This window comes from Pararhodobacter zhoushanensis, assembly GCF_025949695.1.
In the GTDB taxonomy this organism is placed as follows: domain Bacteria; phylum Pseudomonadota; class Alphaproteobacteria; order Rhodobacterales; family Rhodobacteraceae; genus Pararhodobacter; species Pararhodobacter zhoushanensis_A.
In genome coordinates, this window is the sequence record NZ_JAPDFL010000001.1 from 963,220 (window position 1) to 1,020,056 (window position 56,837).

Annotated in this window: 51 protein-coding genes, 1 tRNA gene and 3 pseudogenes (2 of these 55 only partly in view); 32 read left to right on the top strand and 23 right to left on the bottom strand. The window is 65.4% G+C overall.

The window, feature by feature from the left end:
* The 3 genes from OKW52_RS04755 to OKW52_RS04765 all read left to right on the top strand — a co-directional run.
* On the top strand, positions 1–1,017 hold the 3' portion of the coding sequence (locus OKW52_RS04755) for an amidohydrolase (protein ID WP_264504691.1). 612 nt of this gene lie to the left of the window's left edge; the window shows 1,017 of its 1,629 coding nt (coding positions 613–1,629); the start codon falls outside the window, past its left edge; the stop codon is at positions 1,015–1,017.
* Positions 1,014–1,946, top strand: a complete 933-nt coding sequence (locus OKW52_RS04760) for a CobW family GTP-binding protein (RefSeq protein ID WP_264504692.1) — start codon at positions 1,014–1,016, stop codon at positions 1,944–1,946. The genes OKW52_RS04755 and OKW52_RS04760 overlap by 4 nt, the downstream gene beginning before the upstream one ends.
* Positions 1,947–2,031: 85 nt before the next feature.
* On the top strand, positions 2,032–2,184 hold the full coding sequence (locus OKW52_RS04765) for a hypothetical protein (RefSeq protein ID WP_164736694.1): 153 nt from the start codon (positions 2,032–2,034) through the stop codon (positions 2,182–2,184).
* A gap of 83 nt (positions 2,185–2,267) precedes the next feature.
* Here OKW52_RS04765 and OKW52_RS04770 read toward each other — a convergent pair whose 3' ends face one another.
* The 3 genes from OKW52_RS04770 to OKW52_RS04780 all read right to left on the bottom strand — a co-directional run bounded on the left by OKW52_RS04770 (position 2,268) and on the right by OKW52_RS04780 (position 6,260).
* Positions 2,268–3,173, bottom strand: a complete 906-nt coding sequence (locus tag OKW52_RS04770) for a LysR family transcriptional regulator (protein ID WP_264504693.1) — start codon at positions 3,171–3,173, stop codon at positions 2,268–2,270.
* Positions 3,174–3,332: 159 nt separating this feature from the next.
* Positions 3,333–4,244, bottom strand: coding sequence for an AEC family transporter (locus OKW52_RS04775; RefSeq protein WP_264504694.1), 912 nt, complete (start codon positions 4,242–4,244; stop codon positions 3,333–3,335).
* Positions 4,245–6,260 (bottom strand): NADPH-dependent 2,4-dienoyl-CoA reductase, encoded by a 2,016-nt coding sequence (locus OKW52_RS04780; RefSeq protein WP_264504695.1) that lies wholly within the window; start codon positions 6,258–6,260, stop codon positions 4,245–4,247.
* A 159-nt stretch (positions 6,261–6,419) separates the two neighbouring features.
* On the opposite strand from OKW52_RS04780, the gene OKW52_RS04785 reads away from it, so the two are divergent.
* From OKW52_RS04785 to OKW52_RS04795, 3 genes are all read left to right on the top strand, one after another.
* Positions 6,420–6,821: a DUF1294 domain-containing protein gene (locus OKW52_RS04785; RefSeq protein ID WP_264504696.1), complete on the top strand. Its 402-nt coding sequence runs from the start codon at positions 6,420–6,422 to the stop codon at positions 6,819–6,821.
* A 95-nt stretch (positions 6,822–6,916) separates the two neighbouring features.
* On the top strand, positions 6,917–7,741 hold the full coding sequence (locus OKW52_RS04790; protein ID WP_264504697.1) for an SHOCT domain-containing protein: 825 nt from the start codon (positions 6,917–6,919) through the stop codon (positions 7,739–7,741).
* A 45-nt stretch (positions 7,742–7,786) separates the two neighbouring features.
* The gene (locus OKW52_RS04795; RefSeq protein WP_264504698.1) at positions 7,787–8,683 is read left to right on the top strand and encodes a DMT family transporter; all 897 of its coding nucleotides are present in this window, start codon (positions 7,787–7,789) and stop codon (positions 8,681–8,683) included.
* A gap of 3 nt (positions 8,684–8,686) precedes the next feature.
* Here the strand turns inward: OKW52_RS04795 and OKW52_RS04800 are convergent, their stop codons facing one another.
* The gene (locus tag OKW52_RS04800; RefSeq protein ID WP_264504699.1) at positions 8,687–9,304 is read right to left on the bottom strand and encodes a hypothetical protein; all 618 of its coding nucleotides are present in this window, start codon (positions 9,302–9,304) and stop codon (positions 8,687–8,689) included.
* Positions 9,305–9,720: 416 nt separating this feature from the next.
* Between OKW52_RS04800 and OKW52_RS04805 the strand changes: the two genes are divergently transcribed.
* The 4 genes from OKW52_RS04805 (at position 9,721) to OKW52_RS04820 (ending at position 14,573) form a co-directional block, all read left to right on the top strand.
* Positions 9,721–10,893, top strand: coding sequence for an aspartate aminotransferase family protein (locus tag OKW52_RS04805; protein WP_264504700.1), 1,173 nt, complete (start codon positions 9,721–9,723; stop codon positions 10,891–10,893).
* Between the two features lie 90 nt (positions 10,894–10,983).
* Positions 10,984–11,910 (top strand): ornithine carbamoyltransferase, encoded by a 927-nt coding sequence (gene argF / locus OKW52_RS04810; protein ID WP_264504701.1) that lies wholly within the window; start codon positions 10,984–10,986, stop codon positions 11,908–11,910.
* 62 nt (positions 11,911–11,972) lie between these two features.
* On the top strand, positions 11,973–12,461 hold the full coding sequence (locus OKW52_RS04815; RefSeq protein WP_264504702.1) for a DUF1993 domain-containing protein: 489 nt from the start codon (positions 11,973–11,975) through the stop codon (positions 12,459–12,461).
* Positions 12,462–12,563: 102 nt separating this feature from the next.
* Positions 12,564–14,573, top strand: coding sequence for a M3 family metallopeptidase (locus tag OKW52_RS04820; protein WP_264504703.1), 2,010 nt, complete (start codon positions 12,564–12,566; stop codon positions 14,571–14,573).
* Positions 14,574–14,877: 304 nt separating this feature from the next.
* Here OKW52_RS04820 and OKW52_RS04825 read toward each other — a convergent pair whose 3' ends face one another.
* Positions 14,878–15,573 (bottom strand): helix-turn-helix transcriptional regulator, encoded by a 696-nt coding sequence (locus tag OKW52_RS04825; RefSeq protein WP_264504704.1) that lies wholly within the window; start codon positions 15,571–15,573, stop codon positions 14,878–14,880.
* Positions 15,574–15,644: 71 nt separating this feature from the next.
* Between OKW52_RS04825 and OKW52_RS04830 the strand changes: the two genes are divergently transcribed.
* Together OKW52_RS04830 and OKW52_RS04835 are read left to right on the top strand one after the other, a co-directional pair.
* Positions 15,645–16,253, top strand: coding sequence for a glutathione S-transferase family protein (locus tag OKW52_RS04830; RefSeq protein ID WP_264504705.1), 609 nt, complete (start codon positions 15,645–15,647; stop codon positions 16,251–16,253).
* A gap of 143 nt (positions 16,254–16,396) precedes the next feature.
* On the top strand, positions 16,397–16,888 hold the full coding sequence (locus tag OKW52_RS04835) for a DUF1993 domain-containing protein (RefSeq protein WP_264504706.1): 492 nt from the start codon (positions 16,397–16,399) through the stop codon (positions 16,886–16,888).
* Positions 16,889–16,891: 3 nt separating this feature from the next.
* Here OKW52_RS04835 and OKW52_RS04840 read toward each other — a convergent pair whose 3' ends face one another.
* Positions 16,892–17,794 (bottom strand): cation diffusion facilitator family transporter, encoded by a 903-nt coding sequence (locus OKW52_RS04840; RefSeq protein ID WP_264504707.1) that lies wholly within the window; start codon positions 17,792–17,794, stop codon positions 16,892–16,894.
* Between the two features lie 136 nt (positions 17,795–17,930).
* Between OKW52_RS04840 and OKW52_RS04845 the strand changes: the two genes are divergently transcribed.
* The 9 genes from OKW52_RS04845 to OKW52_RS04885 all read left to right on the top strand — a co-directional run bounded on the left by OKW52_RS04845 (position 17,931) and on the right by OKW52_RS04885 (position 28,806).
* Positions 17,931–18,554, top strand: a complete 624-nt coding sequence (locus OKW52_RS04845; protein WP_264504708.1) for a LysE family translocator — start codon at positions 17,931–17,933, stop codon at positions 18,552–18,554.
* Positions 18,555–18,686: 132 nt separating this feature from the next.
* On the top strand, positions 18,687–20,672 hold the full coding sequence (locus OKW52_RS04850) for an AMP-binding protein (protein ID WP_264504709.1): 1,986 nt from the start codon (positions 18,687–18,689) through the stop codon (positions 20,670–20,672).
* Between the two features lie 11 nt (positions 20,673–20,683).
* On the top strand, positions 20,684–21,505 hold the full coding sequence (locus OKW52_RS04855) for an ABC transporter ATP-binding protein (RefSeq protein WP_264504710.1): 822 nt from the start codon (positions 20,684–20,686) through the stop codon (positions 21,503–21,505).
* A gap of 26 nt (positions 21,506–21,531) precedes the next feature.
* Positions 21,532–22,518, top strand: a complete 987-nt coding sequence (locus OKW52_RS04860) for a branched-chain amino acid ABC transporter permease (protein ID WP_264504711.1) — start codon at positions 21,532–21,534, stop codon at positions 22,516–22,518.
* A gap of 3 nt (positions 22,519–22,521) precedes the next feature.
* A complete protein-coding gene (locus tag OKW52_RS04865) occupies positions 22,522–23,598 on the top strand; it encodes a branched-chain amino acid ABC transporter permease (protein WP_264504712.1) in 1,077 nt (358 codons plus the stop codon).
* A 53-nt stretch (positions 23,599–23,651) separates the two neighbouring features.
* Positions 23,652–24,938: an ABC transporter substrate-binding protein gene (locus OKW52_RS04870; RefSeq protein ID WP_264504713.1), complete on the top strand. Its 1,287-nt coding sequence runs from the start codon at positions 23,652–23,654 to the stop codon at positions 24,936–24,938.
* A 71-nt stretch (positions 24,939–25,009) separates the two neighbouring features.
* Complete coding sequence (locus tag OKW52_RS04875; protein WP_264504714.1) at positions 25,010–25,834, top strand: ABC transporter ATP-binding protein; 825 nt, start codon at positions 25,010–25,012, stop codon at positions 25,832–25,834.
* 67 nt (positions 25,835–25,901) lie between these two features.
* Positions 25,902–27,122 (top strand): phenylacetate--CoA ligase family protein, encoded by a 1,221-nt coding sequence (locus tag OKW52_RS04880; RefSeq protein ID WP_264504715.1) that lies wholly within the window; start codon positions 25,902–25,904, stop codon positions 27,120–27,122.
* Positions 27,123–27,156: 34 nt separating this feature from the next.
* Positions 27,157–28,806 (top strand): peptidoglycan-binding protein, encoded by a 1,650-nt coding sequence (locus OKW52_RS04885; protein WP_264504716.1) that lies wholly within the window; start codon positions 27,157–27,159, stop codon positions 28,804–28,806.
* A 124-nt stretch (positions 28,807–28,930) separates the two neighbouring features.
* Here the strand turns inward: OKW52_RS04885 and OKW52_RS04890 are convergent, their stop codons facing one another.
* Entirely contained in the window at positions 28,931–29,614 is a 684-nt protein-coding gene (locus OKW52_RS04890; protein WP_264504717.1) for a helix-turn-helix transcriptional regulator, read from the bottom strand.
* 134 nt (positions 29,615–29,748) lie between these two features.
* Between OKW52_RS04890 and OKW52_RS04895 the strand changes: the two genes are divergently transcribed.
* Positions 29,749–30,144 carry a RidA family protein gene (locus OKW52_RS04895; RefSeq protein WP_264504718.1) on the top strand — a complete coding sequence of 132 codons (396 nt, stop codon included), beginning with the start codon at positions 29,749–29,751 and terminating at the stop codon, positions 30,142–30,144.
* Positions 30,145–30,272: 128 nt separating this feature from the next.
* Here the strand turns inward: OKW52_RS04895 and ykgO are convergent, their stop codons facing one another.
* Entirely contained in the window at positions 30,273–30,398 is a 126-nt protein-coding gene (gene ykgO / locus OKW52_RS04900) for a type B 50S ribosomal protein L36 (protein ID WP_127109111.1), read from the bottom strand.
* Positions 30,399–30,490: 92 nt separating this feature from the next.
* Positions 30,491–30,565, bottom strand: a tRNA-Val gene (locus tag OKW52_RS04905).
* Positions 30,566–30,692: 127 nt separating this feature from the next.
* Here OKW52_RS04905 and OKW52_RS04910 point away from each other — a divergent pair.
* From OKW52_RS04910 to OKW52_RS04925, 4 genes are all read left to right on the top strand, one after another.
* The gene (locus OKW52_RS04910; RefSeq protein ID WP_264504719.1) at positions 30,693–31,562 is read left to right on the top strand and encodes an N-formylglutamate amidohydrolase; all 870 of its coding nucleotides are present in this window, start codon (positions 30,693–30,695) and stop codon (positions 31,560–31,562) included.
* A gap of 250 nt (positions 31,563–31,812) precedes the next feature.
* Complete coding sequence (locus OKW52_RS04915) at positions 31,813–32,781, top strand: ABC transporter substrate-binding protein (RefSeq protein ID WP_264507656.1); 969 nt, start codon at positions 31,813–31,815, stop codon at positions 32,779–32,781.
* Positions 32,782–32,860: 79 nt separating this feature from the next.
* Complete coding sequence (locus tag OKW52_RS04920; RefSeq protein WP_264504720.1) at positions 32,861–33,643, top strand: ABC transporter ATP-binding protein; 783 nt, start codon at positions 32,861–32,863, stop codon at positions 33,641–33,643.
* Positions 33,640–34,404, top strand: a complete 765-nt coding sequence (locus OKW52_RS04925) for an ABC transporter permease (RefSeq protein ID WP_406622188.1) — start codon at positions 33,640–33,642, stop codon at positions 34,402–34,404. Before OKW52_RS04920 ends, OKW52_RS04925 begins: the two co-directional genes overlap by 4 nt.
* 16 nt (positions 34,405–34,420) lie before the next feature.
* Here the strand turns inward: OKW52_RS04925 and OKW52_RS04930 are convergent, their stop codons facing one another.
* From OKW52_RS04930 to trpS, 5 genes are all read right to left on the bottom strand, one after another.
* Entirely contained in the window at positions 34,421–34,795 is a 375-nt protein-coding gene (locus tag OKW52_RS04930) for a hypothetical protein (RefSeq protein ID WP_264504722.1), read from the bottom strand.
* A gap of 163 nt (positions 34,796–34,958) precedes the next feature.
* Positions 34,959–36,053 carry a CobW family GTP-binding protein gene (locus OKW52_RS04935; protein ID WP_264504723.1) on the bottom strand — a complete coding sequence of 365 codons (1,095 nt, stop codon included), beginning with the start codon at positions 36,051–36,053 and terminating at the stop codon, positions 34,959–34,961.
* Positions 36,054–36,299: 246 nt separating this feature from the next.
* The gene (locus OKW52_RS04940; RefSeq protein ID WP_264504724.1) at positions 36,300–37,118 is read right to left on the bottom strand and encodes an alpha/beta fold hydrolase; all 819 of its coding nucleotides are present in this window, start codon (positions 37,116–37,118) and stop codon (positions 36,300–36,302) included.
* 39 nt (positions 37,119–37,157) lie between these two features.
* The gene (locus tag OKW52_RS04945) at positions 37,158–38,294 is read right to left on the bottom strand and encodes a hypothetical protein (protein ID WP_264504725.1); all 1,137 of its coding nucleotides are present in this window, start codon (positions 38,292–38,294) and stop codon (positions 37,158–37,160) included.
* Positions 38,295–38,497: 203 nt separating this feature from the next.
* Positions 38,498–39,553 (bottom strand): tryptophan--tRNA ligase, encoded by a 1,056-nt coding sequence (gene trpS, locus OKW52_RS04950; RefSeq protein WP_264504726.1) that lies wholly within the window; start codon positions 39,551–39,553, stop codon positions 38,498–38,500.
* An 84-nt stretch (positions 39,554–39,637) separates the two neighbouring features.
* Here trpS and OKW52_RS04955 point away from each other — a divergent pair, with 84 nt between their 5' ends.
* Positions 39,638–40,366, top strand: a complete 729-nt coding sequence (locus OKW52_RS04955) for a rhomboid family intramembrane serine protease (protein ID WP_264504727.1) — start codon at positions 39,638–39,640, stop codon at positions 40,364–40,366.
* Between the two features lie 66 nt (positions 40,367–40,432).
* Entirely contained in the window at positions 40,433–40,672 is a 240-nt protein-coding gene (locus tag OKW52_RS04960) for a GlsB/YeaQ/YmgE family stress response membrane protein (RefSeq protein WP_127108853.1), read from the top strand.
* Positions 40,673–40,693: 21 nt separating this feature from the next.
* Here OKW52_RS04960 and murJ read toward each other — a convergent pair whose 3' ends face one another.
* The 3 genes from murJ to OKW52_RS04975 form a co-directional block, all read right to left on the bottom strand.
* Positions 40,694–42,256 (bottom strand): murein biosynthesis integral membrane protein MurJ, encoded by a 1,563-nt coding sequence (murJ, locus tag OKW52_RS04965; RefSeq protein WP_264504728.1) that lies wholly within the window; start codon positions 42,254–42,256, stop codon positions 40,694–40,696.
* 54 nt (positions 42,257–42,310) lie between these two features.
* Positions 42,311–45,049: a [protein-PII] uridylyltransferase gene (locus tag OKW52_RS04970; RefSeq protein ID WP_264507657.1), complete on the bottom strand. Its 2,739-nt coding sequence runs from the start codon at positions 45,047–45,049 to the stop codon at positions 42,311–42,313.
* 103 nt (positions 45,050–45,152) lie between these two features.
* Positions 45,153–46,340: a penicillin-binding protein activator gene (locus OKW52_RS04975; protein ID WP_264504729.1), complete on the bottom strand. Its 1,188-nt coding sequence runs from the start codon at positions 46,338–46,340 to the stop codon at positions 45,153–45,155.
* A gap of 139 nt (positions 46,341–46,479) precedes the next feature.
* Between OKW52_RS04975 and rsmI the strand changes: the two are divergent.
* From rsmI to OKW52_RS04995, 4 genes and pseudogenes are all read left to right on the top strand, one after another.
* Positions 46,480–47,381 (top strand): annotated as a pseudogene (gene rsmI / locus OKW52_RS04980) (16S rRNA (cytidine(1402)-2'-O)-methyltransferase).
* Entirely contained in the window at positions 47,378–47,731 is a 354-nt protein-coding gene (locus tag OKW52_RS04985) for a YraN family protein (protein WP_264504730.1), read from the top strand. The pseudogene rsmI and the gene OKW52_RS04985 overlap by 4 nt, the downstream one beginning before the upstream one ends.
* Positions 47,732–47,860: 129 nt before the next feature.
* Entirely contained in the window at positions 47,861–48,802 is a 942-nt protein-coding gene (gshB, locus tag OKW52_RS04990) for a glutathione synthase (protein ID WP_264507658.1), read from the top strand.
* Positions 48,799–49,701 carry an alpha/beta hydrolase gene (locus OKW52_RS04995; protein WP_264504731.1) on the top strand — a complete coding sequence of 301 codons (903 nt, stop codon included), beginning with the start codon at positions 48,799–48,801 and terminating at the stop codon, positions 49,699–49,701. The genes gshB and OKW52_RS04995 overlap by 4 nt, the downstream gene beginning before the upstream one ends.
* Here the strand turns inward: OKW52_RS04995 and OKW52_RS05000 are convergent.
* From OKW52_RS05000 to polA, 6 genes and pseudogenes are all read right to left on the bottom strand, one after another.
* The gene (locus OKW52_RS05000) at positions 49,664–51,181 is read right to left on the bottom strand and encodes a YifB family Mg chelatase-like AAA ATPase (RefSeq protein ID WP_264504732.1); all 1,518 of its coding nucleotides are present in this window, start codon (positions 51,179–51,181) and stop codon (positions 49,664–49,666) included. The genes OKW52_RS04995 and OKW52_RS05000 overlap by 38 nt on opposite strands.
* Before the next feature lie 320 nt (positions 51,182–51,501).
* Positions 51,502–52,678 (bottom strand): annotated as a pseudogene (tuf, locus tag OKW52_RS05005) (elongation factor Tu).
* Between the two features lie 211 nt (positions 52,679–52,889).
* Positions 52,890–53,630, bottom strand: coding sequence for a hypothetical protein (locus tag OKW52_RS05010; RefSeq protein ID WP_264504733.1), 741 nt, complete (start codon positions 53,628–53,630; stop codon positions 52,890–52,892).
* A gap of 79 nt (positions 53,631–53,709) precedes the next feature.
* The gene (locus OKW52_RS05015) at positions 53,710–55,989 is read right to left on the bottom strand and encodes a DNA topoisomerase IV subunit A (RefSeq protein ID WP_264507659.1); all 2,280 of its coding nucleotides are present in this window, start codon (positions 55,987–55,989) and stop codon (positions 53,710–53,712) included.
* 212 nt (positions 55,990–56,201) lie between these two features.
* A complete protein-coding gene (locus OKW52_RS05020; protein ID WP_264504734.1) occupies positions 56,202–56,558 on the bottom strand; it encodes an MmcQ/YjbR family DNA-binding protein in 357 nt (118 codons plus the stop codon).
* A 38-nt stretch (positions 56,559–56,596) separates the two neighbouring features.
* Positions 56,597–56,837 (bottom strand): annotated as a pseudogene (gene polA / locus OKW52_RS05025) (DNA polymerase I); it runs 2,574 nt beyond the window's last position.

Below are 56,837 nucleotides of genomic sequence, written 5' to 3' on the forward strand. Positions count from 1 at the left end.
AACATGGCGATCCGCGATATTTCCAAGGGCGAGCATGCCATCGTGCAATACGGCAAGGCCGCCGTGCAGACCGGCGTGACCACCGCGACCGACCTGATGGCGGATCTGGCCGATGACGACGTGGCCACCCTGCTCGATGTGACCGGGCGCAAGGAGTACCCGCTGCGGCTGGTCCCGGCGCTGGGCGTGATCGGGCTGGAGCCGAAATCCGCCGCCGCCCGCGCGCTGGAGCTGCGCGCGAAATCGACCGACATGCTGCGCATGGGCATTTGCAAGGTGATGACCGATGGCTCGATTCAGGGCTTCACCGCGCGGGTGAAATGGCCGGGCTATATCGGCGGGCAGCCGAACGGGCTGTGGAACCTTGAACCGGCGCGGCTGAAAGAGCTGGTGAAAACGCTGCATGCCGCGGGCCTGAACATGCAGGTTCATACCAATGGTGACGAGGCCAGCGACTTCATCCTCGATTGCTTTGAAGAAGCGATGGGACAGCACCCCACCGGTGACAGCCGCCACACGTTACAGCACTGTCAGATGGCCGGTGAGGACCAGTTCTACCGCGCCGCGCGGCTGGGTGTCTGCGTCAACCTGTTCGCCAATCACCTGTGGTATTACGGCGATGCGCATGCCGAATTCACCGTCGGCCCCGACCGCGCCGCCCGGATGAACGCCTGCCGCTCGGCGCTGGACAATGGCGTGACGCTGGCGATCCATTCGGACAGTCCGGTGACACCGCTGGGCCCGCTGCATGTCGCATGGTGCGCGGTGAACCGCATCACGCCCAAGGGCCGGGTGCTGGGGGCCAATCAGCGCCTTTCGGTGATGGAGGCGCTGCATGCCATCACGCTGGGTGCCGCGCGCACGCTGAAACTGGACCGCGAGGTCGGCTCGATCACCCCCGGCAAAGCCGCCGATTTCGCCGTGCTGGGCGATGACCCGCTGTCGCTGGCCCCTGAGGCGCTGCGCGACATTCCGGTGCTGGGGACCGTGCAGGGCGGGCGCGTGTTCGTGAAATGAGCCCGATCCCCGTCACGCTGATCGCGGGCTATCTGGGCGCGGGCAAGACCACCGTGGTCAACCACCTTTTGTCCGATACCCACGGCATGCGGATCTGTGTTCTGGTCAATGACTTCGGTGAGATCGCACTGGATGCCGATCTCATCGAGAACCGCTCGGGCGATACGCTGGCGCTGTCGAATGGCTGCATGTGCTGCACCATCGGCGATGACTTCTACGACGCGATCGACCGCATCCTGCGGCTGGACCCGCGGCCCGAGCATCTGGTGATCGAAACCTCGGGCGTGGCCGATCCGTTCAAGGTCGGCCAGATCGCCTTGGCCGAGCCGGACCTGACGTTGCAGGGCGTCGTCGTCGTGGTCGATGCGGTGAATTTCGGCGCGTCGCTGGCCGATGCGTTTCTGGGTGAAACGCTGCGCAACCAGATCGCCACGGCGGGGCTGGTGCTGGTAACCAAATCCGACATCGCGCCGCAAGGTGCGTTGAAACAGCTGCGCGCCACGCTCGCTGAACTGGCGCCCGAAGCCCTGCGGCTGGTCGCGGATTATGGCCGCGTGCCGGCCGAAATGCTGCTCGAACCGCTGGCGCTGCGCCTGCGGCGGGACGCGCCGCACGCCGGGCACGGGGGGCATCACCACGACCACGGGGCCGAATATCGCGGCTGGGTGTATCGCGGGGACGGCGTGGCCGACCCGGCGGCGTTGGACGCGCTGCTCAAAGCAGCCATCCCCGGTCTCTATCGTCTCAAGGGTCTGATGCCGCTCTCCGATGGCGGTTGGTGCAGCTTTCACCGCGCAGGGGCGCAGTCCGACCGTCGCCCGGCCACGCCGCCGAAAGGGCAGGGGCGGGCGGTGGCGGTCGGTCTGGCGGATCGTTTTGACCCCGCCCAGCTTCAGTCCGCCTGGGACGCGATCCTGCGCAACGCTTAGGTTTTGACGAAAACGCCGGTTGCGGTATCGTGTCTGAACCCGCGCCCGCGCGGGGTTCAGCCAGAGCCATTCAGGAGAGACATTAATGACCAAAGGTGTACCAAGCAGCGGCAAGGGATCGGCCAGCGGCGTGCTGCCGGGCGGCGCGAAAAAGCCCGCAGGCAGCGGCGGCAACAGCGAAGAAAGCCGGGTGACCTCGGGCCTGCCGACGGGCGGCAGCAAGGGCGGCTCGAAATAACCGCGTGCATAAGAAAAATGGCCGGCCACCAAGGGCCGGCCAGTCTAAGGATCTGACCGGAGGGAACGGTCAGAGCAGGGAAATCACCAGATTTCAGGGCCTTTTTCAGCGAATTGCTCGACCAGAAAGTCGATGAATGCGCGGACTTTGGGCTGCGTGAAGCGCCCCGGCGGGTAGACCGCGTAGATGCCCAGCGTGGTTTGCGGCAGCTCGGGGATCACGTCCTCGACCAGTCCTTGCGCCATCGCGTCGTGGTACAGAAAGCTCGGCAGATAGGCGATGCCCAGCCCCTTGACCGCTGCGTTGAGCAGCGAGTGGCCGTCATTGACCGTCAGCCAGCCATTGCCGCGCACCTGCCGCACCTCACCCGAGGCGGCGGTGATGCGCCAGACATTGGCGCTGGATTGATTCGAATAATGCAGCAGGCGATGCTCGTTCAGATCGTCGATCTTGGCCGGGCGGCCATGCTCTTGAATATAGCGCGGCGAGGCGATCAGGCGCTGCGCCGTCTCGGTGATCTTGCGGGCGCGCAGCGAGCTGTCTTCCATCTCGCCGACGCGAATGGACATGTCGAACCCTTCCGAGATCAGCTCGACATAGCGGTTCTTGAGCACCATGTTGACGCTGATTTCAGGATATTCCGACAGAAATTCATCCAGGATCGGCGACAGCAAACCCACGCCGAAATCGGTGGCAACCGACATCCGCAGCACGCCTGAGGGGGCCGATTGCATGGCGGTGACAATGCTGTCCGCTTCGCCTGCGTCATTCAGCACGCGGCGGGCGCGATCATAGTAAACAAGGCCAATCTCGGTGGGGCTGACCCGGCGCGTCGTGCGGTTCAGCAGGCGCGCGCCCAGCCGGGCTTCCAGCGATGAGACGTGCTTTGAGACGGCGGATTTGGAAATCCCCATCTTGCGTGCCGCGTCGGTAAACCCGCCTTGGTCGACCACCGTAGCAAAAGCTTCCATTTCGGTCAGACGGTCCATGCTACACCTGTGCCCACTGTTTCGATGTTTCCGTTACACCTCCCAATTGCGGCGCCAAATGGGCGCACCTTGGGTTTTCATGGGACAGTTGTTCCATTTCTCGAGTCAATCGAGGCTAAATGCCTGGATCGTTTCGATTTATTGGCATTAATGCGGCGCTCAGAGGGCGGATTGGACAGCGGTGATCCACAATGGCAGGCTTATCGCCGCCAGTAATGTCGACTGTGCGACGACAGTCGCGGTCAGCATCCGGTCCGCGCCGAATCCCGCCGCCAGCACATGCGCGGCCGATGCGGTGGGCAGGGCGGCGAACATTGTCAGGATTTGCGTCAGCGCAGGGTCGGCCCCGACTGCGCGGCAAATGGCAAAGGTGACGGCGGGCAGCAACACCAGCTTGACCCCCACCAGCACGCCGCTGAACGCATCCATCCGCGCCAGCGCCCGCCAGTCCATCGTCGCGCCAATCGACAGCAGCGCCACCGGGATCGCCGCTTGTGCCAGCAGCACCAGCGGGGCCATCAGCAGGGCGGGCGGTATCCAGCCGCTGATCCCCACCATCACCCCGGCGACCGAGGCAAGCAGGAACGGGTTCAGCACCACCCGCGTCACCGTCGCCCAAAGCCCCAGATTGCCGCCCCGCGACAGTGCCGAGACCGCGAAGATATTCGCCAGCGGCACGGCCATGCCCGCCACGACGGCCATCATCGCGGTGTCGGCATGGCTGAGCGTCGCAACCGCGACAAACCCCATCGCGGTGTTGAAGCGCCACGCCGTCTGCCAGGCACCGGCGAAGTCCAGAAAGCTCTCAGGTCCGAACCGCCGCGCGGCATAACCCGCGATCAGCCCCAGCGTCAGGATCGCCCAGACCGCCGGACCAATAACCGCCACCCGCGTCAGATCCATCGGGCGGGCGGCGGCGGCGGTGAACAGCAGGGCGGGAAACAGCAGTTCGAAATTCAGCCGGTCCAGGCCGGTCCAGGCATTTTCCGACAGCCGCCGCCGCACCAGCCCGCCCAGCCCCACCAACAGGAAGCTGGGCACCAGACCGGCAAGGACGGCGGCGAAGATCACTTACAGCGCAGCAGCCAGCCGCGCGCCCTGATCAATCGCGCGCTTGGCGTCGAGTTCCGCCGCGACATCGGCACCGCCGATGACATGCACCGTGGTGCCCGCCGCGATCAGCGCATCAGCCAGCGCGCGGTTGGGCACCTGACCCGCGCACATCACCACCGTGTCCACCTCCAGCAGCTGCGGACCCTTGTCGCCGCCCAGCACGATGCCCTCAGGCGTGATCGCCTCATAGCTCACGCCGCCAACCATCTTGACGTCGCGCGCCGCCAGACTGGCACGGTGGATCCAGCCGGTTGTCTTGCCCAGCCGCTTGCCCGGCTTCTCGGCTTTGCGCTGCAGCAGCGTCACGGCGCGGGCCGGGGCGGGGGCGTCGGGTTCCAGCAGCCCGCCCGGAACCTCGGACGGATCGCCCACGCCCCATTCCTTGCGCCATTCTGCCGCGTCCAGCGTCGGCGAGACGCCCTGATGGGTGACGTATTCGGCAACGTCAAAGCCGATACCGCCCGCGCCGACAATCGCCACGCGGTCGCCGACCTCGGCCTTGCCGCGCAGCACGTCGATGTAGCTGAGCACATTGGCGCCGTCCTCGCCCGGAATGCCCGCATCGCGGGGCGACACACCGGTGGCGATGATCACCTCATCAAACCCGGCCAATGCCTCGACCGAGGCCTCAACCCCCAGCTTCAGATCAATCCCCGAGGCCGCCACCATCGTTTCAAACCAGCCGACCAGCCCGTGAAATTCCTCTTTCCCCGGAATCACCCGCGCCATGTTCAACTGCCCACCCAGCTGCGCGTCCTTCTCGAACAGCGTCACCTTGTGCCCGCGCTGATCCGCCACCAGCGCCGCCATCAGCCCGGCGGGGCCTGCGCCGATCACCGCAACCGTTTTCGCCGCCGCCGTCGGCTCGTAATTCAGCTCGGTCTCATGACAGGCGCGCGGGTTGACCAGACAGGTTGAGATCTTGCCGCTGAACGTATGGTCCAGACAGGCCTGATTGCAGCCGATACAAGGCGCGATGGTGTCGGCCTTGCCTGCCGCCGCCTTGGCGACGAAATCGGCATCGGCCAGAAACGGCCGCGCCATCGAAACCATATCGGCGCTGCCACCCGCTAGAACTTCCTCGGCGGTCTCAGGGTTGTTGATCCGGTTCGAGGTGATGATCGGGATGCCGACATGCCCCATCAGCTTTTTCGTCACCCAGGCGAAGCCCGCGCGCGGGACCGAGGTGGCGATGGTCGGCACGCGGGCTTCGTGCCAGCCGATGCCGGTGTTCAGGATCGTTGCGCCCGCCGCCTCGATCGCCTTGGCCAGCTGGATGATCTGATCAAAGGTCTGGCCGTTGGGCACCAGATCCAGCAACGAGATGCGGTAGATGATGATGAAATCCGGCCCGACCGCCTCGCGCACCCGCTTGACCACCTCGACGGGCAGACGCATGCGGTTCTCATAGCTGCCGCCCCAGCGGTCGGTGCGTTGGTTGACGTGCAGGCACAGGAACTGGTTGAGGAAATAGCCCTCGGAGCCCATCACCTCGACGCCGTCATACCCCGCCTCGCGCGCCCGCACCGCTGCCGTGGCGAAATCGGCGATCTGCTTCTCGATGCCCTCTTCGTCCAGCTCTTTGGGCGGGAAGGGGCTGATCGGGGACTTGATCGGCGAGGAGCTGACGCATTCCGGCCCGTAGGCATAACGCCCGGCATGCAGGATCTGCATCGCGATCTTGCCGCCTTCGGCGTGAACGGCATCCGTCACCACCTTGTGGTTGGCGATGTCCTGCGGTGTGTAAAGGCCCGCCGCGCCCGGAAATACGCCGCCCTCAGGGTTCGGCGCCATGCCGCCGGTCACGATCAGGCTGACCCCGCCGCGCGCGCGTTCGGCGTAATAGGTCGCCACCCGCTGCCAGTCGCCGCGTTCCTCAAGGCCTGAATGCATGGACCCCATCAACACCCGGTTCTTGAGCGTGGTGAAGCCCAGATCAAGCGGGGCAAGCATGTGGGGATAGGGGCTGGACATCGGCACTCCTGCGGTCTGGCGATTTGGCGCTACCGTATCGGGGTGAGGCAGATTGTCATCCGAAACCTTGCGTCAGGCCGCCGCCCTGCCAAAGACGTCAGGCCAAAAACCTGCCGCAATTACCCTGCACGACAGGGCGTCGCTTGTGTTGAGGGTTTCATGTCCGTTACCGTGTTTTACGCCATCGCGCTCTATTTGGTCGCGATCAACCTTCTCACCTTTGCGATGTTTCGCATCGACAAGCAGCGCGCCATCGGCGACGGCTGGCGCATCCCTGAGGCCAATCTGCTGACGGCCGCGTTCTTCGGCGGCTCGGTGGGCGCGCGCGCCGGGCAGGTGTTGTTGCGCCACAAGTCCCGCAAAGAGCCGTTCCGCAGTCAGCTCAAAGGCATCATGATCCTGCAGGTCGCCGTCGTGATGATCGCAACGGCAGCGTTCTTCATGCCGTCTCAGCGCGGTCGTGTCCTCTCGATGCTGCAAGCCACGCTGACCGCACAGAGCGCGCCTGCCGAGTCTTTCAGCAGACCGGCCCAAGTGATCATCCACCGCGGCGTGAACTGAGCGGGGACACGCCCCGAACGGATCGGCGCGGGTATCGGACAGGGGCCGGGGGTGGTAGGGCTGGTGGTGTAGCGCACACGCAAGGAACCCGGATCGTGGCACACCTGACCCAAGAAGGCCGCTCACTGGTGGCGTCGATTGCCGCGCGGCACGGGCTGAGCGAGGCTGCGGTCGAGCATATGCTCTATGCCGTCGCTGCTGGTCACGGCACGCAGGCGCAGTTCAACTGCCCCGAGCTGGGCGGCATGGGGCAATGGTCGCTGGGCGGCATGACCATGGTCGGCGACATGTTCAACAACGGGCTGAAGGCGCGGGTTGACGCGCTGTGTTCCGAGCTGTCGGGGATCGTGCGCGATCATGCGATCTTTGGCGCGCCAACCTCGTCGCAGACGCAGTCGCAGGGCGGGAACTCTGGCACGCCGGGCGTCAGCCTGTATGTGCAGCCTGCCGGGAACGGCTGGCCATCCGAGCTGGGCCAGCCCGCGTCGGTCGGCACACAAAACGACATGCGTTATGCGTGGTTCCCGCAGGCGCGGCGGCTGGCGATTGATGTCGCAGGCACGATGACCGTCTACGATACCGGCGATCACCAGATCAGCGGTTTCGGTCAGGCGCAGAGCGGCGGGCAGAGCCTGTCGTTCAACAGCCAGTACGGCCTGATCGACGTGTCGCAACTGCGCGTAGTCGAGGGTGCGGCGCTCCCTGTTGCTGACCCCGTTGCCGAGCCTCCGCAACAACGCTGGGAGCCGACACCCGCCCCCGCGCAAAACCCCGCGCCGTCGGCGCCGCCCGCTGCTGAACCCATGAGCGACGACCAGATCTTCAGCCGGATCGAGCGTCTGGCGGGCCTGTTCGAAAAGGGCATCCTCACCCAGACCGAATACGAGACGAAAAAGGCCGAACTGCTCGCCCGTCTCTGACCGCGCGGCCTTGCGCTCGGCCCTGCCCGGCGCGACACAGGCACGATGGAAGCCTGGGTTCTCATCACCATCGTCGCCGCCGGGGTGCAGACCCTGCGCTTCATGCTGCAAAAACGTCTCAAGGGGCTGGGCCTGTCGACGGGCGGCGCGACGTTTTCGCGCTTTCTCTTCGCCGGCCCCCTCGCGGTTACGGGCCTGATCGCCCTGATGCTCTGGCACCAAACCGCGCTGCCGCCCCTGTCGGCGCGCTTCTGGGCCTTCGCGGTACTGGGGGGCATGGGGCAGATCATCGCCACCTTCTGCACCGTCTCGCTGTTTTCCGAGCGCAGCTTCGCCGTCGGCATCGCCTTTACCAAGACCGAGACAATCCAGCTGGCCGCGTTTTCCGCGCTGGTGCTGGGCGAAGGTGTCTCGGCCATCGGGTTTGCCGCGATCATCATCGGCACCGCTGGCGTCGTGCTGATCTCGCGCCCGCCACAGGGCTGGCGCAGCGGCAAGGTGCTGAACCGCGCCACGGTTCTGGGTATCGCGGCGGGGGCGCTGTTTGGCCTGTCTGCGCTGGGCTATCGCGGGGCGACGCTGGAAATCGCCAACCCTGACGCGCTGTTCCGCGCCACCGCCGCGCTGGCCATGGTCACCACGTTTCAGGTCGTCGCGATGGGGCTCTGGCTGCGCTGGCGCGAACCGGGCGAAATGGGGCGCGTGCTGGCCACCTGGCGTTCGACCCTGCCGGTCGGTGTGACCGGCGTGCTGGGCAGCCTGGGTTGGTTCACCGCCTTCGCGCTGCAAAACGCCGCCTATGTGCGCAGCGTCGGACAGGTCGAGCTGCTGTTCTCCATCGCCATTTCGGCGCTGGTGTTCCGCGAGCGGCCCAAGGCGGTGGAGCTGGCGGGGATCGCGCTGTTGTCGCTGTCGATCGTGGCGATTGTGCTGCTGGCCTGAAGCTTATTGCGCAGCGTTCTGGGTCCGCATCCGCATGACAAAGTTGCGCAGAATGGCCAGCCCGCTGTCGCGCTCGAACGGGTGATCGGCGGCGGCCAGCACGGACAGCGTGATGATCCGTCCCGCGACCGGCAGGATCGCGCGCCAGTAGGTCTCGTCAAAGGCGCTGGGGTTGCCATTGTCATGGATCAGCAGCCAGATCACGCCATCGGCGAAGTTTGCGGCTTCGACCGTGACGTCCGACGGATCGCCCGAGCGGCTGAGCTGCGCGCGGCCGGGCATGGATTGCAGAAAGGTGGTCAGGCGGCGCAGGCTGTCGGGGTTGCCGTCCGATTCAAGCCCGGTGATCGTGGCACTCAGCACCGGCGAGGCCCGCAGCGTGCTGCGGCAGCGCACCAGCAGCACGAAGGCTTCGATATCGCTCTCGCTGGTCGCCTCGACGTCCACACAGTACCCCGCCGGACCCGTCACCGTCACCGCGTCGCGCAAGACCTGAACGGAACTGGGCCCTGTGGCGGGCAGCAACCCTCGGGTGGCGGCTTGCGTCAGGGGTTCCGTCTCGAAACAGGCGGCCAGCGGCAGCATCAAGGCAATAAGCCCAAGGTGCAGCCACCTGATCATGCCTGAGCCAACCCTCGGACAGAGGTGGTCAGGGGCACGGCAGTGAGAGGGGGGCACTGGGGCATCGGGTCGTCCGGTAAGGAAACATCAGGGATAGTGAATGCTTTGATCTTGGGCAAGTGCGCTGAAAGCCTGAGCGCGGAACGAACACGCATTCTGCCCCGGCTGACCGATGGGGGCACGGCGGCATGTCGCCGCGCCTTATGACGACTCGACACAGCGCCCGTGGCGCGCTATCAGCGTGCCATGATCACATGCTTCGCCTCTGCTGCTCTGCGACGCCGACGCTTTAGCGTCTGATCACCCGTGTCTGCGTGGCCGCTGGCTGCCGGACATGCCCACCCCCGCCTGAACCTGCATTGACTTGGCCCGTTGCCTTCGGCACGAATGGGCCTTCGCTTTTAAGGGTCTTTCCCATGATCACCACCGTTCTGCCCACCTATAACCGCGCGCCCCTGTCTTTTGTGAAGGGCGAAGGCTCTTGGCTCGTTGAAGCGGACGGGCGCCGATTTCTCGATCTGGGGGCAGGCATTGCGGTGAACGCGCTGGGCCATGCCAACCCCGAGCTGGTGGCGACCCTGACCGAGCAGGCGCAGAACCTGTGGCATGTGTCGAACCTCTACACCATCCCGCAGCAACAGGCGCTGGCCGATCTGCTGGTCGATCAAACCTTTGCCGACACGGTGTTTTTCACCAACTCGGGCACCGAGACGCTGGAACTGGCGGTCAAGATGGTGCGCAAGTACTGGTACGATAAAGGCACGCCGCGCGCGACGATCCTGACGTTCGAGGGCGCTTTCCACGGCCGCTCGACCGCCGCGATTGCTGCCGCCGGGTCGGAAAAGATGGTCAAGGGCTTCGGCCCGCTGATGCCCGGGTTCAAACAGCTGCCCTGGGGCGACATGGATGCCTTTGCTGCCGCCATGGACGACACCGTCGCCGCCGTTCTGGTCGAGCCGATTCAGGGCGAGGGCGGCATCCGCCCGCTGTCCGAGGCCGAGCTGCGCATTCTGCGCGAGGCCTGCGACAAGACCGGTGCGCTTCTGGTCTTCGACGAGGTGCAATGCGGCATGGGCCGGACCGGCAAACTTTTCGCCCATGAATGGGCGGGCGTGACGCCGGATGTGATGATGGTCGCCAAGGGCATCGGCGGTGGCTTTCCGCTGGGTGCCGTGCTCGCCACCGAAAGCGCCGCTGCTGGCATGGTCGCGGGCACCCATGGCTCGACCTATGGGGGCAACCCGCTGGCTTGCGCCGTCGGCCTCAAGGTCACGCAGATCGTGTCCGACCCGGCTTTTCTGGCTGAGGTCAACCGCAAGGCGGGCTTGCTGCGCCAGAAGCTCGAAGGCCTCGTCGCCGCCCACCCCGACAGCTTCGAGACCGTGCGCGGTGCCGGGCTGATCCTTGGGATCAAGTGCAAGGCCCCCGCCGGTGACCTCGCCGTCGCTGCGCGCGAGGCCGGGGTGCTGGTGGTTCCGGCTGCCGACAACGTGCTGCGCATCCTGCCGCCGCTCAATATCCCCGATGAAGACATCGCCGAGGCCATGACCCGTCTCGATACCGCCGCAACCGCTTACGAGGGCAAGTAATTCATCTTGCCTCAAATACGCCGGGGGTGAATGGCCGGAACGGCCAGAGGGGGCTGGCCCCCTCACCCCGGCCTCGGAAAGACGCTTAGCATGAACCATTTTCTTGATATCCACACCACTGCCGCCCCCGAATTGCGCGGCATGATCGACAGCGCCGCCTCGATGAAGGCCGCGCGCAAGGGCCGCTTCAAGGCCGAGCCGGATGATGACCAGCCGCTCAAGGGCCGCATGGTCGCGCTGATCTTTGAAAAACCCTCGACCCGGACCCGCGTCAGCTTTGATGTCGGCGTGCGCCAGATGGGCGGGCAGACGATGATCCTGTCGGGCAGCGAAATGCAGCTGGGCCACGGCGAGACCATCGCCGACACGGCCCGCGTCTTGTCGCGCTATGTCGACCTGATCATGCTGCGCACCTTTGACGAATCCGTCATTCAGGAAATGGCCGAATACGCCGATGTCCCGGTGATCAACGGGCTGACCGACCGTACCCACCCCTGCCAGATCATGGCCGATGTCCTGACGTTCGAGGAACATCGCGGGCCGATCAAAGGCAAGAAGGTCGTCTGGGTCGGCGATGGCAACAACGTCTGCGCCAGCTTCCTGCATGCCGCCGGGCAGTTCGGTTTCGATCTGACCTTTTCGGGCCCGCCGCCGCTGGACCCGGAAAACGAATGGGTCCGGTTCGCGCGCGACAAAGGCTCGGACGTGCAGATCGTCCGCGATCCGATAGAGGCCGTGCAGGGCGCGGATCTGGTTGTCGCCGACACCTGGGTGTCGATGCATGACAGCCAGTCGACCAAGGAACGCCGTCACAACCAGCTGCGCCCCTATCAGGTGAACGAGCGCCTGATGGCCGCCGCCAAGCCCGATGCGCTGTTCATGCACTGTCTGCCCGCGCACCGCGAAGACGAAGTGACCAGCGCCGTGATGGACGGCCCGCAATCGGTGATCTGGGACGAGGCCGAGAACCGTCTGCACGCGCAGAAAGCCATCCTGCGCTGGTGTCTGGGCGTCTGATACCCCTTGCGGTTTGTCGCCGGAAAGGGCCTCCTCGCGCCGCGCGCAACAGGAGGCCCACCGTGCTCAATCCGACCCCGTTTTTCATCCATTCCCTCACCGCCCTGTCGGCCATTCTGGCCAAGGCCGAGGACTGGCAGACCGCCAAGACCCTCAAGCCCGAAGTGATCCCCAATCTGCGCCTGACCGCGGATATGCTGCCCTTCTGGCGTCAGATCGCCATCGCCTGCGACCATGCCAAAGGCGCGGGTGCGCGGCTGGCCGGGGTCGATGTGCCGGTCTATGCCGACGCCGAAGGCACCCTCACCGACCTGCGCGCGCGTGTTGCCTCGACGCTCGCGTTCCTGCAATCGCTGCCCGCCGATGCCTTTGACGGTGCCGATGCGCTGACCATCACCGTCAAGGCTGGGCCGCGTGAGCTGAGCTTCCCGGCGGCGCAGTATCTGCACGGTTACGCGGTGCCCAACTTCTATTTCCACATGACCACCGCCTACGCGATCCTGCGCAGCAATGGGCTTGAGATCGGCAAACGCGATTTCCTCGGCGGCTAAGGTTCTCGGACTGGCGGGGCGGTGGATTTGTGATCCGCCCCGCCTTTCGCCCGCGCGGCGACAGGGCTAGGCTTGCACAACTTTTCTCAGCGCAGGCGTCCCATGACCAATCCCCTTCTTTCCGACTGGACAGGCCCGTTCGGCCTGCCGCCCTTCGATGCGATCCGCGACGAAGATTTCGCGCCCGCCTTTGATGTCGCCCTGACCGAAGGCCGCGCCGCTATTGCCGCCATCGCGGGCAACCCCGAACCCGCCACCTTCGCCAACACGATTGAGGCGCTTGAGCAGGCCGATGCCTCGCTCGACAAGGTCGGCGGCGTGTTCTTCAACCTCTCGGGCTCGGACTCCAATCCGGCACGCGAAGCCCTGCAGCGCGATCTCGCACCGAAACTGTCGGCGTACTCCAGCGAGATCACCTCGAACGCCGCGCTTTTCGCCCGTGTCGCCGCCCTGTGGGATGCCCGCGACACGTTGGGTCTGAATGCCGAGCAGACGCGCGTCCTGATGCTTTATCACCGCATGTTCGTCCGCGCGGGTGCCGCGCTGGACGCGGACGGCTCCACGCGCATGGCGGCGGTGAAATCGCGTCTGGCCAGCCTTGGCACGCAGTTCACCCAGAACCTGCTGGCGGATGAACGCGACTGGTTCATGCCGCTGGATGATCTGTCCGGCCTGCCCGATTTCGCCATCGATACCGCCGCCGGGGCGGCCAAGGAACGGGGCCTCGACGGCCATGTCGTCACGCTGAACCGCTCGCTGATCGTGCCCTTCCTGCAATATTCCACCCGCCGCGACCTGCGCGAAAAGGCGTATGAGGCCTGGGTGGCGCGCGGTGCGAACGGTGGCGAGACCGACAACCGCGGCATCGCCGCCGAAACACTGGCCCTGCGCCATGAGCGCGCGACGCTCTTGGGCTACGACAATTTCGCGGCCTACAAGCTTGAGCCGGAAATGGCCGGCTCGCCGGACAAGGTGCGCGACCTGCTGATGCGCGTCTGGGAACCCGCGCGCGCCAAGGCGCTGGACGATGCCGCCGCGATGGAGGCGCAGCTGCACGCCGATGGCTTCACCGGCCCGCTGGAACCCTGGGACTGGCGCTATTACTCGGAAAAGCGCCGCCTTGCGCTGCACGATTTCGACGAAGCCGCGCTCAAGCCGTACCTCTCGCTCGACGCGATGATCGAGGCCGCCTTTGACGTGGCGCACCGCCTCTTCGGCCTGACCTTCACCCCGCTCGACGTGCCGCTCTACCACCCCGACGCCCGCGCCTGGGATGTCACCCGCGATGGCCGCCACATGGCGGTGTTCATCGGCGACTATTTCGCGCGGTCCTCCAAACGCTCGGGCGCGTGGATGTCCACCTTCCGCGATCAGAGCAAGCTGGGCGGCGAAACCCGGCCCGTGGTGGTCAATATCTGCAACTTCGCAAAGGGCGACCCCGCTTTGTTGTCCTGGGACGACGCGCGCACCCTGTTCCACGAATTCGGCCACGCGCTGCATGGCATGCTGACCGACGTTGGTTACAAATTCATTTCCGGCACCTCGGTCGCGCGCGATTTTGTCGAGCTGCCCAGCCAGCTGTTCGAACACTGGCTGGAAGTCCCCGAAGTGATCGAGACCCACGCAAAACACTGGCAAACCGGCGAGCCGATGCCTGCCGAGCTGCGCGAAAAGCTGAAAGGGGCGGCGACCTGGGATCAAGGCTTTGCCACGGTGGAGTTTGTCGCCTCGGCGCTGGTGGATCTTGAGTTCCACGACGGCGCGCCGCCCGCCGATCCGATGCAGAAACAGGCGCAGATCCTCGAATCCATCGGTCTGCCGCACGCGATCCGCATGCGCCACGCCACCCCGCATTTCGCGCATGTCTTCTCGGGCGACGGGTATTCCAGCGGCTATTACAGCTATATGTGGTCCGAAGTGATGGACGCCGATGCGTTTCAGGCTTTCGAGGAAGCGGGCAGCGCCTTCGACCCCGAAACCGCGAAAAAGCTTGAGGATTTCATCCTGTCGGCTGGCGGTTCCGACGATGCCGAAACGCTCTACCTCAAATTCCGCGGCGCGATGCCGGGGGTTGAGGCCTTGCTCAAGGGGCGCGGGCTGGTCGACGCCTGAGCGCTCAGTCCCATCGCGCCTCGTCCGAGGCGCGATCATCTATTGCATGAGCCATGGCGTGGTAGCGCGAGCAACCATGTCTGGTTTGGTAATGCCGGATGATAGCCTCGCGTCGCGACATCGGGACCATGGCGTAGACCGATGCAAAACGCAGTTCGATCTTTGCGCGGCGACGGGTGCGACGGGGCAGAACAAGGCGCGGGATAGGACTGCTGCCGAACAGGCGGCGAAGGAATCGGAACATACGGGCACTCATGCTTATTGCCTCCTATCACCACGCACCGATGGCGATTTTGTGGCATAGTTAACGTGCCTGACGACTCGTCCACGTGGCCCTGTATTCGCGCATCAGGGCCACGCGGCGCGGGCGGAAACTCTCGCCGCCCGGCTCGGCCCGTTCGATCCGGTTGACGTGGAACACGCGGAAATCCATCCGCAGCCGGCACATGGCCAGCAGCATGAAGGTGCGCTCGCTGTAAGAGAGTGACAGCGGCCAGACCTCGCGCTCGGTCAGCTGGTCCTGCATGTCGCGGTAGGTGATGCGCAGGCTGGTTTCGTCCCAGCACGCCTGCCTGAGCAGGCTCAGATCCACACGGACCGGCGGGCGCGGGTCCGGGGGATACCACGCATGCAAGACCGGGTGCATCGCTTGCCGCCCCTGCCGGTCAGGCAGGGTGGCGACGATGCGCGCCACCGCGTTGCGCCCGGCCTCGACCAGTGCCGCGTCGCCCATCTGTGCCAGCCCGCCCATGGCCAGCACCAGCGCCTCGATCTCCAGTCGGGAGAAGCTTTGCGGCGGCAAGGCGGGGTCTTCGGTCAGCGTGTAACCCAACCCCGCCGCCCCGTCGATCAGCGCACCCCCGGCCCTGAGCGTGGCAATGTCGCGGTAGAGCTGGCGCTCGGACACGGCGGTCTCGGCGGCCAGCCGGGCAGCGGTCACCGGCTGCGGCAAGCGGCGCAGCGCATCCATCAGACGCATCAATCGGTCGGTTCTGGCCATGAGACTTCCTGCCGCAAATTGTCAGGAGGCAGACCCTATACCGGGGGCATCCAAAACCAAAGGACGAACCCATGACGACTCTGTTCCATGCGTATCACACCCGCTCGTCGGCACTTGTCACGCTGGTCAATGAACTCGGTGCCCAGATCGAAATCCGCGACGTGAGCATCCCGCGGCTGGATGGCAAAGGCGGCCGTGACCCGGCCAACCCGCATCCCGAAGGCAAGGTGCCCTATCTGACCGATGGTGCCGAGAGCCTGCACGAGCGGGGCGCGATCATGCTCTATCTGACCGACAAATTCCCCAAAGCCGGGATGGGGCCCCTGGCAGGCGAGGCCGGGCGCGGGGCGTATCTGTCGTGGCTGTCGTATTACCAAGGGGTGATGGAGCCGGTCATTCTGCTGAAAATGTCGGGCCTGTCGCATCCCTACTTCGACGCAGCTCTGCGCGATTTCGATACAATGATGGCGCGGTTGACCGAGGTGCTCAAGCAAGGGCCGTGGCTGCTGGGCGAGCGTTATTCAGCGGCGGATATCCTGTGTTCGTCACCTTTTGGCTGGCTGCCGTCGCTTCTGGAGGGCTATCCGACCATTCACGCGTGGGTGGAACGGTGTAATGCGCGGCCTGCTGCCGCTGCCGCCATGGCGCGGGATGCCGAGCAGGCGGCACGCGCAGCCTGACCATTGGTCAAGCCTCGGAAACAACCACAACTCAGGCGTGCATCGCCTGAGTTTCAGCCGTCGAACCCGTGCACCGGGCGAAGCGCCTAAGGTGTTGATCTTTGATTTTGCTGCGTTATCCCTTTTGTTAGCGGAGGCTAACAATGCAGCGTCGAACGATCCACGTCTATGCCCACTACCTGCGGTCCTTTCGGCGCATCCTTACCACGGCCGAGGATTTCTGCGCCCAGACAGGGCGCGCGCCCGAAGAGATCATGAACGCCCGGCTGGCCCCGCACATGCAACCACTCTGCCTGCACGTGCAACTGGCCAGCGATTTTGCCACCGACAGTCTGGACGAGCTCGTCGGCCGCCCGCCGCGCAAGCTGGCGCATAGCGAAACCGATTTTGCCGGGCTGGGGCAACGGCTGGACAAGGCCTGTGTCTACTTGACCAGCTTTCAGCCAGAGGAATTCGATTTCGTCGGCAACCAGCGTATTGCGGTGACGGTGCCCAGCGGGCCGATGACGGTGTCAGGCAACTCGTTCATGGAACTGTTCGCCAAACCACAGTTCTTTTTTCACATGACCATGGCCTATGCGATCCTGCGCCAGATCGGTGTCCCGCTGGCGGAAACCGATTTCATGCAGCCTTGAGCTTCAGCCGCGTGCGATCCGGCCAGACCCCGGTCCGACCGGATCAAGATGAATGATCACCTCGGCGCCCGGCACTGTCTCTTCCAGTTTGTGCTCCAGCGCGTCGGCGACGGCGTGGGCGTCGTTCAGCGATTGGCGGCCGTCCAGTTCGACATGCATCGAGATAAACGTCTTCGACCCGGCCATGCGCGTTTTCAGATCGTGGTGTCCGGTCAGCCCCGGCCAGTCGGCGGCGATGGCGTTGATCTTGTCCAGCACCTCAGGCGCGGCGGCGTGGTCCATCAGCGCATCCCATGCCCCGCGCCCGATCGACAACCCGCTGCGCGCCAGCCAGAGCGCGGCCATCAGCGCGATCACCGAATCGACGCGCGGCAGTTCCCACCACGACGAGGCCGCCAGCGCGATCAACACGCCCGAGGTGGGCAAGAGGTCGCCCAGATAGTGCAGCGAGTCGGCGGCAACGACGCGGTTGCCGGTGGCCTTGGCGACATACCGCTGCCACAGCACCAACGCGCCGGTCATCACCACGGCAACAATCATCACCACGATCCCGGCGGTTTCGGACTTCACCGGCGCGGCATCCACCGCCCAAAGCCGTGACGCCGCCACCGAGCCGATCACCGCCGCTGACAAGAGCACCAGCGCCGATTGCACCAGTGCCACCAGATCTTCGGCAGAGGAATGGCCAAAGGCGTGATCCTCATCCGGCGGGCGGGCGGCATAGGAGATCGCCGCCAGCGCACCGACGGACATCATCACGTCCAGCGCGTTATCCGCCAGCGAGGCCGCGACCGACAGCGCGCCGGTCTCGATCAGCGCCCATAGTTTGAGCGCGACCAGCGTCACGGCCACCACGACCGAGGCAATCCCGGCGGACACGTTCAGCGTATGATTTCGATTGCTCATCTCTCGGCCCTCTCGAGTCGCTGTTGGCCGTTTGGGGGCGATATAGACCTGCGGATTGGTCGGGGCAACACGGGTGGGGGGTTGCTCAGTTCCTTGTGTCCCCGCATGCTCAGCATAGGACAAAATGGACGTTGGCATGCCCGAAATCACCACGCTTTTGACCTATCTCGCCGTGTTGACCGGTTTTGTGTTTTTCCCCGGCCCGTCGATCCTGCTGACACTGGCGCGGGCCTCGACCTCGGGCACCCGCGTCGGGGTGGCGACCAGTCTGGGGATTGCGCTGGGGGACGTGGTGCACACGGTTTTGGCGGTGGTAGGGATCTCGGCGGTGCTGATGGCTTCGGCACAGGCGTTCTGGGTGATCAAGATGCTGGGCGCGGGCTATCTGATCTGGATCGGGCTGCGCAGCCTGCTGGAAAAGCCCGATACCGGCCTGACCCGCGCCCGCCCGATCACCGCGCGCCAAGCCCTGCGGCAAGCCATGCTGGCCGAGGCGCTGAACCCCAAATCCGCGCTGTTCTTTCTGGCCTTCCTGCCGCAGTTCGTCGACCCCGCGCGCGGCACCGTGGTGCTGCAACTCACGGTGCTGGGCCTGCTGTTCATCCTCATGGGCACGCTGGCGACGATGATCGTCGCGCTGGCGGCGGGGCAGGTGTCGGCGTTCCTGCGCGGCAACCCGGCAATCCAGCGCTGGCAGGGCAAGGTCGTCGGCACCGTCTATTGCGCGCTGGGCCTGCGGCTGGCGCTGCAAGAGCGGTGATGGGCCCCGGCATGTTACAATTCGTAAGGATTGCGAAAAACTGCGGCAATGTTCCGCCGCCACCACTCTAGGCAACGCGCGGGGGGAACCGGGAGGAGACGGGCCCCCTCGCGCCATGGGAGGAGACAGACGGTGACCACAACCGCAACGCAACGTGCCCCTGAGGGCGCGCTGGCCTCGGTGCCGGCGCTTTTGGCGCGCAATGCCGTCCAATACGCCAATTCCACCGCTTACCGGGAAAAGGAATTCGGTATCTGGCAGTCTTGGACCTGGAAACAGGTTGCCGCCGAGGTCGAGGCGATGGCGCTGGGCTTTCTGGCGCTGGGCATGCAGCGCGGTGATTACGTCGCGATCATCGGGCGCAATCGCCCGGCGCTTTATTGGTCGATGGTCGCCGCGCAGCGCGTCGGCGCGATTCCGGTGGCGCTGTATCAGGACGCGGTGGCCGAAGAGATGGCCTATGTGCTGGAACATTGCGGCGCGCGCTTTGCGATCTGTGGCGATCAAGAGCAGGTCGACAAGGTGATCGAGGTGCAGGAAACGGTGCAGGGCATCGAGCAGATCCTGTATCTGGACAAGCGCGGCATGCGCAAATACGACCACGCCAAGATGAACTGGCTGATGGACGCGCAAACCGAAGGTCGCGCCGCGCGCAGCCGGCTGGAAGCCGAACTGACCAAGCGCACCGCCGAGCTGACCTACGACAGCACCTGCATCATGCTTTATACCTCGGGCACCACCGGCAAGCCCAAGGGCGTCGTGCTGTCGAACCGCAACATCATCGAATCCGCCAAGGCTTCGGCCGCGTTCGACAGCCTGACCTTCCGGGACGAGATCGTCGCCTATCTGCCGATGGCATGGGTCGGGGATTACATCTTTTCCGTGGGCCAAGCCTATTGGGTGGGGTTCTGCGTGAACTGCCCGGAAAGTGCGACGACGCTGATGTCGGACCTGCGCGAGATCGGGCCGACCTATTTCTTCTCACCGCCGCGGATCTTCGAGACCATGCTCACCACGGTGATGATCCGCATGGAGGACGCCAGCAAGACCAAGAAGGGCCTGTTCGACCGCTATATGGCGCTGGCGCGGCGGGTTGGCGGGGCGATTCTGGACGGCAAGCCGGTCAGCGCCGCCGACCGCATGAACTATCGTCTGGGCGAGGTGCTGGTCTACGGCCCGCTCAAGAACACGCTGGGCCTGACGAATATCCGCGTCGCCTATACTGCCGGTGAGGCAATCGGGCCGGAGATCTTCGATTTCTACCGCTCGCTGGGCATCAACCTGAAACAGCTCTACGGCCAGACCGAGGCGTCGGTGTTCATCACCCAGCAGCCGGACGGCGAGGTCCGTTCGGATACCGTGGGCGTTCCCAGCCCCGGCGTTGAGGTCAAGATCGCCGACAGTGGCGAGGTCTTCTACCGCTCGCCCGGCACGTTCGTCGAGTATTACAAAAACCCCGAATCCACCGCCTCGACCAAGGATGCCGAGGGTTGGGTCGCCACCGGGGACGCCGGGTTCTTCGAGGAAGGCACCGGGCATCTGCGCATCATCGACCGGGCCAAGGACGTAGGCAAGATGGCCGATGGCCGCCTGTTCGCGCCCAAATATGTTGAGAACAAGCTCAAGTTCTTCCCCAATATCCTCGAGGCGGTGGTCTTCGGCAATGGCCGCGACCGCTGCGTCGCCTTCGTCAACATCGACCTTGCCGCTGTCGGCAACTGGGCCGAGCGCAACAACATCGGCTATTCCAGCTATCAGGAACTTGCCGGGCACCCGCAGGTGCTGGACACGATCCAGAGCCATATCGAAGAGGTCAACGCTTCGGTCGCGCAAGACCCGATGCTGTCGGGCTGCCAGATCCACCGCTTTCTGGTGCTGCACAAGGAACTCGACGCCGATGACGGCGAGATGACCCGCACCCGCAAGGTCCGCCGCGCCATCGTCGCCGACAAGTTCGCCGACCTGATCGACGGGCTTTATGCCGGGGCCGACACCATCGCGACCGAAACGGCGGTCAGCTACGAGGACGGGCGCAAGGGCGTGCTGAAAGCAACCCTGTCGCTGCGCGACGCCAAGGTGTTCGATACCGCCGAAGCGCAGCGGATGGCGGCGGAATAAGGGGCAGGGACATGCTGGACACGCAACAAGACGGCTATCTCACCGCCGACGGTCGCCAGATCGGCCCCGTGGTGCTGGAACTCAAGAACATCACCCTGCGCTTTGGAGGCGTCGAGGCGATCAAGGACATCTCTTTCGACATCCGCACCGGCGAGGTCCGGGCGATCATCGGGCCGAACGGCGCGGGCAAGTCGTCGATGATGAACGTCATCTCGGGGTTCTATAACCCGCAAGAGGGCGACGTGATCTACAAGGGCTACAAGCGGGCAAAGATGGCCCCCTATCAGGTGGCCCGCACCGGCATCGCGCGGACCTTCCAGAACATCGCGCTGTTCGAGGGCATGTCGGTTCTCGACAACATCATGACCGGGCGCATGAACCTGATGAAAACCGGGTTCCTCAGTCAGGCGCTGTGGTGGGGCCGTGCCGCGCGCGAGGAAGACGAGCACCGCGCAGCGGTCGAGCGGATCATCGACTTTCTGGAAATCCAGCACATCCGCAAAACCCCGGTCTCGCGCTTGCCTTACGGGCTGAAAAAGCGCGTGGAACTGGCCCGCGCGCTGGCCGCCGAGCCGCAGATCCTGCTGCTGGACGAACCGATGGCGGGCATGAACGTCGAGGAAAAAGAGGACATGAGCCGCTTCATCCTGGATGTGAACGACGAATTCGGCACCACGATCGTGCTGATCGAGCATGACATGGGCGTGGTCATGGACCTCAGCGACCGCGTGGTGGTGATGGATTACGGCAAGAAGATCGGCGACGGCACACCCGACGAGGTGCGGGGCAATCAGGCCGTCATCGACGCATATCTGGGGGTGACGCATGACTGACGCTGTGAATTTCGGGGGCAACGGCCATGTCTGATACCGTCCTTTTCGCGCTGGAAGCCGCGGTCAACGGCTTTACCGTCGGCATCATGTATTCGCTGGTGGCGCTGGGCTTTGTGTTGATCTTCAAGGCGTCGGGCATCTTCAACTTTGCGCAAGGCGTGATGGCACTGTTCGCGGCGCTGACGCTGGTCGGCTTTCAGAACGGGCAGGTGCCCTTCGCGCCCTTGATCAACGCAGTCTTCGGCACCTCGGTGCATGACTTCGGGTTCAACATGCCCAGCCTGCTGGCGATCCCGGCAACGGTGGTGGTGATGGTCGGCATGGCCTGGCTGATCGAGCGGCTGGTGCTGAAGCATCTGGTCAATCAGGAGCCGATCATCCTGTTCATGGCGACCATCGGTCTGGCCTTCTTTCTTGAGGGGCTGGGCGACATCATGTGGGGCGCCGAGGTCAAGCGGCTCGACGTCGGCATCCCGCAGGGCATGTCGGGCGCGGTGGATGACTTCACCTATAACTGGCTTGGCTATGGCTTCTATCTGGACACGCTGAACCTGTGGGCGCTGGTGATCGCCGGGGTGATGGTGACGGCGCTGGTGATCTTTTCGCAATACACCAAGCAGGGCCGCGCGCTGCGCGCGGTGGCCGATGACCACCAGGCCGCGCTGTCGGTCGGTATCTCGCTGCGCTTCATCTGGGTGCTGACGTGGTCGATTGCCGGGATCGTTGCGCTGGTCGCCGGGATCATGTGGGGCTCGAAATCGGGCGTGCAGTTCTCGCTGTCGCTGATCGCCCTCAAGGCGCTGCCGGTGCTCATTCTGGGCGGGTTCACCTCGATCCCCGGGGCGATCGTCGGCGGGTTGCTGATCGGTGTCGGCGAAAAGCTGTTCGACTTCTTCATGCAGCCGGTCATCGGCGGCGCGACGGAAAACTGGTTCGCCTATATGCTCGCCCTCGTGTTCCTGCTGTTTCGTCCGCAGGGCCTGTTCGGCGAAAAGATCATCGAGAGGGTCTGACACATGCTTTACCGTGAAGCGGGCGATTTCAAAACGTCCTACGCCAGCGACAACCAGACCTTTCCCATCCGGTTTGACCGCGTTGCCTATTGGGTCGTGATGGCCTTCGCCTTTCTGGTGCTGCCCCTGATCATGGGCGATTACTGGGCGAATTCGGTCGTCGTGCCCTTCCTGATCTATGTGATCGCGGCGCTGGGGCTGAACATCCTGATCGGCTATACCGGCCTTCTGTCGCTGGGAACGGCGGCTTTCATGGCGGTCGGTGCCTATGCCACCTTCAAGCTGACCACCGCGTTTCCGGGCATGCCGATTTACATCGTGTTCCTGCTCTCGGGGTTGATCACCTCGGCGGTTGGTGTGCTGTTTGGCCTGCCGTCGCTCAAGATCAAGGGCTTCTATCTGGCCGTTGCCACGCTGGCCGCACAGTTCTTCCTGATCTGGCTGTTCACGCGGGTTGGCTGGTTCTTCAACTACTCGAGCACCGGGCAGATCTCGATGCCGGAACGCTCGATGTTCGGCGTGCTGATCACCGGGGCTTCGGCCAGTTCGACGGCGGTCTATTTCACCTGCCTGATCTTCGTGGTCGGCATGGCATGGCTGGCGCGCAACCTGACGCGTGGCACGGTGGGGCGCAGCTGGATGGCGATCCGTGACATGGATATCGCCGCCGAGATCATCGGGGTGAACCCGCTGATCGCCAAGCTGAGCGCCTTTGCGGTGTCGTCGTTCTTTGTCGGCGTGGCGGGGGCCCTGACCTTCGCCGTGTATCTGGGCGCGGCCGAGGCCGGGGAAGCCTTCGGCATCAACAAGAGCTTTCTGGTGCTGTTCATGGTGATCATTGGTGGGCTAGGCTCGATCCTGGGGTCGTTCCTGGGCGCGGCCTTTCTGGTGGTGTTGCCGGTGATCCTGAAACTGCTCTTGGTCGATACACTGGGCTGGCCTGCCGATCTGGCGCGGCACCTTGAGGTCATGATCATCGGCGCGCTGATCATCATCGTTCTGATCGCCGAGCCGCACGGCATTGCCGCCCTGTGGCGCACGATCAAAGACAAACTACGCCTATGGCCCTTCCCGCATTGAGGAGTGCGGGACGGACCCAAGACCTGAACAATCATCGACTGGGAGGAGAACCAATGAAGATGACCAAACTTGCCGCGGTACTTGCGGCGACCCTGGTGGCAGCTCCGGCTGTCGCGCAGGATCTGCATTTCCCGATGCTCAACTATCGCACCGGGCCTTTCGCACCGGGCGGCATTCCCTTCGCCGATGGCTATCAGGATTATCTGACCCTGATCAACCAGCGCGACGGTGGTATCGGCGGCCTGCCGATCCGTACCTCGGAATGCGAAACCGCTTATAACACCGAGCGCGGCGTGGAATGCTACGAATCGATCCGCGGTGACAACCCGCTGATCGTCCAGCCGCTGTCGACCGGCATCACCTATCAGCTGATCCCGCGGGTCACCGCCGATGGCGTGCCGCTGCACACGATGGGATATGGCCGGACCTCGGCCATGGAAGGCGAAACCTTCCCTTGGGTGTTCAACTATCCGGCCAACTACTGGGACGGGGCCTCGGTCGCCATCAACCATCTGCTGGCGCAGAACGGGGATTCGCTGGACGGAAAGAAGATCGTTCTGGTCTATCACAACTCGGCCTACGGTCGTGAGCCGATCCCGACCCTGCAAAGCCTGTCCGAGCGTTATGGCTTTGAACTGGTCGAGATCCCCGTCGACTCGCCGGGTCAGGAGCAGTCCAGCCAATGGCTGCAGATCCGTCGTGAGCGTCCGGATTACGTGCTGATGTGGGGCTGGGGCGTGATGAACGCTGTCGCCATTCAGGAAGCCGCCAACATCCGCTTCCCGATGGAGAACTTCATCGGCATCTGGTGGTCGGGGTCGGAAAACGACGTGATTCCGGTTGGCGCAGGCGCTGATGGGTATACCGCTCTGACCTTCCATGGCGTCGGGCGCAACTATCCGCTCTATGACGACATCCAGACCTATGTCGTGGATCGCGGGATGGCTGCCGGTAACGGCGACCAGATCGGTTCGGCTGTCTATTCGCGTGGTCTCTACGCGGCGATGCTGGCTGTCGAAGCGGCACGCACGGCGCAAGAGCTGGCCGGTCATGCCCAGATCACCCCTGCCGAAATGCGCACCGGCATGGAGCATCTGTCGATCACCGAAGAGCGTCTCACCGAGCTGGGCCTGCCGAACTTCTCGGCGCCCTTCGATGTGAGCTGCCAGAACCACGGTGGTTCGGGCGCAGCGATGATGCAGCAATGGGATGCGGACACGCAGACCTGGAGCCTGATCACCGACTGGATCGACGCCGACCGTGAGCTGATCGGTGAACTGGCGACTGCGGATGCTGCGGCCTATGCGGCGGAGAACAGCATCACGCCGGGCTGCCTGTAAGCCAAGACCGGCGGGCGCGCTCATGCGCGCCCGCCACCCCTGCTCCATGCCCTTTTGACGGAACGCACACCATGTTCGATCACAGCACCGAGTCCGAGACGCTTCTCGAAGTCAACAATATCGAGGTGATCTACAACCACGTGATTCTGGTGCTCAAGGGCGTCAGCCTGAACGTCCCCAAGGGCGCGATCACCGCGCTGCTGGGCGGCAACGGGGCGGGCAAGTCGACGACGCTGAAATCCATTTCCGGCCTGCTGAAATCCGAACGCGGCGAGATCACCAAAGGGTCGATCCTGTACCGCGGTCAAAGCCTTGCCGGGCGCGACCCGTCCGAACTGGTGCAGTCCGGCGTCATTCAGGTGATGGAAGGCCGTCACTGTTTCGAACACCTGACCGTTGAGGAAAACCTGCTGACCGGCAGCTACACCCGCAAAGAGGGGCGGGGCGCCATCGCAGCGGATCTTGAGATGGTCTATGAATATTTCCCGCGCCTGAAGACCCGGCGCAAAAGTCAGGCAGGCTATACCTCGGGCGGTGAACAGCAGATGGTCGCCATCGGCCGCGCGATGATGGCCCGGCCCGAAACGATTCTGCTGGATGAGCCGTCCATGGGACTGGCCCCGCAGTTGGTCGAGCAGATCTTCGAGATCGTCAAACGCCTGAACGAAGAGCAGGGCGTGACCTTCCTGCTGGCCGAGCAGAACACCAACGTTGCCCTGCGCTATGCCCACACCGGCTATATTCTTGAAAACGGGCGCGTCGTGATGGACGGCACGGCCAAGGCCCTGCGCGAAAACCCGGATGTGGCCGAGTTCTATCTGGGCATGTCCGACAAGGGCCGCAAAAGTTTCCGCGACGTGCGCAGCTATCGCCGCCGCAAGCGTTGGCTGGCATGAGCCAAGCCCTTCGCCCCTCTATCCTCCGCCGTTCCGGCAACAGGGAGCGGGTAGCCCCGCGAAACACATGACCAAGACCTTCGATCCGCTCGAAACCCGCTCCGCCGACCAGCGCGCCGCCGATCTGGCCCGCGATCTGCCGGCGCTGATCGCCCGCGCGCAGACCACCGCAGGCATGGGGCAGACGCTGGCCGGGGTTGATGCCAGCGCGATCACCACGATCGAGTCGCTCGCCTCCCTGCCGGTCCTGCGCAAATCCGCGCTGGTCGCCGCGCAAGCCAGCGCCGCGCCTTTTGGCGGCTTTGCCGCGCTCAAGACCGCCGAGTTCGACCACATCTTCCAGTCCCCCGGCCCGATCTATGAGCCGGGGCGCGCCACCGCCGACTGGTGGCGTCTGGGCCGGTTCCTGGCCGCCTCGGGCATCGGGCGCGGCGATATCGTGCAGAACTGCTTCTCGTATCATCTGGTCCCGGCGGGCATGATGTTCGAGAACGGCGCGCGCGCTGTCGGTGCCGCCGTGCTGCCTGCCGGCACAGGCCAGACCGAGCTGCAGGTCCGCGCCGCCCGCGACATCGGCACGACGGCCTATGCCGGAACGCCCGATTTTCTGAAGATCATTCTGGATAAAGCCGACGAGATGGGCGAGCGCCTGTCGATCACCAAAGCCGTTGTCGGCGGCGGTGCGCTGTTCCCCAGCCTGCGCCAGTTCTATGCCGACCGCGGCATCACCTGCCGCCAATGCTATGCCACCGCCGATCTGGGCAACGTCGCCTATGAGACCGACGCGATGGAGGGCATGATCATCGGCGACGGTGTCGTGGTCGAGATCGTCCGTCCCGGCACCGGCGATCCCGTGCCGCATGGTGAGGTGGGTGAGGTCGTCGTGACCACGCTCAACGCCGATTACCCGCTGGTGCGCTTCGCCACCGGCGATCTGAGCGCCATCATGCCCGGTCTCAGCCCCTGCGGGCGCACCAATCTGCGCATCAAGGGCTGGATGGGCCGCGCCGATCAGACGACCAAGATCAAGGGGATGTTCGTGCGCCCCGAGCAGGTCGCCGATTTCGTCAGCCACCACGATGAGGTTGCCCGCGCCCGCGTCATCGCCACCCGCGAGGGCGAAAAGGATGTGATGACGGTGCGGATTGAAACCAGAGCGTCCAATCCCGCGTTGTATGAGACGACATTGATGAATACGCTGAAATTGCGGGGCAAGGTTGAGCTCGTACCGCCCGGGACCCTGCCCAATGACGGCAAGGTGATCGAGGATCTGCGGTCCTACGAGTAACCTGAAAGCCTCCGCTCTTAAGGGAGGTTTTTTGATGAAAACCCGTTTTTCCACCGCTGTCGCGGTTCTGTGGACCCTGACCTTGCCTGCACAGGCGACCACAGGGGCCGTTTTGATTGTGGCCAACGAAGACTACCAGTCGATCCGCGATGCACGCGGGGCTGCAGGCATCGTGCAGGCCGAACGCAATTTTGACGCGGCGGGCTTTAGCGTCGATATCGCGACGGACCTGTCCGCCAATGCCCTGCGCGCCGCCCTGTCGAACCTGTCGCAGCAGCTGCGCTCGGGCGCGGATGAGCGCGTGGTGATCGCCTATGCGGGCTATACCGTCAGCTCGCCTCAGGGCGTCTGGTTGATGGGCACCGAAGCGCGCGCCCCGGACTTTGCCACGATTGAAGGCTTCGGCGTGCGGCTGGAAACACTGCTGGCGCTGGCCGGGCAGGTGCAGGGCGGCGCCGTGATCGCGCTGGCGGATTACGGCTTTCCCGAAAACGCGCGTGACGGGTTCCGCGGTGGGTTGCCGCCCGGCATCACCGTGCCGCAAGGCGTGACGCTGGTGCGGGGGCCTGCGCGTGAGATCAACGGTTTCCTGCGCGATCTCAGCGCGCCCGGCACCAACATCGGCACCGCCGTTGCGGGCTATTCCAACCTGGTGCTCGAGGGCTTCAACCCGCCCCATCTCAGCTTTCTGCCCGCCGATCACGCGGCGGCGCCTCCCGTTGACCGCTCGGGTGCGGACCGGACCGCCTGGGCACTCGCTGCTGATGCCAACACGGTCGAGGGCTATGACGCCTATCTCGCTGACTGGCCGAACGGGCTTTACGCCCAGCAGGCCACCAGCGCCCGTCAGAGCCTGCTGAACACGCCCGAGCGGATCGAGCAGGCGCTGGGCCTGACCCGCGACGAGCGGCGCGCGATCCAGCGCGATCTGACCATTCTTAATTTCGACCCGCGCGGCATTGACGGCATCTTTGGCCGGGGCACCCGTGCGGCGGTTTCGGCGTGGCAGGGGGCGAACCGCTTTGCGCAGACCAGCTTCCTGACCCGCGACCAGATCTTTGAGCTGGCGCAGCAAGGCGCGCGCCGCGCCGCTCAGCTCGAGGAAGAGGCCCGCGCCCGCGCCGCCGAGCAGGAGCGGCAAGACCGCGCGTACTGGCGCGATACGGGCTCGGGCACCGATGAAGTGGGTATGCGCGCCTATCTGGAACGCTTCCCCGACGGCGTCTTCTCCAACATCGCGCAGGAGCGGCTGGACCGGATCGAGGCTGACCGCCGCGCAGCCGCGCAGGCGCGCGACCGGGCGGCCTGGGATCAGGCGGCGCAGGCGGATACGCGCGACAGCTATCAGCGCTATCTGAACGACTTCCCGCGCGGGGCGTTCGCCGAACAGGCGCGGGGCCGCATCGAGGAGCTTCGCCGCCCGAACCGGCCCGACGCCGATCTGGCCGCCGCCGAGGCCGAGGAAGCGGCGATGAGCCTGCCGCAGTTCACGCGGGTGATCATCGAGCAACGTCTGTCGCGGCTGGGGCTGGAACCGGGGGCGGAGGACGGCAATTTCGACCGCGAAACCCGCCGCGCCATCCGGCGCTATCAACGCCGGGCGGACCTGCCGGTGACGGGTTTCCTGACCCAGCCGATCGTCGCCCGGTTGCTGGCCGACGGGGTGCTGGATATCTTGCGGTGAGGGCGTGTCCCACGATGGGACGTTTGAGCTGATTGAGGTATTCCAAAGGGTTGGTGGGGAGCGTTAACCTTTTGGAAGGGGTCTGCGGGGTGGGGTGAAACCCCACCCTACGGGCACGCGCCCCTCAGCAGACGCCGTCCTGCGCTTTATAGGCTGTCAGGTTCTTGTCGCTCTCATGGGCAAAACGGGTGGCGCTGACCGTCAGGCTTTGCATCCGGTCGAGGCGGAAATTGCGAAAAGCCCCGCGCTGTTCGCACCATGCCGCCAGCAGCCAGACCGGGCTGCAGAAGATCAGGGCCAGCGGACGCAGCGTGCGTGACGTCTCATGCCCGGCCTCGTCGGTATAGCGGATGTCGATCTTGCGCTGTGCCCTGATGCTCTCGCGCAGATCCGAGAAGCTGATCGTCCACGGCAGCGCGGGCTGATCGGGGATCGAGTAGGTGGTGATCTGCTCCAGCTCTCCCTGAAGAATCGCCGGGAGCACTGCCTGAATCTTGGCAAAGGCGCTCTCGGCCTTGTCGGCAAGGCGTTGGTCGGTCCAGTGGCGCACCATGCTGATGCCCAGACCGAGGGCTTCAAGCTCGTCGGCGTCGAAGGTTACGGGGGGCAGGTAATACTGTTTGTCGATCAGATAGCCGACGCCCGCTTCGCCACTGATCGGCGCACCCGAGCCGATCAGATCCTGAATGTCGCGGTAGACCGTGCGGGTGCAGATCTCGAATTCGTCGGCGATCTGCCGGGCGGTGACCGCCCGGCGGCGACCGCGCAGGAAATGGACGATCTTGATCAGTCTGTCTGCGCGCCGCATCCGCCGCTCTCCTTGCTCTGGGTGCGTTTGGGCTACCCGCAGTCTGCTGACACCATGCTGTCAGGAGTGGTTCCTTAGGGCTGATGCTGCGCTGTCCGGCCGGGCGGCGACATCAGAATGAGGAGAGACTAGCGATGAAACGAACTGCCGTTAATCCATGGCCGTGGTCGCTGCGCGTCGGTTACCATCAGGGCGAGATCATTGAGGCCGTCACCCGGCAGTTGATCTGTGCGGGGCAGACCTCGGTCGATGCTGAGGGCGTGCCGCAGCATCCGTCGGACATGCGCCAACAGGTCGCGCTGGCGCTGGACAATCTTGAGGCAGTGCTGAGGGCTGCGGGGATGGGGTTGGGCGACGTTACCCGTCTGGTGATCTATGCCACCGATGTTGACGCAGCGATGAGTCATTTTGACATTCTGGGCGCCCGATTCGGGCCGACAGGGAACGCACCACCGATGACTCTGCTGGGGGTGTCGCGGCTGGCGATGCCGGAGCTGATGATCGAGATCGAGGCGAGCGCTGCCGATTGAGCGCGCGTAGGGTGGGGTTTAACCCCACCTTACCCGACGCCACGCAGCCACTGCGCCCAAAGAAAAAGGCCGTGCAGCGATGCTGCACGGCCTTTGACTGTCCCTCGGTATACCGAGTGGCGGTCGGGTTAGCCCTGACGCGCCTTGAATTTCTTCTGGGTCTTGTTGATCACGTACACGCGGCCTTTGCGGCGCACGACCTGGCAATCACGGTGGCGCTGCTTGAGCGAGCGCAGCGAATTTCTGACCTTCATCGGCCTTCTCCTCTTCGCGGCGCCGGGCGCCTTGAAACTGTTACGTCCCTTGCGGGGCGTGGTGATCACACCTGCCTCCGGCATGGAGGCGATGGTGGGCACGACAAGGTTCGAACTTGTGACCCCTACGATGTCAACGTAGTGCTCTACCGCTGAGCTACGCGCCCTGACTGTGGTCCCTCAAAACTGCGAGACCGCGTCAATGGAGCGGTCTATAAAAGGACTCGCAGGCATGTTCAAGGGCTTTCCGCAGCACATTTTTCACCTCTATAGTCGCGGGCAAGGAGCCAAGCATTGCCGATCCCGTTCACACTGATCCAGCCCGATACGATCACCTCGCCTGTGGTCTTTGCCTCGCCCCATTCCGGGCGCGATTATCCGCCTGATTTTCTGGTGATGGCCCGGGTCGAGGCGCAGGTGCTGCGCTCGTCCGAGGATGCGTTTGTGGATGTTTTATTGCAGGACGCGCCCCGATTCGGCGCGTCTGTGTTAACCACGGATGTGCCGCGCGCCTATGTCGATTTCAACCGGGCTGCGGATGAGCTGGACCCGGCGCTGATCGACGGCGCGCCGCGGGCGGGGCTGAACCCGCGGATCGCCTCGGGGTTGGGGGTGCTGGCGCGGGTGGTGGCGAACGGGCGGGAAATTTACCGCGGCAAGCTGCCGATGGCCGAGGCCGAGCGGCGAATCCGCCGTTACTGGACGCCGTATCACGGCGCGTTGGCGCGGGTGTTGCAGCAACAGGTCGACCGATTCGGGCGGGTGCTGCTGTGCGACATGCATTCCATGCCCCATGAGGCGCTGACCGGGCATGTGTTGCGCGGGGGCGTGCGGCCCGATGTGGTGCTGGGCGACCGCTGGGGCTCGTCCGCCGGGCGCGAGGTTGTCGCGGCGGTCGAGGAGATCCTGCGCGGCGCCGGGTTTGTGGTGGCGCGCAACGCGCCCTTCGCTGGGGCCTATATCGCGCAGCGGTATGGCCAGCCGTCGCAGGGCATCCACGCCTTGCAGATCGAGATCGACCGCGCGCTCTATCTGGATGAGGCGCGGGTCGAGCCCTTGCCGGGATTCGAAGACTTCCGCGTGGTGATGCGCGGGGTGATCGAGAAGCTGGCCGCGCTGGATCTGGGGCAGGGTGGGGCGTCGCTGGATCTTGCCGCCGAGTAACCGCCTATTCTTTGGGTTTTGAGACAAGTGTTTCGCCCTAAATCGCAAACCCAGAGCCGTGATGTGGCGCTAGACTGGGCACAGACCCACTGAATCTGCACATTTTTCACGCGGTTTATGTCGCGAGAGGGCAAAGCAGGTGGAGACACGTTTCAACCGTCCGGCGGCCACTCAGAATGGTCGCAGACCGTCCTCAAAGGGAGCCCCCACCGTGACTCGATCCATCCTGCTCGCCAGCCTGTTCGGCGCGATGCTTGCCGTGCCTGCCGTTGCCCAGACTTCTGTGCCTTTCACGCTGGACTGGCGGTTCGAGGGGCCGGCTGCGCCGTATTTCCTGGCCGTCGATAACGGTCACTTTGCCGCCGAAGGCATGGAGGTCGAAATCTCCCCCGGTCAGGGCTCGCTTGATGCGATTCCGAAAGTGGCGACCGGTGCCTATCCGATCGGATTTTCGGACATGGCCAGCCTGATCAAGTTTCTGGACCAGAACCCCGACGCGCCCGTCACCGGCGTGATGATGATGTATGACGTCCCGGCTTTTGCCATTGTCGGTCGCCGCAGCCTTGGGGTTGAAACGCCTGCCGATCTGGAAGGCCGCACGCTGGGCGCCCCGCCGCCCGATGGTGCCTGGGCGCAGTTCCCGGTGTTTGCCGCGGCACAGGGGCTGGACGTGAGCACGATCACCGTGGAGCCCGTCGGCTTTCCGACGCGTGAGCCGATGCTGGCCGCCGGTGAAGTCGATGCCGTGACCGGCTTCTCGTTCACCTCGTCGCTGTCGACCATGCGTCTCGGCGTGCCCGAGGATGACATCGTGGTCATGCTGATGGCGGATTATGGCGTCGAGCTTTATGGCAACGTGATCATCGTCAACACCGACTGGGCCGAAGCCAACCCCGAGCTGGTCACCGGCTTCCTGCGCGCCGTGGCGATGGGTGTCCGTGACGCCGCTGCCGATCCGGCGGCGGGCGTGGCGGCGATTGCCGCGCGCAACCCGGCGCTGGACAGCGATCTGGAAGTGGCGCGTCTGAACATGGCGCTGCGTGACAACATCCTGACCCCCTGGGTGATGGAGCACGGCATCGGCAACATCGACGCCGAGCGTTTCGCCACCTCGCTGGAACAGATCGCCATGAGCTATACGTTCACCAACCCGGTCGATGCGTCGCGCTATTTCACCGATGCCTATCTGCCGACCGATGGCAGCCTGATGATGCAGTGACCGCCGGGTCGCACTGACAAGGGAAAGCCCGGCCCGCAGTGGCCGGGCTTTTTCTGACAAAAAGAAGAGGGACACGCGTGTGGGGAATCTGATCGACATCAAGGGCGTGACGCACGCCTACAAGACCAAATCGGGGCCGTTCCCGGTGCTCAAGGATCTGAATATATCCATCCCCGAGGGCAGCTTTTGCGCCGTTGTCGGCCCCTCGGGTTGTGGCAAGTCCACGCTGACCCGGCTGATCGCCGGGCTGATGTTCCCCGATCAGGGCGAGGTCTGGCTGCATGGCGAGCTGGTGAAAAGCCCGCGCAAGACGGTGGGCATGGCGTTTCAGAACCCGGTGCTGCTGGAATGGCGCACCATCCTGCAAAACGTGATCCTGCCGCTGGAGATCGTCGCGCCGACCATGCCGCGCGCGCAGAAAGAAGCCCGCGCCCGCGAGTTGCTGGCGATGGTGGGCCTGGAGGGGTTCGAGAACAAGCGCCCGTCCGAGCTGTCGGGCGGCATGCGTCAACGCGCCAGCCTGTGCCGGGCGCTGGTGCACAAGCCCGACATCATCATTCTGGACGAGCCCTTCGGCGCGCTGGATGCCTTCACCCGTGAAGACCTGTGGCAGACCATGCACCAGTTGCGCGCCAAGGAACCCTTCACCGCGCTGTTGATTACCCATGATCTGCGTGAAAGCGTCTATCTGGGCGATCAGGTGGTGGTGCTGTCGGGCCGTCCGGCGACCACGCAATACGTGATGCAGGTCGATATCCCCGGCCCCCGGCCGCTGGAGATGCTCTATCAACCCGATCAGATCCAGCGGCTTGCGACCCTGCGCCGTGAGATCCAGATCGCCCAAGGTCGCGAGGTGGCATGATGGACTGGAAAAAAGTCGCCGTCCCCGTCGCTGCAATCATCGTGCTGCTGCTCTTGTGGGAGCTGCTGGTCTGGGCGATGGGCTGGCCGGATTACAAGATGGCCTCGCCCAGCGACCTGTGGCCCGCGTTCGAACGCTATCAGCACCTGTTCTGGCTTTATGGCTGGCAAACGCTGTGGCGCACGGTGGTGGGTCTGGCGCTGGCTGTGGTGTTCGGGACGTTCCTTGGCATGATCATGGGCCTGAGCAAGCTGATGAACGACGCGCTCTATCCGCTGCTGGTGGGGTTCAACGCGATCCCCAAGGCAACGGTGGTGCCGGTCATCGCGCTGATGTTCGTCGGCCAGCATGATTTCAACACCATCCTGATGGCGTTCATGATCTCGTTCTTCCCGATCGCGGTGTCGGTGTCGATCGGGTTGAGCACGCTCGAGCCGGAATACCGCGATATCCTGCGCTCGCTGGGCGCGTCGCGCTTCACGGTGTTCTGGAAGATCGCGCTGCCGAAAACGCTGCCCGAGTTCTTCGGCGCGCTGAAAGTGGCGGCGACGCTGGCGTTTATCGGCACCAACCTTGTCGAGATCATCACCCCGCACGGGCGCGGGCTGGGCCATCTGTTCCAGAGCGCGCAGACCAACAGTGACTTCCCGCTGATGTTCGCCGTGCTGCTGGCGCTCGCGTTTCTGGGGATCGTTCTCTATTACGCGGTCGTCGCGTTGGAGCGGATCTTTGCGGGCTGGGCGGTGCGGACCGCGCAATAAGCGCAGGCGAAGCCCGTCAGTGAAGGACGGGCTTCGTCGCTTGCGCCGGTTTGCGGGTGCGGACCGGGGTGCGCGGGGCCTTTTTGGCCGGGGCGGTTGCCGGTTTGGCCGCTGCCGGTTTCGCGGCGGCTTTTGCCGGGGCCTTGCGCGGTGCAGCGGACGTGATCGCGGTCACCGTGGCCGAGGCGGCGGGTTTCACCGCCACGGTGCGCGGGATCGCCGGTTTCATCTGCTCGGCTTCCTGAGCCAGCGCGCGGGCGCTGTCATGCGGCATCATCTGCGCCCAGGCAGCCCAGAGCCTTAGCGACTGCTCGACCTGCGCCTGCCAGATCTGCGTCCAGAAGGTGATTACCGGGGTGAACGTCCCGGCCGGGGGAATATCGTCGGACATGCTGTCCCTCCTCGTTACACGCGCGGATCGCGCCTAGGCCCGAGGATAGCCGAGAGCCGGGCAGCCGGGATTGATCCTGCGCAAGGACAGGCTGAATTGTCGGGGCCTGGCGCGGGTTCTGCCTGCGGTTTGGGCTTTTCGCTCAGGCCGCGGGCAGCGGGACTCAGATCTTGTGTTCCTCGACCGGCGGTTTCGAGCGCAGGAAGGCGAGGCTCTCGGCCAGATAGCCGGGCGGCAGATCGCGGCCGATGACCACGATCCGGGTGGTCTTGTCATCCTCGGGCCAGTGGCTGAGCGGCACGGGCGGGTGGAAGATATGCTGCACGCCGTGCAGGGCGAAGGGGTGCTTCATGCCCTCGACATGCACCACACCTTTCAGGCGCAGGATGTCGGCGGCGGCCGAGTTCATCAGCGATTCCAGCCACAGGTCGAAGACGATGGGCGAGATCGGTTCGGCAATCTCGACCGACTGCGAGCTGACCCGGCCATCATGGCCGGGGCGCTGCACGGCCGAGGCGGTGCTGACGAAAAGACCGTGCGATTGGCCGAAAGGGTCGGTGTTCTTGAGGCCGCTGAGCGGCGGCAGGCTGGCTTTCTTGGGCGCGGCGGCGACCCAGGCGAGCGTCTGCGCCGCGCTGCTGTCCTGCCGCGGAGCAAGGCCAAACAGCAAGGCGGGGTCGATCTGGCCGTGGTCGGCGTGGTGGCGGGGCGCGCCGGGGTTGATGGTGGCGAGGCGCTTTTCAAAACCGGCCAACTGGCCGGGGGTGACCAGATCGGCCTTGGTGACGATGATCCGGTCGGCCATGGCGATCTGCTGCACGGCCTCAAACTGGCTGTCCAGACTGTGCCCGCCGGTGGCGGCATCCGCCGTGGTCAGCACGCCGTCCAGCGCGAAATCGTAGGACAGGTTGCCGTCCATCACCAGCGTCTGCACGATGGGCGCAGGGTCGGCGATGCCGGTGGTTTCGATCACCACGCGGTCAAAGGCGATCTCGCCGGCATCGCGGCGTATCCGCAGATCGTTGAGCGTCTCGGCCAGATCGCCGCGCACGGTGCAGCACAGACAGCCCGAAGACATCAGTACCATAGTTTCGGTGGTGCTTTCGATCAGGTCGTGATCCAACCCGATCTCGCCGAATTCGTTGATCACCACGGCGGCCTTGTCCATCCCGGGATCGCGCAACAGGGCGTTGAGCAGCGTCGTCTTGCCCGAGCCGAGAAAGCCGGTCAGCAGGGTCACGGGGATCGGTGCGGGCATCTCTCAGGCTCCTGTTGTGGCGGGGCAGAGGTAAGCTGCCGAAGCGCGCTTGGCAACCGGGGCAGGGGGGCCTTGCCCCCCTCTGCGCGTGACCGCGCATTCACCCCCCAGGATATTTAGAGAGCAAAGAGGGGCGTTAGGGTTTCGTTAACCATGCGCTTATTTGCTCTTCAAATATCCCGGGGGAGTCGCGCCTTGGCGCGGCGGGGGGCTGGCCCCCCTCTGACCGCGCAACAGGCCCTGACGTCAAAGCGACGCGACGAACTCGGCCAACAGCGCGTTGAACACCGCAGGCGTCTGGCGGAACGGCGCGTGGCCCGCGCCCTCGACCCGGACAATCCCGCGCGCCCAAAGCGTTGGCGCGGTGAGCGTGTCGAAGTAGGGCGCCTGCAGGAACGGATCGTCCGCCCCGTTCACCACGGCGAAGGGCACCGACAGCCCTTCGACCACGCTGCGCTCGTCGATGAAGCCTTGGGTCAGCGCCGCGTTGAACATGATTTCCCGCGCCCGCCCGTCCGTGCGTTTGACCATCGCCAGCAGATGCGGGTCGACCTGCCCGTTCACCCCGCCGGTATGCAGCGCATAGCCTGTCGCCTCGGCATCCGAGAAGTCGCGCTTGGCGGTGAGGTTCTCGGCCTCGGGATCAATGTTGAACGCCGACATGAAGCTGTCGACCGAGGGCGCGACCGGCGGGGTGCCGCTGATCATCAGCCCTGCCACCGGCGTGCCGCGCCCGATCATCTCCAGCGCCGCGTGTCCGCCCAGCGACCAGCCGAACACCGCCGGGGTTGTGACCTCCAGCGCCTTGAGCACCGCCTCGATCGCCGCCGCGTAACCGGCAAAGGTATAGGTGCTTTCGGGATGGGGCGCATCGGTCGAGGCGCCGTGCCCCGGCAGATCCGGCGCGATCAGGCGATAGCCGCTCAGCTCGGGCGCGGCGAACTGGCCGTCGAACACCTCTTTGCAGGCCGAGTTGCCGTGGATCAGCAACAGCGGCTTCCCGCCGCCGCCGGAATCACGCAGCGCAAGGGTTCCGAAGGGGGTGTCGATCTTCGTCTGGGTCATGGTGTGCTCCTGTGGTTCGCGCCACGATAGCGCGGTCTCCTACCGGATCACCAGTCGCAACAATGCCCTGACCCCCAGCCGCAGCCCCCCGCGCCCCAGCCGTCCCAGCAGCGGCGCGAGCAGCGCCACCCCCGACATCAGGACCGAGAACACCCCCGCCACCAGCGCCAGCACCTCGTCGCTCATCCGCAGCCCAAGCCGCAGAAAGCGCGACTTGCCCAGCATCTCCAGCGCCCCCACCGTCCGCGGTCCCAGCACGTCCGAGGCCCGCGCGATCCGCGCCGCATCGCCGGGGGTGTCGATCGCGCCCATCAGATGCAGCGCCTGCCGCGTGCCCAGCCTGGTGTTGAGCCGCCCCAGATCCTGCGCCACCTCGACCGCCGGGCGGATCACCGCTGGCCGCGCCAGTGCCGCCAACCCATCCGCTGACCGCACCGCCCGCAGCCCGCCCCAGTCCACGCCAAAGACGACAGCGCGGCGGAACACGCCCAGAATCTCGGGCGCCAGCCGTCCCATCCGATGCGCGACCCGCAGCAGGCCCGAGCCGATCTTCACCGTGTAGGATGTCCCGCCCGAGACAACGACCAGCCCAGTCGCGGCGATGCCGACAAAGGCGATCCCCAGATCGATCTGATCCACCGCATCGCCCGCCACATAATGCCTGCCCTCGCGCACCAGCGCGACCAGATCGCCCAGCACCGTCACGTTCACCGCCACACCGCAACTCAGCGCCGCGCTCAGGGCGCAGTCGCGCAGGTCCCAGGCGCAGGCGGCGCAATCGAGGCCGGTGGCGATCCAGCCGTTGTCCGCGCCGTCCAGCACGTCGATCCGGTCAGCCAGCGCTGCGGGCAAGACACCCCCCTGCGCCGCCGCCAGATCCTGCAGCGCGCCGATCACCACCCAGTCGCGCGGCTCCTCGCCCAGCCGAGCCTCAAGCCGGGCCAGCACCGCCTCGGGGGTCGCCGCACGCGCCAGCCCGCGCTCATAGGCCGCCGCCAGCTGCGATTCCGTGCGCTCGACAAACGGTTCAAGCCCCGGCATGCGCGCCATCTCCAGCGCCCAATAGGCCGTCCAGCTCAGCGAAATCACCGCGATGACCGCCAGCACTCCACGCTCGATCCAGCGGCGTTTGCGCGCTTTGGGGTCGGGCGGGCGGGGTTTGCGGCGCAGCAACATGTTCCGGCCACTGTGAGCGGTCACGCGTTCAGGGGCAAGTCAGGACAATTTTGCTCAAATCGTCCCTTCATCATCTGTCCGAAAATATCCTCAGGGGGGTGAGGGCCCGCCCCGGGCCCGAGGGGGGCTGAAAGCCCCCTGCGCGCCGCATGGCGCGCGCGGCGGGCGACCCCTCGATGGGGTTGCCCGCCGCGCCCTGCTCTTTAACGCCGCGAGCGCACCATGCCCACGATGTCATAGGTGCGTTCCATGATCGGCCGCGCAATCGCATCCGCCCGGTCCGCGCCCTGACCCAGGATCGCGTCGATCTCGTCGGGGGCCTGCATCAGCCGCGCCATCTCGGTCGAGATGGGCGACAGCGACTCGACCGCCAGATCGGCCAGTTTGGGCTTGAACGCGCCAAAGCCCTGGCCTGCGTATTCCGCCAGCACCGCGTCCTTGGTCATGCCCGCCAGTGCCGCGTAGATGTTCACCAGGTTCTTCGCCTCGGGCCGGTCGGCCAGCGCGTCGAAACTGTCGGGCAGCGGTTCGGCGTCGGTTTTCGCCTTCCTGATCTTTTTCGAGATCGTATCGGCGTCATCCGTCAGGTTGATGCGTGACGCGTCCGAGGGATCGGATTTCGACATCTTCTTGGTGCCGTCGCGCAGGCTCATCACCCGCGTCGCTGCGCCCTCGATCACCGGTTCGGTGATCGGGAAGAAATCGACCTTGTAGTCATGGTTGAACTTCGTGGCGATGTCGCGGGTCAGCTCGACATGCTGTTTCTGATCCTCGCCCACCGGCACATGGGTGGCGTGGTAGAGCAGAATGTCGGCGGCCATCAGCGACGGATAGGCGAACAGACCGAGCGAGGCTTTTTCTGCATCCTTGCCCGAGGTCTTATCCTTCCACTGCGTCATGCGGTTCATCCAGCCCATGCGGGCCACGCAGTTGAACACCCAGCCCAGCTCGGCATGGGCCGAGACCTGGCTCTGGTTGAACAGGATCGACTTCTTTGGGTCCAGCCCGGCGGCCAGATAGCCGGCGGCCAGTTCGCGGGTCTGGCGCTTCAGGGCGTCGGGGTCTTGCCAGACGGTGATCGCGTGCATGTCGACCATGCAGTAGATCGTCTCGATCCCCTGATCCTGCATTTCGACAAAGCGTTTGATCGCGCCCAGATAATTGCCCAGCGTCAACCCGCCCGAGGGTTGGATGCCCGAGAAGACGCGCGGCTTGAACTTGGCGTTCGGGGTTGCGGCGCCCGTGGAAGTGTCAGCCATAGACGTCACTCCGTGGTGGAAAACATACGCCTGTTCGCTTATCGCTGGCACGGCGGGGCGTCAACCGACCCCGCAGGAGCCCCCATGACCGACCAAGATCAGAACGACGCCGACGAACAGCTGTTGCGCGATCTCAATTCCTCGCCGCTCAACCCGTTGCCGGGGGTGGTCTGGCTGTTGGTGCTGGCTGTGCTGGGGGTCGAGGCCGCGCTCAGCGCCGCCGGATACGGGCTGATCGGCGGGCCGCAGGGCGTGGGCTGGCGGCTGTCGGCGATCCAGCGCTTTGGCTATTCCAGCGCGATTCAGGGCTGGATGCTGGAGACCCGGCATTTCCCGCCCGCGCATCTGCTGCGCTACGTGACCTTCCCCTTCATCCACGGCTCGCCGATGCACGCGCTCTTCGGCGTCGTGCTGCTGGCCGCGCTGGGCAAGATGGTCGGCGAGCGGTTTGGCGCGGTGCGGTTTCTGGTGCTGGCGCTGGGTGTGCCCATCGGGGCGGCGGCGATCTTCGGGCTCATTCTGGGTGATGACCAGTTGGGCTGGCTGTTTGGCGCGATGCCCATGGTTTTCGCGCTGGTCGGCGGCATGACATGGCTGCGCTGGCGCGATGCGGGCACGGATCGGGACAAACAGCGCCGGGCCTTTGCGCTGATCGCGGTCCTGATGGGCGCGCGGCTGGCCTTTGGCCTGGTCGCCGAAACCGGGCCCGCATGGATCGCCGAGCTGTCGGCGTTCGGGCTGGGCTTTGCGGCGTCTGCGCTGGTGCTGGGGCCGGGCAGCTGGCAGCGATTGCGCGCAAAAATTCGCGCATGATCTGACTTGTTCGATGGAACCGACGCCGTAGAGTAGGCGTTGGATCGTTCAAAAGGAGATCACACTATGGGCATGGGATGGATCGGCGCGATCATCGTCGGCGGTTTCGCTGGCTGGTTTGCATCGAAGTTCATGAATTCAAACACCGGGGTGTTGGTTAACATCATCCTCGGGATCATCGGCGCTGCCGTGGCCAGCTTTCTGTTCGGCCTGCTCGGCGTCAGCTTTTCGGGTATCCTTGGATACCTCATCGCCGGTTTCGTCGGCGCGTCGCTGCTGATCTTTATCGGCCGACGGGTATTCTGACCCCGGTTTTCTAAACGGCTTTCACCGCTGCCGTTTCATGGCGGCGGTGAAATCCGACAGCTTGAAGGCGCCGATCAGCGCGCCCAGTCCGAAGTAGGACACGACGCCGATCGCCACCAGCAGCAGCACCCCCAGATAGCGCCAGCCCGCCGCCTCGATCATCGGGGCAAGCGGGATTTGCGCGAACCACACCACCGCCCCCATCATCAGCGACGCTGCGATGATCCGCGGTGCCCGGCTGCGCAACCGGTCGTCAAACCGCGCCGCCTCGCCCATCGGGCGGCTGCCGAGCCAGAGTTGAAAGACCATCACCCAGGCCGCGACCGAGGTGGCAATCGCGGCGGCGATGTAGCCGACCACAAAGGCCAGCCCCACGGCCAGCGCGGCATTCACCACCATCGAGATAAGGGCATAATTGAACGGGCTGCGGGTATCCTCGCGCGCGAAGAACAGCGGTTGCAGGGTTTTTTGCAGTACAAAGGCGGGCAGGCCGATGCCATAGACGGCGACGGCCAGCGCGGTGGCGGCGGTGTCCTCGGGGCCGAAGCGGCCGCGCTCGAACAGCACGGCGGTCAGCGGCACGGCGGCGGCGACCAGCGCCACGGCAGACGGCAGGGTCAGCGCCAGCGCGAACTCGGTCGCGCGGCTGAAGCTGTGGCGGGCACCGGCGGTGTCGTTGGCCTTGAGGCGGCGCGAGAGGTCAGGCAGCAGCACGACGCCGATGGCGATGGCCACCACGCCCAGCGGCAGCTGATACAGGCGGTCAGCGTTATAGAGCCACGCCACCGCATCGCCGAAATAGCTGCTGACCTGACGGCCCACCAACAGATTGACCTGAACCACGCCGCCCGCCAGCATGGCAGGCGCGGCGACGATGGCCAGATGCTTCATCTCGGGTGTGAAGCGCGGCAGGCGGGGCCGCAGGGTGATGCCCGCGCGGTGCGCCGCCCACCAGACCAGCGCCAGCTGGGCGATGCCAGCAACCGGAATGGCCCAGGTGATCGCAAGACCGGGGTCAAAGCCCATCAGCGGATCGGATTGCAGCGCCATGGCACCGGCAAGCGCGCCGATGAAGATCAGGTTCAGCAAGACGGGTGCGGCAGCAGCGGCGGCAAAGCGGCCCGTCGCGTTCAGCACGCCCGAGGCCAGCGCGGCCAGTGAGATGAACAGGATGTACGGGAACGCGATGCGCCCGTAGAGCACCGCCAGATCAAAGCGTTCGTCGCCGCGAAAACCCGAGGCCATCGCCAGCACCAGCCACGGCATCGCCACCTGGGCGATCAGCGTTATGACCAGAACGAGGCTGGCCAGCCCGGCGAAAGCGTCGCGCGCGAAGCCTTCGGCATCGTCGCCCGCTTCGTATTTCTTCGAGAACATCGGCACGAAGGCGGTATTGAACGCGCCTTCGGCAAAGAAGCGGCGGAACATGTTGGGCAGCGAGAACGCCACGATGAACGCCTGCGCGGCGGGGCCGGTGCCCAGCACGGCGGCGATCCACGCGTCGCGCACAAAGCCCAGGACGCGGCTGGCCAGAGTCCAGCCGCCGACGGTAGCAAAGCCCTTGATCAGGCGGATTGGCGTCACGATGACCCCTTGGGTGTCAAGATTGGGTTAAGATCTGCGGAGGAACCGGCGTGCTCACGCCAGTTCGGCCCGTTGTACGCCAGCTTCGATCGCGGCGTGGAGTTTTTTCTCAAGCGCCTCTTGGCGCGATTTGGTGTGCAATTTCAGGCCGAACATGTCTTTCACGTAGAAGCTGTCGACCACCTGCACGCCGTAGGTCGCGATCACGGCGCTGGCGATATAGACGTTGTTGGCCGCCAGCGTGCGCGTCAGGTCATAGAGCAGGCCGGGACGGTCGCGGGTGTCGACCTCGATGATCGTGTAGATATCCGAGCCGTCATTGTCGAAGACGATCTTGGTCGGCACGCGAAAGCCGCGCTCGCGTTTCTTGACCTTGTCGCGGTCCTTGAGCGCCTGAGTCGCGACGACCTCACCGGCAAAGGTGCGCTCGATCATCTTGCGCAGCCGGGGCTGGCGCGCGGCCTCGTAGGGGCGGCCATCGGCGTCTTGTATCCAGAATTCGGCGGTCGCGTAGCCGTCCTTGGACGTATAGGTGCGCGCGTCGACGATGTTGGCCCCGACCAGCGCCAACGCCCCCGACAGGCGCGAGAAGATCCCCGGATGATCCGCCAGCGCGAAACAGGCGCGGGTGGCGTCGCGGGCGTCGTCAAGATGCAGGTCGATGCGGATCTCGCTGTCGGAAATCCCGCGCAACAGGTTGGCAAAGACGACATGCGTTTCGGTCATCAACCCCTGCCAATAGGGGCCGTAATGGCGCGCGGTTTCGGCGCGCAGCTCGGCGCGGGGCCAGTCGGCCAGCGCGTCCCGCAGGGCGCGCTTGGCCTCGTTCTCGCGGTGCGAGCGGTTCAGCGCCTCGGCCCCGCCTTCGAGCGCATCGGCGGTCCCGGCGTGTAGCTGGCGCAGCAACATGGCTTTCCAGTTGTTCCACGTCCCCGGACCCACGCCGCGAATGTCACAGACGGTGAGCACGGTCAGCAGGTCCAGCCGTTTGCGGGTTTTCACCGCCTTGGCGAAATCGCGGATGGTGCGCGGGTCGCCGATATCGCGCTTTTGCGCCACGTCGGACATCAGCAAGTGATGGCGCACCAGCCATTCGACGGTTTCGCTTTCCTCGGCGGTCAGGCCCAGACGCGGCGCGACGCGGCGGGCGATCTGGGCACCAAGGATCGAGTGATCCTCGGGCCGGCCCTTGCCGATGTCGTGCAGCAAGAGCGCGACGAACAGAACCTTGCGGTTGATGCCCGCGTCCAGAATCTTGGACGACAGCGGCAGTTCCTCGATCAGTTCTTTCCGCTCGATCTGGGCGAGGGTGCTGATGCACTGGATGATATGCTCGTCCACCGTGTAGTGGTGGTAGACGTTGAATTGCATCATCGCCACGATGGATTCAAATTCGGGGATGAACGCGCCCAGCACGCCCAGTTCGTTCATCCGCCGCAGCGCCCGCTCGGGGTTGCCGTGCTTGAGCATCAGATCCATGAAAATGCGCTTGGCTTCGGGCGTTTCGCGCAGGTCGGCGTCAATGCGGTGCAGGTTGGCGGCGATCAGGCGCATCGCGTCGGGGTGGATCAGCAGCCCGGTGCGCAGCGCTTCTTCAAAGATGCGCAGCAGGTTCAGCGGATCGGCAAGAAAGGCTTGCGGGTCTTCCAGATTGATCCGGTTCAGATCGACGCGGAACCCGGGCTTGACCTTGCGACGGCGGCGCAGCAGGCGCAGCAGGTCGGGCGCGCGCTTGACGTGCCGGGCCTCCAGCGCGGTCAGGAAGATGCGGGTCAGTTCGCCGACATGGGTGGCGTGGCGGAAATAGGCCTGCATGAAATGCTCGACCGCGCGGCGTCCGCCGTGGTCGGTATAGCCCATCCGCTCGGCCACATCGGGCTGCATGTCGAAGGACAGGGTATCGACCGCCCGGCCGTTCAGGTGGTGCAGATGGCAGCGCACGGCCCACAAAAACGTCTCGGCGTCGCGGAATTTGCGGTACTCGCCCTCGGTGAAGAACCCCAGTCCGACCAGCTCGGCAGCCTTTTGCACGCCGTGGATATATTTGGCGATCCAGTAGAGCGTTTGCAGGTCGCGCAGCCCGCCCTTGCCCTCTTTCACGTTGGGTTCCAGCATATAGCGCTGGCCGCCCTGCTTGCGGTGCCGTTCCGAGCGTTCGGCCAGCTTGGCCTCGACAAAGTCGGACTGGGTATTGGCAAACAGGTCTTTCCACAGCCGCGAGGTCAGCCCGCGCGCCAGCACGGCGTTGCCGGTCAGATAGCGGGTCTCTAGCAGGGCGGTGCGGATGGTGTAATCTTCGCGGCCCAGCCGCAGGCAATCCTCAACCGTGCGGGTGGAATGGCCGATCTTCAGCTTGAGATCCCACAGGATATAGAGCGTCGATTCGATCACGCTTTCGGCCCAGCCGGTGACCTTGTGCGGGGTCAGGAACAGCAGATCCACATCCGATTGCGGGGCCATTTCGGCCCGGCCATAGCCGCCGACGGCCATCACCGCCATGCGCTGACCCTTGGTCGGCGTGCCGTTCTTGTGCAGGTTCAGCTGCGCAACCTGCAGCGCCGCTGTCACGACAATATCGGTCAGCCAGGTCTGCGCGCGGACATACGAGCGCGCATCGCGCGGAGCCTTGGCAAAGGCGGCCTGCAGCGTGGCGTTGCCCTGACGCAGCACATCGCCCAGCGTGGCGACGGTGAACGCGCGGATATCGCGGGCCTCGGTCAGCGGGCCAAGGCCTTCGGTCAAGGTCTGGTCCAGCGCGTCGAGGTCGCACAGTTCGGCCTCGGCGACCAGCATGAGGTCGCCGGGGGCAGGGGCGGGGGGCAGGGCGTAGAGACGTTCAACCGGCAGGGCAGCGGTGCGGCCAGCAGCGGGGGCGGTGTTGGGCACGATCAGCCTCTTACGTCCCCGGAATGACGAAGCTGCGCGGCGCCGGGTCCAGAATGACCACGGCGTTGTCGCGGATCGTCGCCACGGCCAGACCGCGCTGGTTGGTGCCATCCGGCAGCAGGCGGAACACGCCGTTCACGCCGACAAAGCCCGAGGCCTGCGTCAGCGATTCGCGCGACAGCGCGTCCGGTGCGCCGCTGCCGAGCAGCGCGCCGATGGCGGCGATGCCGTCATAGGCCAGCCCGGCGATCGGGTGCGGCGTGCTGCCGTAAGCCGCCTGATAGCGCGCCTCGAACTGCTGGGTGACGGTCGGGTCGGGCAGGGTGAACCAGCCCTCTTGCAGCCCGCGCAGTTGCAGCGTGGCGGCGGGAACGTTCCATTGCGTCACGCCCATGAACTGGAATTGCGGCCCCGAGATCCGGTTGTCGGGCAGCAGTTGCGCCAGAATCGGCAGGGCCCCGGCGCTGTCAGCGGTGAACAACAGCGACTCGGCCCCTGACGAACGGGCGGTCGAGGCCAGCGTCGGCAGCGCGTTGACGATGCCTTGCTGCGAGAAGTCATAGGTTTCGGTGGCGACGATCTGACTGCCGCTGCCAGCGGCCGCGCGGTTGACGGCGGCGAGCATCAGCTCACCGGCCGTGGTCCGCTCGCCGATGATCATCACCCGGCCCCGGCCCTGCGCGGCGGCATAGTCGAGCACGCGGCGCGCGGCGTTGTCGGGCGTCAGGCCCAGCACGAAGACGTTGTTGCCCGCAATGGCCGGGTTGTTCGAGAAGCTGAGCACCGACAGGCCGGTGCCGGACACCGCGGTGCCAACCGCAGCGGCTTCGGCACCATGGACCGGGCCCAGAATGATCCGCGCGCCGTCACTGGCGGCTTGCTGCGCGACCTGCGCGGCAACGGCGGGATCGCCTTGGGTGGCATAGACCCGCAGGTCGATCTGAACGCCCGACAGATCCGCCACCGCCATGCGGGCGGCGTTTTCCAGATTGGTGGCAAGAATGTCGTTGCCCTGCGTCGTCGATCCGCCCGGAACCAGCAGCGCCACGACGACCGGCGCGTTGGGGTCAACGCGCGGCGTGCCGCTCATGCCGCCAAGGTTGATCGGACCGCAGGCGGCAAGCGCCATGAGGCCAACCAGCGCCGCGCGGCGTGACAGACGGGAAACAAAACGACGGGTGGGGGATTGCGCGCGCATCGAAGTCCTCTCAACGGCGTTTTGACAAGGGCGGGTTGCAGCGGCTTGCACCGCGGGCAACAGTATTGAACACACACAGTGAAGTAAACGTGTCTCTGGAGCCGATATGACCGATGCGCAAGACCCGAGCGATGACGATCTGCGGCTTTCCGCCGGGGAGCCGGGCCCCGCACCCCTGGACTGGGCCGCTGGCCCGGCCAAGGTGCTGCCGGGGCTGCACCTGCTCTCGACCCCGATCGGGGCCGCGCGCGACATCACGCTGCGGGCGCTGGACCTGCTGGCCAAGGCCGATGTGCTGGCGGCCGAGGACACGCGCACGCTGCGGCGGCTGATGGAGATCCACGGCATCCGCATCGACGGCCGCCCGATGATCCCCTACCACGACCACAACGGCGCGCAGGCCCGGCCCCGCATCATGGGGCTGCTGGCCGAGGGCAAGTCCGTTGCCTACGCCAGCGAGGCCGGCACGCCGCTGGTCGCCGACCCCGGCTTCCAGCTGGCCCGCGCCGCGATTGCCGAGGGGTATACCGTGCTGGCCGCGCCCGGCGCGTCAGCCGTGCTGACCGCGCTGGCGGTGGGCGGGCTGCCGACGGATCGCTTTTGTTTTCTGGGCTTTCCCCCTCGCAGGGGGCGGCGCGGCAGCAGTGGCTGGAAGAGGCGATGGCAATCCCGGCGACGCTGGTGATGTATGAATCGCCCAAGCGCATTCACCGATTGTTAGATGATTTGAAGCAGCATGAAGGGAGAGAGGCCGCGCTGTGCCGTGAACTCACCAAACGGTTTGAAGAGGTGATTCGCGGGACGCTGGGGTCCGTGGCCGCGGATATTGAGGGGCGTGATCTGAAAGGTGAGATCGTGTTGCTGGTCGGACGGGCTGAGGCAGTGACCGGCGATGCGGTGGATCTGGATGCGATGCTGCGCTCGGCATTGGCGGGTGAAAGCCTGCGTGAGGCGGTCGCCGCGGTGACCGAGGCTACAGGCCTGCCCCGGCGGCAGGTGTATCAACGGGCGCTGGCGCTCGGGAAGGACGGGGACGGATGAGCGGGGCGGTTTCATATCATGCAGGTCTCGCGGCTGAGGATCAGGTCGCGCGCGATTATCACCGGCGGGGATTTCCGGTGGCGGCACAGCGCTGGCGTGGCAAGGGCGGGGAAATCGACCTCGTGGCGCAGGACGGTGACGGGTATGTTTTTGTCGAGGTCAAGAAAAGCCGCAGCCACGCGCGGGCGGCGGAACGGTTGTCGCAGCGGCAGATGCGCCGGCTTTATGATGCCGCGGCAGAGTTTCTGGGCGGTTGTCCGAAGGGGCTGAACACACAGGCCCGGTTTGACGTGGCGCTGATTGACGCTCAGGGCCGGATCGAGATCGTCGAAAACGCGCTCTGCGCCTGAGGCTTCCTGCGTAATCACAGGTCTGTTGCTGCAATGCAGGGTCTGGGTGATTGAAACTTTCGCGCGGCTGCGCCATCTATCCCCCGTGGGCAAACCGCCCCCAGCGGAAGAGCAGGAGATGTCATGGCGTTGCGTGTCGCTTTCCAGATGGACCCGATCGAGGGCGTCAACATCAATGCGGACAGCTCTTTCCGGCTGGCCGAAGAGGCGCAGGCCCGGGGCCATGAGCTGTGGGTCTATACGCCCGACAAACTGACTTTCGATGAGGGCAAGGTCGTGGCGCGGGCGCGGTCGCTGCGCGTGAAGCGGGTGCAGGGCGACCATGCCGAACTGGGCGTGGAAGAGCGGCTGGATCTGTCGACGATGGATGTGATCTGGCTGCGCCAGGACCCGCCGTTCGACATGGCTTATATCACCTCGACGCATCTGCTGGACATGCTGCGTGACAAGGTCCTGATCGCCAACGATCCGTTCTGGGTGCGCAACTACCCGGAAAAGCTGCTGGTTCTGCAGTTTCAGGATCTGACGCCGCCGACGATGATCGCGCGCAATCTGGATGAAATCCGCGATTTCAAGCACCGCCATGGCGACATCATTCTCAAGCCGCTCTACGGCAATGGCGGCGCGGGGGTGTTCCGGCTGGACGCGGGCGACCGCAACCTGTCGTCGTTGCATGAACTGTTCACCGGATTTTCACGCGAGCCGCTTATCGTGCAGAAATTCCTGCCGGCGGTGTCCAAGGGCGACAAACGGGTGATCTTGATCAATGGCGAGCCGATCGGCGCGATCAACCGGGTTCCGGCCGAGGGCGAGACGCGCTCGAACATGCATGTCGGCGGGCGGCCCGAAAAAATCGGCCTGACCGACCGTGACCGCGAGATTTGCGCGGCCATCGGGCCCTTGCTGCGCGAGAAGGGCCAGATCTTTGTCGGCATCGACGTGATCGGCGACTGGCTGACCGAGATCAACGTGACCTCGCCCACCGGCATTCAGGAGCTGGAGCGGTTCGACAGTATCAACGTGGCCGCCCGGATCTGGGAGGTCCTTGAGGAAAAGCGGGCCACTTCATGAGTTGGCAGGCCGAGGTTGTCCGTGTCGTCGCCCGCAAGGTGACGCGCCGAGCGCTGGCCCGCCAGCGCGACCCGGCCATCGCCCGCGCCGATTTCGAACGCCTTTCCGGCCGCGTTTTCCGCGCGCCGCCCGGTTCGCTGGCGCTGGAAGGCACCGCCGGCGTCCCCGGTCTGTGGGTCAGCAACAGGCCGCAGGGAGAGAGCGTTGTGCTCTATTTCCACGGCGGCGCCTATGTGATGGGCAGCCCGCGGACCCACACCGGCATTGCCGCCGCCATCGCCCTGCGCACCGGCGCGCGGGTGTTCGTGCCGGACTATCGCCTGGCGCCCGAGCATCCGTTTCCCGCCGCCTTTGATGACGCCGTCGCAACCTATGACGCGCTGGTCGCGCTGGGGTCGCGGCCTGAGAACATCGTTCTGGGCGGAGATTCCGCGGGCGGCGGGCTGGCTTTGGCGCTGCTCGGGCATCTGTGCCGCGAAGGTCGGCCCCCGGCCGGTCTGTTCGCCTTTTCGCCCTGGACCGATCTGACCTTTGCCGGGGCCTCGCTGGTGACCAATGCCGCGCGCGAGCAGGTGCTGCCCGCGCACCGCCTGACCGAGACGCGCACTCTGATCCTGGGCAGCGCAAAGCCGCAAGATACCAACGACCCCCGGCTGTCGCCACTGCAGGCCAGCTTTCCCGCGGCGCCGCCGGTGATGCTGCACGCCGCCCAGTCCGAGATCCTGCGCGACGACACGCAACGCATGCGGGGCCGTCTGCCCAATGCCGAGATCCGCATTGCGGGCGATTTGCCCCACGCCTGGCCGATGCTGCACCGCTGGTTGCCCGAGGCGCGCGAGACGCTGGACCAGACCGCCGCGTTCATCCGCCAGTGTCTGCCGCAGACAGCCGAAAGCTGACCGCCTCGGCCACATGCGGCAGACGGACGGTGGCGCTGGCGTCCAGATCCGCAATGGTGCGCGCGACGCGCATCACCCGGTGATACCCGCGTGCGGTCAGGCCGAACCGGTCGGCGACTTTGGCCAGCAGCGCACGCCCTTCGGGATCGGGGGCGGCGATCTCGTCCAGCAGCGCGCCTTCGGCATCGGCATTCACCTGCACCGTCGGATGCGCGGCAAAGCGCGCGTCCTGCAGGGTGCGCGCGCGCGCGACGCGGGCCGCGATCTGCGCCGAGGTCTCGCCGGTGGCAGGCAGGTCGAGGTCGGACCAGCCGACCGGCGGCACCTCGATCCGCAGATCGAAACGGTCCATCAGCGGGCCGGATATCCGCCCGAGATAATCGTCACCACAGCCCGGCGCGCGCGCGCAAGCGCGACTGGCATCGCCCAGATAGCCGCACCGGCAGGGGTTGGCGGCGGCGATCAGCAGGAAGCGGCAGGGATAGCGGGTGTGGGCATTGGCGCGGGCGACGACCACTTCGCCGGTCTCGATCGGCTGGCGCAGGGTTTCGAGCACGGTGCGGGGAAATTCGGGGAACTCGTCGAGGAACAGCACACCGTTATGCGCGAGGCTGATTTCCCCGGGCTTGGCCCCTTTGCCCCCGCCGACGATGGCCGCGACCGAGGCCGTGTGATGCGGCTCGCGGAACGGACGGCTGCGCGAGATGCCGCCTTCGTCCAGCAACCCGGCGAGCGAGTGAATCATCGAGGTTTCAAGGGCTTCCATCGGTGAAAGCGGCGGCAACAGCCCCGGCATCCGCGCCGCCAGCATGGATTTCCCCGAGCCGGGCGTGCCGACCATGATCACGTGATGCCGCCCGGCCGCGGCGATTTCGAGCGCGCGTTTGGCGCGTTCCTGGCCTTTCACATCATGCATGTCACGCGCGCCGGGGTCGGTGATGACCTCGCCGGGTTGGGCGCGGGGCAGCGGCGTCTGGCCGGTGAAATGGTGGATGGCGTCTTGCAGCGTGGCGGGGGCGAAGACCTGCGCCGCGCCGACCCACGCAGCCTCGGCCCCGCAGGCGCGCGGGCAGATCAGCGTGTACCCGGCGCTGGCGGCAGCCATGGCGGCGGGAAGCGCGCCGACCACGGGAACCAGCGCGCCGTCCAGCGCCAGTTCGCCTAACGACACGCTGCCCGCCAGTTCATCGGCGGGGATCACGTCAAGCGCGGCAAGAAGGGCCAGCGCGATGGGCAAGTCGAAATGCGAGCCCTCTTTGGGCAGGTCGGCGGGGGACAGGTTCACCGTGATGCGGCGGGGCGGCAGGGCGATGGAGAGCGACGACAGGGCGGCGCGGACCCGTTCGCGGGCCTCGGACACCGCCTTGTCGGGCAGGCCGACGACATGAAAGGCGGGCAGGCCGGGGGTAAGGACGCATTGCGCCTCGACCAGACGGGCCTCGATCCCGTCGAAGGCCACGGTGCGCGCGCGTGCCAGCATTGCGTGTCTCGCCCCATCCATCGCCAGAGGATCGGCGTTGACTGGTTAGGAAAGGGTTAACGGGGGGCGTCATTCTTCAGGCCGGGACTGCCAGCGAGGTGGGGTATCGCCGCTTTGCCCGATGATATCGCGCGGGGGTGTTCGCTGCTGCGCTGACTGTAGGGCTGTTCAGCACGCAGTCCGTCTGGGCCCGAGGTGGGACTGCCGGTTCGGCCCGGTGCCGGGTGGCACGCGATGAGCGGCCAAAAGAAACGGCGCGCGAGGTTTCCCCCGCGCGCCGATGGGTCCGGTAGGGTGGGGTTGAACCCCACCCTACGCCCTCACTTGATGATCTTCGAGACGACGCCTGCACCGACGGTGCGGCCGCCTTCGCGGATGGCGAAGCGCAGTTTCTCTTCCATCGCGATCGGGGCGATGAGCGAGACTTCGAACTTCAGGTTGTCACCGGGCATGACCATCTCGGTGCCCTCGGGCAGCTTGACGGTGCCGGTCACGTCCGTGGTGCGGAAGTAGAACTGCGGGCGGTAGTTGGCGAAGAACGGCGTGTGACGGCCACCCTCTTCCTTGGTCAGGATATACGCCTCGGCTTCGAAGTCGGTGTGCGGGTTGACCGATTTCGGCTTGCACAGCACCTGGCCGCGCTCAACGCCGTCACGCTCGATGCCGCGCAGCAGGATACCGACGTTGTCGCCAGCTTCCCCACGATCCAGCAGTTTGCGGAACATTTCCACGCCCGTGCAGATCGACTTCTTGGTGTCGCGGATGCCGACGATTTCGACTTCGTCGCCAACGTTGATCACGCCACGCTCGACACGACCGGTCACAACCGTACCACGACCCGAGATCGAGAACACGTCTTCGATCGGCATCAGGAACGGCTGGTCGATGGCGCGGGCCGGGGTCGGGATGTAGGTGTCGACGGCTTCCATCAGCGCGCGGATCGAGATCCTCGCCGATTTCCTTCATCTCACCGATCATCGCCTGATAGGCCGAGCCTTTGACGATCGGAATGTCGTCGCCGGGGTATTCGTACGACGAGAACAGCTCGCGCAGTTCCATTTCGACCAGCTCGATCAGCTCTTCGTCGTCGACCAGGTCGACCTTGTTCATGTAGCAGACCATGTACGGAATGCCGACCTGACGGCCGAGCAGGATGTGCTCGCGCGTCTGGGGCATCGGGCCGTCCGAGGCTGCGCAGACCAGGATCGCGCCGTCCATCTGGGCAGCACCGGTGATCATGTTCTTCACGTAGTCGGCGTGGCCGGGGCAGTCGACGTGCGCATAGTGGCGCGCAGCGGTCTCGTATTCCACGTGCGCCGTCGAGATCGTGATCCCGCGGGCTTTCTCTTCCGGCGCGCCGTCGATCTGGTCATAGGCCCGGAAGTCACCAAAGTATTTGGTGATCGCTGCGGTCAGCGTCGTCTTGCCGTGGTCAACGTGACCGATCGTCCCGATGTTCACGTGCGGCTTGTTACGTTCAAACTTTGCCTTCGCCATGATGGCTTCTCCTCAAGTCTTGATCCGCGCGGCGGGGGAGGCCCCGCCTGTTGGGTGTCGAGCGCGCGGGGAAAACCCCGCATTTCGGCGGGCCGCGTCGCGCGCGAGATAACGGCGAAACACGGGAAAATCAAGACGATTGGCGTCGTTTAGGCACTAAAACGCTGGGCTGTGGCGGACCCGGCCTTGCGGCCGGGTGCGGAGCCTTGCGTCAGCGCCGCCCGCAGCCGCGTTGCGGCGCGGTGCCGTCGGCGGCGGCGGCCGTTCCTGTCGGATCCGCGGCGGGGGTTGCCGCAGCGTCGGCTGGCAGAACGACGGCGGTGTCATCGGGGGTGCTTGCAGCGGGGGCGGGTGCGTCGGTGCCCGCCGCTGCTGCATCGGCAGGCGCTGTCTCATCGCCTGCGTGTTCGAACCACTCAGGGTGTTCCAGCATCCAGGTCTCGATCCGCAGGGCTGCGTTCGCGGCCAGCGCGGCCATCTGCTGCTCGGCATTCTGGGTCAGGCCCGAGCCGACGATGGACGAGCCCCCGGCGCTTTCCAGAATGGTGAACTGCTCGGGCTCTTCGTTGAGCGGGCGGCCCAGACGGTCATCCCACAGATTGGTCGAGATGATCAGCGCCGAGCGCGGCGAGGCAACGATGGGGATCCCCGGCACGGCCAGCACATAGGCGTCCATGTGGATGGCGATATGGTAGAGGCGGTCGCCCTCGTACCGGCCAAAGCGGCGGTCGATCTCGTCGCGCATGACATCGGCGAAGTCGTCGAGATTGGCTTCGCGCGAGAGTGGGCCCTGCACCGTGTCATTGGTGGTGACGATGTTATAGCACAGGCGGAAATCGCTGAATTCGGCGCGCATGTCTTCAAGCTGAGTGCCGTCCCGCGAGCAGGCGGCCATCAGGGCCAGGAGGCCCGCGGCCAGCGTGGTCTTCAGCGTATTGCGCGCGATGGCCATGGGCGTCCCTCAAGTTTGTGCCTGAAATCCTTAGCCGATAGGCCCCGGCATGGCAACGCCGGGGCCTGTGGCCGTGTGATCACGCAAAGCGATTGTCCCGCGGAAAGCCGCGCGGGGCCATGCGGCCTGCGGTGGCGCGCTTGGCCAGCCATTCGCTCAGGTCCGGCTCGTGCCGGGTGCGCCCGGCGGGATCTTTCCACGACAGCCCTTCGGTGAGCGTCAGCGTGGTCAGGTCGGACAAGCCGCCATCCTTGAACTTTTGCAGCCGCACGCCCTTGCCGCGGCCCATTTCGGGCAGCTCATCCAGCGCGAAGACCAGCATCTTGCGGTTCTCGCCGACGGTGGCGATGTGGTCGCCGGTGATGGTCTTGCAGACCAGCGCCTTGATCCCGTCGCGCAGGTTGAGCACCTGCTTGCCCGCGCGGGTCTGCGCCAGCAGCTCGTCGGCGGGGATGATGAAGCCGTCACCCTCGGCCGAGGCGACGATCATCCTTGTGCCGGGCTGGTGCAGGAAGATGTCGAGGATCTGCGCTTCGTTCGGCAGATCGACCATGAGGCGCACGGGTTCACCCATGCCGCGCCCGCCGGGCAGGTTGGCGCCCAGAAGCGTGTAGAACCGCCCGTTCGAGCCATAGATCAGGATCTTGTCGGTGGTTTCGGCGTGCAGGGCAAAGGCCCCTTCGTCGCCGTCCTTGAACTTGAACTCGCCGTCCAGCGCGACATGGCCCTTCATCGCGCGGATCCAGCCCATTTTCGAGCAGACCACGGTGATCGGCTCGCGCTCGATCATCGCTTCGGGCGCGAGGATTTCGGCCTCGCCCGCCACGGCGAAATCCGAGCGGCGCTTGCCCAGCGCGGTCTCCTTGCCGAACTGTTTGCGCACGGCTTCCAGCTCTTCGCCGATGCGTTTCCACTGGCGGGCGTCGGAATTGAGCAGATCGTCCAGCGCGGCGCGTTCTTTCAGAAGCGCGTCGCGTTCCTTGCGCAGTTCCAGCTCTTCCAGCCGCCGCAAGCTGCGCAGGCGCATGTTGAGGATGGCTTCGGCCTGAACCTCGGACAGCTCACCCTCGCCCGGGGGCGGGCCGACGTAATCGGCCTCACTCATCGCGCGCGGGAAGGTGCGGCCCCATTCCTCACGCATCAGCGCGTCGCGGGGGGCGTCATCATAGCGGATGATGTCGATCACGCGGTCGAGGTTGAGATAGGCGATGATGAAGCCTTCGAGCACCTCGAGCCGGTGGTCGATCTTGTCCAGACGGTGCTGCGAGCGGCGTTGCAGCACAAGGCGGCGGTGGTCGAGGAAGGCGCGCAGCACTTCGCGCAGGCTGCAGACCTTGGGCGTGCGGCCGTCGATCAGCACGTTCATGTTCATGCTGAAGCGCAGTTCCAGATCGGTGACGCGCATCAGCATGCCCATCATCTGCTCGGGATCGACGTTCTTGGAACGCGGTTCCAGCACGATGCGCACGTCATCGGCGGATTCGTCGCGCACGTCGCCCAGCAGGGGGACTTTCTTGAGCTGGATCACCTCGGCCAGCTTTTCGATCAGCTTGGACTTGGCGACCTGATAGGGGATCTCGGTCACGATGACCTGCCAGGTGCCCCGCGTCAGTTCCTCGATCTCCCACCGGGCGCGCAGACGGAAGGCGCCGCGACCGGTGCGGTAGCTCTCTAAGATCGACTCTCGAGGCTCGACGATGACGCCGCCGGTGGGGAAGTCGGGGCCGGGGATAAGCCTGACCAGATCGTCGTCGGGCAGATCGGGGTCCTTGATCAGCGCCTGACAGCCCGAGATCAGCTCATCGAGGTTGTGCGGCGGGATGTTGGTGGCCATGCCGACCGCGATACCGCTGGAGCCATTGGCCAGCAGGTTCGGAAAGGCGGCGGGCAGGACGATGGGTTCTTCAAGCGTGCCGTCATAATTGGGGCGGAAATCGACGGCGTTTTCGGCCAGACCGTCGAGCAGCGCCTCGGCGGCGGCGGTCAGGCGGGCTTCGGTGTAGCGGCTGGCGGCGGGGTTGTCGCCGTCGATGTTGCCAAAGTTGCCCTGACCGTCGACCAGCGGGTAGCGGACGTTGAAATCCTGCGCCAGACGCGCCATCGCGTCATAAATCGCGCTGTCGCCATGCGGGTGATAGTTGCCCATCACGTCGCCGCTGATCTTGGCGGATTTGCGGAAACCGCCGGTGGCGGTGAGTTTCAGCTCGCGCATCGCGAACAGGATGCGCCGGTGCACGGGCTTGAGCCCGTCGCGCGCATCAGGGAGCGCGCGGTGCATGATCGTCGAGAGCGCATATTGCAGATACCGCTCACCCAACGCACGGCGCAGCGGCTCGGCCAGAGGGGCGTCGAGCGGGATCGGAAGGGGGGACGTCTTGGGGTTCGTCGGTCATGGAGGCGTTTTAGCGCAGGGCGGCGGCGAGGGGAATTGGTTTCGTCGGAGGATCGAGCGCGCGTTGGGGTGCTGTTGGTTCGGGGGGCTGCCGCCCCCGGGCCCCCTGCTTCAAGGGGGACGCACGCGCCCCCTTGAAAATCCCCCGTGCGTATTGGGGGCAAGATGAAAGGCGCGGGTCAGTTTGGCAGTGTGGCGTCCCATGATTTGAGCCAGCGTTTGGGGGCGAGGGCGCGCCAGGTCTGCGTCAGGCGGGGGGCGGCCCAGGTGGGGTCGATGTGGCCGGCCTTGACCAGAATGAAGCGGTGGTTGGTGTAGTGGGGATGGAGGGTGAAGGTGTCGGGGTCGGCCTGGAGCAGCATCTCGCGTTCGTCGAAATCGCATTTGAACACGGCGGCATCGGCATAGGGCGACCACCAGACCCACATCTTGCCATGCGCCTTGAGGCAGGGATTGCCCCAGCCGGTGCTGTCCTCGACCTGTGGCAGGTTGAGGGAGAGGGCGAAGGCGCGGAGCTCGGCGTAGCTGTGGATCATCGGGGCCTCGCGGCGGCGGCGTTAACCTTGATGGGGGGTTAATGAGCCTGAGCCCAGTTGGCCCCGACGCCGGCATCGACGATCAGCGGCACGTCGATCTCGACCGTCGGGAGGTGCGCGTTTTCCATGATCTTCTTGACCACGGCGATGGTCTCGTCGATGGCGCTGTCTTCGACCTCGAACACCAGTTCGTCATGGACCTGCAGCAGCATTTTTGCGGGCAGATGCGCGATCTGGTCGGGGATGCGGATCATGGCGCGGCGGATGATGTCGGCGGCG

Bases quoted from the DNA above. Each gene is read 5' to 3' on its own strand.
- OKW52_RS04825 (WP_264504704.1), bottom strand. From the start codon at position 15,573: ATGGCCAGAACCGACCGATTGATGCGTCTGATGGATGCGCTGCGCCGC.
- OKW52_RS04855 (WP_264504710.1), top strand. From the start codon at position 20,684: ATGCTGGACACGCAACAAGACGGCTATCTCACCGCCGACGGTCGCCAG.
- OKW52_RS04970 (WP_264507657.1), bottom strand. From the start codon at position 45,049: ATGCTGGTCGCCGAGGCCGAACTGTGCGACCTCGACGCGCTGGACCAG.
- OKW52_RS04835 (WP_264504706.1), top strand. From the start codon at position 16,397: ATGCAGCGTCGAACGATCCACGTCTATGCCCACTACCTGCGGTCCTTT.
- OKW52_RS04960 (WP_127108853.1), top strand. From the start codon at position 40,433: ATGGGCATGGGATGGATCGGCGCGATCATCGTCGGCGGTTTCGCTGGC.
- ykgO (WP_127109111.1), bottom strand. From the start codon at position 30,398: ATGAAGGTCAGAAATTCGCTGCGCTCGCTCAAGCAGCGCCACCGTGAT.
- OKW52_RS04935 (WP_264504723.1), bottom strand. From the start codon at position 36,053: ATGCCCGCACCGATCCCCGTGACCCTGCTGACCGGCTTTCTCGGCTCG.
- OKW52_RS05010 (WP_264504733.1), bottom strand. From the start codon at position 53,630: ATGGCCATCGCGCGCAATACGCTGAAGACCACGCTGGCCGCGGGCCTC.
- OKW52_RS04765 (WP_164736694.1), top strand. From the start codon at position 2,032: ATGACCAAAGGTGTACCAAGCAGCGGCAAGGGATCGGCCAGCGGCGTG.
- OKW52_RS04995 (WP_264504731.1), top strand. From the start codon at position 48,799: ATGAGTTGGCAGGCCGAGGTTGTCCGTGTCGTCGCCCGCAAGGTGACG.
- OKW52_RS04805 (WP_264504700.1), top strand. From the start codon at position 9,721: ATGATCACCACCGTTCTGCCCACCTATAACCGCGCGCCCCTGTCTTTT.
- OKW52_RS05020 (WP_264504734.1), bottom strand. From the start codon at position 56,558: ATGATCCACAGCTACGCCGAGCTCCGCGCCTTCGCCCTCTCCCTCAAC.
- OKW52_RS04830 (WP_264504705.1), top strand. From the start codon at position 15,645: ATGACGACTCTGTTCCATGCGTATCACACCCGCTCGTCGGCACTTGTC.
- OKW52_RS04955 (WP_264504727.1), top strand. From the start codon at position 39,638: ATGACCGACCAAGATCAGAACGACGCCGACGAACAGCTGTTGCGCGAT.
- OKW52_RS04945 (WP_264504725.1), bottom strand. From the start codon at position 38,294: ATGTTGCTGCGCCGCAAACCCCGCCCGCCCGACCCCAAAGCGCGCAAA.
- OKW52_RS04795 (WP_264504698.1), top strand. From the start codon at position 7,787: ATGGAAGCCTGGGTTCTCATCACCATCGTCGCCGCCGGGGTGCAGACC.
- OKW52_RS04860 (WP_264504711.1), top strand. From the start codon at position 21,532: ATGTCTGATACCGTCCTTTTCGCGCTGGAAGCCGCGGTCAACGGCTTT.
- OKW52_RS04865 (WP_264504712.1), top strand. From the start codon at position 22,522: ATGCTTTACCGTGAAGCGGGCGATTTCAAAACGTCCTACGCCAGCGAC.
- OKW52_RS05000 (WP_264504732.1), bottom strand. From the start codon at position 51,181: ATGCTGGCACGCGCGCGCACCGTGGCCTTCGACGGGATCGAGGCCCGT.
- OKW52_RS04870 (WP_264504713.1), top strand. From the start codon at position 23,652: ATGAAGATGACCAAACTTGCCGCGGTACTTGCGGCGACCCTGGTGGCA.
- OKW52_RS04840 (WP_264504707.1), bottom strand. From the start codon at position 17,794: ATGAGCAATCGAAATCATACGCTGAACGTGTCCGCCGGGATTGCCTCG.
- argF (WP_264504701.1), top strand. From the start codon at position 10,984: ATGAACCATTTTCTTGATATCCACACCACTGCCGCCCCCGAATTGCGC.
- OKW52_RS04885 (WP_264504716.1), top strand. From the start codon at position 27,157: ATGAAAACCCGTTTTTCCACCGCTGTCGCGGTTCTGTGGACCCTGACC.
- OKW52_RS04985 (WP_264504730.1), top strand. From the start codon at position 47,378: ATGAGCGGGGCGGTTTCATATCATGCAGGTCTCGCGGCTGAGGATCAG.
- trpS (WP_264504726.1), bottom strand. From the start codon at position 39,553: ATGGCTGACACTTCCACGGGCGCCGCAACCCCGAACGCCAAGTTCAAG.
- OKW52_RS04845 (WP_264504708.1), top strand. From the start codon at position 17,931: ATGCCCGAAATCACCACGCTTTTGACCTATCTCGCCGTGTTGACCGGT.
- OKW52_RS04930 (WP_264504722.1), bottom strand. From the start codon at position 34,795: ATGTCCGACGATATTCCCCCGGCCGGGACGTTCACCCCGGTAATCACC.
- OKW52_RS04780 (WP_264504695.1), bottom strand. From the start codon at position 6,260: ATGTCCAGCCCCTATCCCCACATGCTTGCCCCGCTTGATCTGGGCTTC.
- OKW52_RS04890 (WP_264504717.1), bottom strand. From the start codon at position 29,614: ATGCGGCGCGCAGACAGACTGATCAAGATCGTCCATTTCCTGCGCGGT.
- OKW52_RS04940 (WP_264504724.1), bottom strand. From the start codon at position 37,118: ATGACCCAGACGAAGATCGACACCCCCTTCGGAACCCTTGCGCTGCGT.
- OKW52_RS04895 (WP_264504718.1), top strand. From the start codon at position 29,749: ATGAAACGAACTGCCGTTAATCCATGGCCGTGGTCGCTGCGCGTCGGT.
- OKW52_RS04880 (WP_264504715.1), top strand. From the start codon at position 25,902: ATGACCAAGACCTTCGATCCGCTCGAAACCCGCTCCGCCGACCAGCGC.
- OKW52_RS04770 (WP_264504693.1), bottom strand. From the start codon at position 3,173: ATGGACCGTCTGACCGAAATGGAAGCTTTTGCTACGGTGGTCGACCAA.
- OKW52_RS04915 (WP_264507656.1), top strand. From the start codon at position 31,813: ATGCTTGCCGTGCCTGCCGTTGCCCAGACTTCTGTGCCTTTCACGCTG.
- OKW52_RS04760 (WP_264504692.1), top strand. From the start codon at position 1,014: ATGAGCCCGATCCCCGTCACGCTGATCGCGGGCTATCTGGGCGCGGGC.
- OKW52_RS04785 (WP_264504696.1), top strand. From the start codon at position 6,420: ATGTCCGTTACCGTGTTTTACGCCATCGCGCTCTATTTGGTCGCGATC.
- OKW52_RS04875 (WP_264504714.1), top strand. From the start codon at position 25,010: ATGTTCGATCACAGCACCGAGTCCGAGACGCTTCTCGAAGTCAACAAT.
- OKW52_RS04925 (WP_406622188.1), top strand. From the start codon at position 33,640: ATGATGGACTGGAAAAAAGTCGCCGTCCCCGTCGCTGCAATCATCGTG.
- OKW52_RS04800 (WP_264504699.1), bottom strand. From the start codon at position 9,304: ATGATCAGGTGGCTGCACCTTGGGCTTATTGCCTTGATGCTGCCGCTG.
- OKW52_RS04975 (WP_264504729.1), bottom strand. From the start codon at position 46,340: ATGCGCGCGCAATCCCCCACCCGTCGTTTTGTTTCCCGTCTGTCACGC.
- OKW52_RS04820 (WP_264504703.1), top strand. From the start codon at position 12,564: ATGACCAATCCCCTTCTTTCCGACTGGACAGGCCCGTTCGGCCTGCCG.